Source organism: Amycolatopsis sp. NPDC048633, from assembly GCF_040650695.1.
In the GTDB taxonomy this organism is placed as follows: Bacteria; Actinomycetota; Actinomycetes; order Mycobacteriales; family Pseudonocardiaceae; genus Amycolatopsis.
In genome coordinates this window covers 389,877-446,227 of record NZ_JBEZHS010000002.1, presented here as the reverse complement: position 1 = coordinate 446,227, position 56,351 = coordinate 389,877, and the positions used below count along the sequence as shown (strand labels likewise).

The 56,351-nt window shown below is 71.6% G+C and carries 48 protein-coding genes and 1 riboswitch (1 of these 49 only partly in view); of the genes, 19 read left to right on the top strand and 29 right to left on the bottom strand.

The window, feature by feature from the left end; genetic code table 11:
* Positions 1–751 (top strand): CBS domain-containing protein (locus AB0C38_RS08575; protein WP_360668695.1); only part of this gene is annotated, 751 nt, incomplete at its 5' end.
* A gap of 378 nt (positions 752–1,129) precedes the next feature.
* Here the strand turns inward: AB0C38_RS08575 and AB0C38_RS08570 are convergent.
* From AB0C38_RS08570 to AB0C38_RS08560, 3 genes are all read right to left on the bottom strand, one after another.
* A complete protein-coding gene (locus tag AB0C38_RS08570; RefSeq protein ID WP_360668692.1) occupies positions 1,130–2,116 on the bottom strand; it encodes a nitroreductase family protein in 987 nt (328 codons plus the stop codon).
* A gap of 226 nt (positions 2,117–2,342) precedes the next feature.
* Complete coding sequence (locus AB0C38_RS08565; RefSeq protein WP_360668689.1) at positions 2,343–3,329, bottom strand: nitroreductase family protein; 987 nt, start codon at positions 3,327–3,329, stop codon at positions 2,343–2,345.
* Between the two features lie 571 nt (positions 3,330–3,900).
* A complete protein-coding gene (locus tag AB0C38_RS08560; protein WP_360668718.1) occupies positions 3,901–5,652 on the bottom strand; it encodes a GAF domain-containing protein in 1,752 nt (583 codons plus the stop codon).
* A 133-nt stretch (positions 5,653–5,785) separates the two neighbouring features.
* Here AB0C38_RS08560 and AB0C38_RS08555 point away from each other — a divergent pair, with 133 nt between their 5' ends.
* Entirely contained in the window at positions 5,786–6,769 is a 984-nt protein-coding gene (locus AB0C38_RS08555; RefSeq protein ID WP_360668686.1) for a hypothetical protein, read from the top strand.
* Here AB0C38_RS08555 and AB0C38_RS08550 read toward each other — a convergent pair.
* A complete protein-coding gene (locus tag AB0C38_RS08550; protein ID WP_360668683.1) occupies positions 6,759–7,403 on the bottom strand; it encodes a response regulator transcription factor in 645 nt (214 codons plus the stop codon). The genes AB0C38_RS08555 and AB0C38_RS08550 overlap by 11 nt on opposite strands.
* Positions 7,404–8,167: 764 nt before the next feature.
* Between AB0C38_RS08550 and AB0C38_RS08545 the strand changes: the two genes are divergently transcribed.
* From AB0C38_RS08545 to AB0C38_RS08535, 3 genes are read left to right on the top strand one after another with little or no spacing between them, the layout of a single operon-like run.
* Complete coding sequence (locus AB0C38_RS08545; RefSeq protein WP_360668680.1) at positions 8,168–8,830, top strand: SAVMC3_10250 family protein; 663 nt, start codon at positions 8,168–8,170, stop codon at positions 8,828–8,830.
* 5 nt (positions 8,831–8,835) lie between these two features.
* Positions 8,836–13,152, top strand: a complete 4,317-nt coding sequence (locus AB0C38_RS08540; protein ID WP_360668677.1) for a protein kinase — start codon at positions 8,836–8,838, stop codon at positions 13,150–13,152.
* Positions 13,149–13,868 carry a hypothetical protein gene (locus AB0C38_RS08535; protein ID WP_360668674.1) on the top strand — a complete coding sequence of 240 codons (720 nt, stop codon included), beginning with the start codon at positions 13,149–13,151 and terminating at the stop codon, positions 13,866–13,868. The genes AB0C38_RS08540 and AB0C38_RS08535 overlap by 4 nt, the downstream gene beginning before the upstream one ends.
* 53 nt (positions 13,869–13,921) lie before the next feature.
* Here AB0C38_RS08535 and AB0C38_RS08530 read toward each other — a convergent pair whose 3' ends face one another.
* Together AB0C38_RS08530 and AB0C38_RS08525 are read right to left on the bottom strand one after the other, a co-directional pair.
* Complete coding sequence (locus tag AB0C38_RS08530) at positions 13,922–14,074, bottom strand: hypothetical protein (protein ID WP_360668671.1); 153 nt, start codon at positions 14,072–14,074, stop codon at positions 13,922–13,924.
* Positions 14,075–14,245: 171 nt separating this feature from the next.
* Complete coding sequence (locus AB0C38_RS08525) at positions 14,246–15,508, bottom strand: MFS transporter (RefSeq protein ID WP_360668668.1); 1,263 nt, start codon at positions 15,506–15,508, stop codon at positions 14,246–14,248.
* 59 nt (positions 15,509–15,567) lie between these two features.
* On the opposite strand from AB0C38_RS08525, the gene AB0C38_RS08520 reads away from it, so the two are divergent.
* Positions 15,568–16,665, top strand: coding sequence for an ROK family transcriptional regulator (locus tag AB0C38_RS08520; protein ID WP_360668665.1), 1,098 nt, complete (start codon positions 15,568–15,570; stop codon positions 16,663–16,665).
* A 364-nt stretch (positions 16,666–17,029) separates the two neighbouring features.
* On the opposite strand, the gene AB0C38_RS08515 is transcribed toward AB0C38_RS08520, so the two are convergent.
* The 3 genes from AB0C38_RS08515 to AB0C38_RS08505 form a co-directional block, all read right to left on the bottom strand.
* Positions 17,030–17,821 carry a hypothetical protein gene (locus AB0C38_RS08515; protein WP_360668662.1) on the bottom strand — a complete coding sequence of 264 codons (792 nt, stop codon included), beginning with the start codon at positions 17,819–17,821 and terminating at the stop codon, positions 17,030–17,032.
* A gap of 430 nt (positions 17,822–18,251) precedes the next feature.
* The gene (locus AB0C38_RS08510; RefSeq protein WP_360668659.1) at positions 18,252–18,701 is read right to left on the bottom strand and encodes a winged helix-turn-helix transcriptional regulator; all 450 of its coding nucleotides are present in this window, start codon (positions 18,699–18,701) and stop codon (positions 18,252–18,254) included.
* Positions 18,702–18,734: 33 nt separating this feature from the next.
* Positions 18,735–19,106: a hypothetical protein gene (locus AB0C38_RS08505; protein ID WP_360668657.1), complete on the bottom strand. Its 372-nt coding sequence runs from the start codon at positions 19,104–19,106 to the stop codon at positions 18,735–18,737.
* A 310-nt stretch (positions 19,107–19,416) separates the two neighbouring features.
* On the opposite strand from AB0C38_RS08505, the gene AB0C38_RS08500 reads away from it, so the two are divergent.
* Positions 19,417–20,136, top strand: coding sequence for an SDR family oxidoreductase (locus tag AB0C38_RS08500; RefSeq protein ID WP_360668654.1), 720 nt, complete (start codon positions 19,417–19,419; stop codon positions 20,134–20,136).
* Positions 20,137–20,155: 19 nt separating this feature from the next.
* Positions 20,156–20,665: a hypothetical protein gene (locus AB0C38_RS08495; RefSeq protein ID WP_360668651.1), complete on the top strand. Its 510-nt coding sequence runs from the start codon at positions 20,156–20,158 to the stop codon at positions 20,663–20,665.
* Here AB0C38_RS08495 and AB0C38_RS08490 read toward each other — a convergent pair.
* The 10 genes from AB0C38_RS08490 to AB0C38_RS08445 form a co-directional block, all read right to left on the bottom strand.
* Positions 20,659–21,549: a LysR family transcriptional regulator gene (locus AB0C38_RS08490; RefSeq protein WP_360668649.1), complete on the bottom strand. Its 891-nt coding sequence runs from the start codon at positions 21,547–21,549 to the stop codon at positions 20,659–20,661. The two genes, AB0C38_RS08495 and AB0C38_RS08490, sit on opposite strands and share 7 nt — an antisense overlap.
* Positions 21,550–21,637: 88 nt before the next feature.
* Entirely contained in the window at positions 21,638–22,324 is a 687-nt protein-coding gene (locus AB0C38_RS08485) for an alpha/beta hydrolase-fold protein (protein WP_360668646.1), read from the bottom strand.
* A 102-nt stretch (positions 22,325–22,426) separates the two neighbouring features.
* Complete coding sequence (locus tag AB0C38_RS08480) at positions 22,427–23,464, bottom strand: peptidase (protein ID WP_360668643.1); 1,038 nt, start codon at positions 23,462–23,464, stop codon at positions 22,427–22,429.
* Positions 23,461–24,315, bottom strand: coding sequence for an ECF transporter S component (locus tag AB0C38_RS08475; protein WP_360668715.1), 855 nt, complete (start codon positions 24,313–24,315; stop codon positions 23,461–23,463). Before AB0C38_RS08475 ends, AB0C38_RS08480 begins: the two co-directional genes overlap by 4 nt.
* Before the next feature lie 5 nt (positions 24,316–24,320).
* The gene (locus AB0C38_RS08470; RefSeq protein WP_360668640.1) at positions 24,321–25,925 is read right to left on the bottom strand and encodes an ATP-binding cassette domain-containing protein; all 1,605 of its coding nucleotides are present in this window, start codon (positions 25,923–25,925) and stop codon (positions 24,321–24,323) included.
* Complete coding sequence (locus tag AB0C38_RS08465; protein WP_360668636.1) at positions 25,922–27,049, bottom strand: energy-coupling factor transporter transmembrane component T; 1,128 nt, start codon at positions 27,047–27,049, stop codon at positions 25,922–25,924. Before AB0C38_RS08465 ends, AB0C38_RS08470 begins: the two co-directional genes overlap by 4 nt.
* Positions 27,049–27,972, bottom strand: a complete 924-nt coding sequence (locus tag AB0C38_RS08460; RefSeq protein WP_360668634.1) for an ABC transporter substrate-binding protein — start codon at positions 27,970–27,972, stop codon at positions 27,049–27,051. Before AB0C38_RS08460 ends, AB0C38_RS08465 begins: the two co-directional genes overlap by 1 nt.
* Before the next feature lie 17 nt (positions 27,973–27,989).
* On the bottom strand, positions 27,990–28,853 hold the full coding sequence (locus AB0C38_RS08455; RefSeq protein WP_360668632.1) for a hypothetical protein: 864 nt from the start codon (positions 28,851–28,853) through the stop codon (positions 27,990–27,992).
* Between the two features lie 4 nt (positions 28,854–28,857).
* Entirely contained in the window at positions 28,858–31,353 is a 2,496-nt protein-coding gene (locus AB0C38_RS08450; RefSeq protein ID WP_360668629.1) for a hypothetical protein, read from the bottom strand.
* 113 nt (positions 31,354–31,466) lie between these two features.
* Positions 31,467–31,612, bottom strand: a riboswitch (adenosylcobalamin (AdoCbl) riboswitch).
* A 66-nt stretch (positions 31,613–31,678) separates the two neighbouring features.
* Positions 31,679–32,251, bottom strand: coding sequence for a TetR family transcriptional regulator (locus AB0C38_RS08445; RefSeq protein WP_360668627.1), 573 nt, complete (start codon positions 32,249–32,251; stop codon positions 31,679–31,681).
* An 82-nt stretch (positions 32,252–32,333) separates the two neighbouring features.
* Here AB0C38_RS08445 and AB0C38_RS08440 point away from each other — a divergent pair, with 82 nt between their 5' ends.
* Complete coding sequence (locus AB0C38_RS08440; RefSeq protein ID WP_360668624.1) at positions 32,334–32,903, top strand: dihydrofolate reductase; 570 nt, start codon at positions 32,334–32,336, stop codon at positions 32,901–32,903.
* A 14-nt stretch (positions 32,904–32,917) separates the two neighbouring features.
* Here the strand turns inward: AB0C38_RS08440 and AB0C38_RS08435 are convergent, their stop codons facing one another.
* From AB0C38_RS08435 to AB0C38_RS08420, 4 genes are all read right to left on the bottom strand, one after another.
* On the bottom strand, positions 32,918–33,475 hold the full coding sequence (locus AB0C38_RS08435) for a hypothetical protein (protein WP_360668621.1): 558 nt from the start codon (positions 33,473–33,475) through the stop codon (positions 32,918–32,920).
* Positions 33,476–33,497: 22 nt separating this feature from the next.
* Positions 33,498–33,722, bottom strand: a complete 225-nt coding sequence (locus tag AB0C38_RS08430; protein WP_360668618.1) for a hypothetical protein — start codon at positions 33,720–33,722, stop codon at positions 33,498–33,500.
* A 52-nt stretch (positions 33,723–33,774) separates the two neighbouring features.
* A complete protein-coding gene (locus AB0C38_RS08425) occupies positions 33,775–34,119 on the bottom strand; it encodes a hypothetical protein (protein ID WP_360668615.1) in 345 nt (114 codons plus the stop codon).
* Between the two features lie 169 nt (positions 34,120–34,288).
* Positions 34,289–34,882: a phosphate transport system regulatory protein PhoU gene (locus AB0C38_RS08420; protein WP_360668612.1), complete on the bottom strand. Its 594-nt coding sequence runs from the start codon at positions 34,880–34,882 to the stop codon at positions 34,289–34,291.
* Between the two features lie 250 nt (positions 34,883–35,132).
* Here AB0C38_RS08420 and AB0C38_RS08415 point away from each other — a divergent pair, with 250 nt between their 5' ends.
* Positions 35,133–36,878 carry a hypothetical protein gene (locus tag AB0C38_RS08415; RefSeq protein ID WP_360668609.1) on the top strand — a complete coding sequence of 582 codons (1,746 nt, stop codon included), beginning with the start codon at positions 35,133–35,135 and terminating at the stop codon, positions 36,876–36,878.
* 157 nt (positions 36,879–37,035) lie between these two features.
* On the top strand, positions 37,036–40,170 hold the full coding sequence (locus tag AB0C38_RS08410; RefSeq protein WP_360668606.1) for a LamG-like jellyroll fold domain-containing protein: 3,135 nt from the start codon (positions 37,036–37,038) through the stop codon (positions 40,168–40,170).
* Positions 40,171–40,279: 109 nt separating this feature from the next.
* On the opposite strand, the gene AB0C38_RS08405 is transcribed toward AB0C38_RS08410, so the two are convergent.
* A complete protein-coding gene (locus AB0C38_RS08405) occupies positions 40,280–41,134 on the bottom strand; it encodes a DeoR/GlpR family DNA-binding transcription regulator (RefSeq protein WP_360668603.1) in 855 nt (284 codons plus the stop codon).
* A gap of 272 nt (positions 41,135–41,406) precedes the next feature.
* Here AB0C38_RS08405 and AB0C38_RS08400 point away from each other — a divergent pair, with 272 nt between their 5' ends.
* Genes AB0C38_RS08400 through AB0C38_RS08380 form a run of 5 tightly spaced genes read left to right on the top strand, consistent with a single transcriptional unit; the run spans position 41,407 to position 46,287 of the window.
* Positions 41,407–42,570 carry an SIS domain-containing protein gene (locus AB0C38_RS08400; RefSeq protein ID WP_360668600.1) on the top strand — a complete coding sequence of 388 codons (1,164 nt, stop codon included), beginning with the start codon at positions 41,407–41,409 and terminating at the stop codon, positions 42,568–42,570.
* Positions 42,571–42,573: 3 nt separating this feature from the next.
* Positions 42,574–43,545, top strand: a complete 972-nt coding sequence (locus tag AB0C38_RS08395) for a BadF/BadG/BcrA/BcrD ATPase family protein (RefSeq protein WP_360668597.1) — start codon at positions 42,574–42,576, stop codon at positions 43,543–43,545.
* Positions 43,542–44,489, top strand: coding sequence for a DMT family transporter (locus AB0C38_RS08390; protein WP_360668594.1), 948 nt, complete (start codon positions 43,542–43,544; stop codon positions 44,487–44,489). Before AB0C38_RS08395 ends, AB0C38_RS08390 begins: the two co-directional genes overlap by 4 nt.
* A complete protein-coding gene (locus tag AB0C38_RS08385; protein WP_360668592.1) occupies positions 44,486–45,457 on the top strand; it encodes a hexose kinase in 972 nt (323 codons plus the stop codon). Before AB0C38_RS08390 ends, AB0C38_RS08385 begins: the two co-directional genes overlap by 4 nt.
* Positions 45,454–46,287: a class II fructose-bisphosphate aldolase gene (locus AB0C38_RS08380; RefSeq protein ID WP_360668589.1), complete on the top strand. Its 834-nt coding sequence runs from the start codon at positions 45,454–45,456 to the stop codon at positions 46,285–46,287. The genes AB0C38_RS08385 and AB0C38_RS08380 overlap by 4 nt, the downstream gene beginning before the upstream one ends.
* Positions 46,288–46,300: 13 nt before the next feature.
* On the opposite strand, the gene AB0C38_RS08375 is transcribed toward AB0C38_RS08380, so the two are convergent.
* Entirely contained in the window at positions 46,301–47,443 is a 1,143-nt protein-coding gene (locus AB0C38_RS08375; protein WP_360668586.1) for an MFS transporter, read from the bottom strand.
* Positions 47,444–47,533: 90 nt separating this feature from the next.
* Between AB0C38_RS08375 and AB0C38_RS08370 the strand changes: the two genes are divergently transcribed.
* Positions 47,534–48,091 carry a TetR/AcrR family transcriptional regulator gene (locus tag AB0C38_RS08370; protein WP_360668583.1) on the top strand — a complete coding sequence of 186 codons (558 nt, stop codon included), beginning with the start codon at positions 47,534–47,536 and terminating at the stop codon, positions 48,089–48,091.
* 2 nt (positions 48,092–48,093) lie between these two features.
* On the opposite strand, the gene AB0C38_RS08365 is transcribed toward AB0C38_RS08370, so the two are convergent.
* Together AB0C38_RS08365 and AB0C38_RS08360 are read right to left on the bottom strand one after the other, a co-directional pair.
* On the bottom strand, positions 48,094–49,056 hold the full coding sequence (locus AB0C38_RS08365) for a hypothetical protein (RefSeq protein WP_360668580.1): 963 nt from the start codon (positions 49,054–49,056) through the stop codon (positions 48,094–48,096).
* A 67-nt stretch (positions 49,057–49,123) separates the two neighbouring features.
* Entirely contained in the window at positions 49,124–50,008 is an 885-nt protein-coding gene (locus tag AB0C38_RS08360; RefSeq protein ID WP_360668577.1) for a helix-turn-helix transcriptional regulator, read from the bottom strand.
* Positions 50,009–50,272: 264 nt separating this feature from the next.
* Here AB0C38_RS08360 and AB0C38_RS08355 point away from each other — a divergent pair, with 264 nt between their 5' ends.
* Together AB0C38_RS08355 and AB0C38_RS08350 are read left to right on the top strand one after the other, a co-directional pair.
* Complete coding sequence (locus tag AB0C38_RS08355) at positions 50,273–52,966, top strand: hypothetical protein (protein WP_360668574.1); 2,694 nt, start codon at positions 50,273–50,275, stop codon at positions 52,964–52,966.
* A 7-nt stretch (positions 52,967–52,973) separates the two neighbouring features.
* Positions 52,974–55,055 (top strand): hypothetical protein, encoded by a 2,082-nt coding sequence (locus AB0C38_RS08350; protein WP_360668571.1) that lies wholly within the window; start codon positions 52,974–52,976, stop codon positions 55,053–55,055.
* Positions 55,056–55,116: 61 nt separating this feature from the next.
* On the opposite strand, the gene AB0C38_RS08345 is transcribed toward AB0C38_RS08350, so the two are convergent.
* Both AB0C38_RS08345 and AB0C38_RS08340 read right to left on the bottom strand, forming a co-directional pair.
* Positions 55,117–55,401, bottom strand: a complete 285-nt coding sequence (locus AB0C38_RS08345) for a hypothetical protein (RefSeq protein ID WP_360668568.1) — start codon at positions 55,399–55,401, stop codon at positions 55,117–55,119.
* A gap of 204 nt (positions 55,402–55,605) precedes the next feature.
* Positions 55,606–56,351: the 3' portion of a helix-turn-helix domain-containing protein gene (locus AB0C38_RS08340; RefSeq protein WP_360668565.1), read on the bottom strand. The gene runs 235 nt beyond the window's last position; 746 of the gene's 981 nt are visible here — the last part of the coding sequence; the start codon falls outside the window, past its right edge; its stop codon occupies positions 55,606–55,608.

Below are 56,351 nucleotides of genomic sequence, written 5' to 3'. Positions count from 1 at the left end.
CACAGGTCGCCCGCGGCCCCCCCCCGCCGGCCCCCCCCCACGACACCCGACACCCCAGGAGAACACCTTGCAGGCCAAGCCAACAGTCAGCGACGTGATGACCCACGAGGTGATCACCGTCGCGCCGGAACTGCCGTTCAAAGACCTCGTCCAGGTGATCGTCACCAACGGCGTCAGCGCCGTCCCGGTGCTGGCCCCGGACGGCTCGATGATCGGCGTGGTCACCGAAGCCGACTTGCTCTGCCGCCAAGCACACGAAGACGACGTACCCGGCGCCGGCTGCCCGCACTTCGCCGGCCACCTGACCAAAGAGGACTGGCGAAAGGCAGCCGGTCAGACCGCCGCCACGCTGATGTCCACGACATCCGACACCACCCCGCCGGAGGCCACTCTGCCGGCAGCCGCGCGGCTGCTCACGCAGAGCAAGGTGCGCCGGTTGTTCGTGCTGCAGCACGAGAAGCTGGTCGGAGTCGTCGCGCGACGTGACGTGCTCCGGACGTTCCTGCGCACCGACGACGACGTGCAGTCCGACGTCGACCACACCGTGTTCGACGAAGCCCTGCACGCCAACCGGAACAACGTACGCGCGAGCGTCGAGCACGGCGTGGTCCTGCTGACCGGCCGGCTCGAGTACGAAGCCGACGTGGCCACAGCGGAACGCATGACCCGTGCCGTTGCCGGCGTGGTGGACGTCCGCAACCGGTTGGACTTCGTCTGGACTGGTCGGCGCGCGCACAGCACCGCGACCTGAACACCTTTCGGAAGGAGTCGTGTCATGCGGTTGGGTGTCGCGGGTGCGCTGGTCGGTGGCGAGTACCGGAAGGGTGCCGTCGAGGTGGCCCGGGAAACCGGGCGCGTGAGCCAGATCGGGTCACGGCCACGGGAACCGGGTTGGCAGTTCGCGCCAAACGCGCCAGCGCAGCACTCACGCCGGCCGTCCACGTCCCGCTCGTGATCCTGACCATCGGCCTGCACCTCAGGAACCGTCACCGGCGGGCGAGCCGGACGACATCCGGCGGTTCGATCTCTGCCGAAGGACAGCTGGCTGCGTCACGACGGATCCAGTCAGCAGGCGCACAGCCGGCTCGAGGTCGATGACCGACTCTCGCCGCCCGGCGCGACCAGACGCTCAGCCGGCCGGTACATCCGGCCTGGCGCGGTGGGTCAGCACGTCGGCTACCGCGCGCCGGGCCGTCAGCCTCGTCGGGTAGCCGTAGCCGATGCGCAACAGCGTGTGCGGCTGGCCCACCCCGGTGAAGAGACGGTCCAGCGTTTCCCGGGTCCGCGGCGTCTCGAACGGCTGCGACAGGAACGACGCCGCGAGGCCCTCCGCCGTCGCGGTGAGCAGCACCCGCTGCATCGCCATCCCGGCACGGACCTCCGCGTACGGCCCCCGGTCCCGGGTGAGCACCGCCGCAAGGAGCGGCTGCTGCTCGTACTCGCGGGGTGGCAGATCCGCATCTTCGTGCGACGCGCGCAACGTGACCACGCCGTGGTGGTCCGGGGGCGGCCCGACCGCCGTCTTCGGCACCCCGTCGGGACTCTCCGGCGGGCGCCGGGTCCAGAAGGCCGTTTCCGTCTGGAACGCCAGGTCGTCCTCTTGCATCACCTCGGCCTGCCGGACCAGCGACGCCACCGTCGTGTACCGGCCAGACGCGTCGAGGTACTCGACCTGGCCGCCCTCCGCCAAGGCTGCCGACTTCAGCGCGGCACGCACGCCCGGTGGGACTTCCTTGTCCAGGAACGGGCGCCGGTTGGTGTGCCGGCGGAACACGGCCTCGGCGAGCCGGCGCTCGGCCTGGGTGGCTTTCTGGTTGCCGTCGAGGCGGATCACGGCCACCAGGTCGGGCTCGGCCTGCTCAGGCAGCGTCCGCACCACCACAGCGAGGTCATGGGACCGCAGGCTGATGACGAGGTTGAACGCGGCCGCGCCGCAAGCCAGGCGGGCTTCGCGCCGGTGGGGGTCGGCCACGGACAGGACGCGCTCCCGATCCAGCCAGACCTCGATCACGTCCCCTTCCGCGACGAATCGCCAGGGCTGGGTGTTGTGCGGAGACGGCGCGCGCACGGCCGCGGCGAAGGCCTGGTCGAACACGGTCGGAAGGGGTCGGCTCATCAGTAGCTCCGGGCTCAGGGGTAACGATCCCCTTCAGCATCACCGCGCGACCGGGGCCCGGACGACGGCCGGGCGTCACGAGCCGAGGTGACCAAAGGCCCTCGATCAGGGCAGCACGCACTCGCCATCGGCGGGTATGACCATGCATCAGCCCCGTTCGGCGTGCGGTGTCTTTCGCCGTCGTCGTCGCAGCGCTGCGTATCGGCCCGCTCGCGTACGCGAGTCGTCAGTGTCCTCGTGCAGGTCCCTCGAAGAACATCTCGCCGAGGGGCAGCCTCGGCGAGGGAGCCGCAGGGACCTCGGGGTAGCCGAAGCGGAAGATCGCCTGCGGCACTCCCGGCAGGACCAGTTCCGATACCAGCCGGGCGCGGAAGCCGGTCAGGTGCAGGGGCTGGGTGATCACCGACGCTACGAGGGCCTTCGCCGTCGCGGTCAGCCAGACGCGCTGCAGGGCCGTACCGGCGGCCAGGTGTTCGGCCCTGGTGTCGCCGTCAGTGCAGACGACCAGCAGGTTCTCCGCGGCCAGCCGGTCGGCGAGCACTGCGTCGTCGGGCACCGGAGTATCGGTGTGCACCAGCCCGGCGACCGGCAGGGCTTCAGCGCTCAGTGCGTCCTCGGGGACGCCGTCCCCGGTCGCCAGCGGGCCCGTGGTGTGGGCGGTCCACATCGCCAGCTCACGCTGGTAGCCGCGGTCTTCGCGGAGCACGCGGGTGGCGAAGCCGAGCAGCTGGGCGAACTTGTCCAGGTGCGCGGGCACGACCAGGTGCACGCCGGTCGCCTCCCCGGCGGAGACCAGCGACGTGTGGACGGCCGGCGGCACCCGGCTGTGGTCGAACTCGTGCCGATGACTACGGCGGCGGCCGATGGCGTGGTACAGATCGAAGTCCCGGGCCGAGACCGCACGCGGGCGGCCGATTGTCACCGTGGCCACGGCGTCTTCGTCGTTCCGGAACTCGACGTGGCAGTCCCGCCCGAGCACGCGTACGGCGAGTTCAAGGTTGATCAGCTCGGCACCGCAGGACAGCATCCGGTCCCGGCCGAACGGGTCCTGCCGGCGCAGCGAGACGCTGCGACGTTCCAGCAGATCCACCTCGGTACCGCGGACGAGCAGCTGCCACGGCTGGCTGTTGTGCACCGAGGGCGCACGGCTCACGGCGCGGGCGAGCGTGCCGATCTGCTCGGAGGTCAGTGCTGCCGGTGCTCCAGCGGTCATCGCGATCCCTCCGGTACGCGGAGCCGGACGCTCCGGCTGAGTCATCGTGGGCCCTCGCCGGGCGCCGGGGATGGAGCACAAAGTCCCCGGCTGCGGCGGAATTCGGCCTCGGCAGGCGTCCCCGGGACGCCTGCGGTGACGAGGCCGTGAGATGGGCACTCGAAGCCGGCGCGCACGCCGGAGACATCATCCGGGCATTCCTCGTCCGGCGCGGCTTCGGTCGTCATGTCCGCGGCGAGTTTGTCCAACATGGACGGTCGGGCGCCGGAGAACCGGAAGTAGGTGTCCTGCTGGGTGAGCCGGGTGTGCAGGCCGAGCACCTCGGCGGTGTCGGCCGGTGCAACGGGCGTACGAGCACCACGTCGCCGTCCGCGAGCAGGGCCCTGGAGCCCACGTCCACGCTCATGCTGTCTCTCCTCGGGCACCGGGGGCGACCGGCCAACGGGCCGTCTTCCGTCGCCTGTCAAGGAGACCTCGGACAGGGGCGCCGCGACGCGGCCGGACTACCCGAACTCCGAGGACCTTCGTCACCGAAGTGCGCCGCTCACCCGTCGGTGAGGCAGCTGGGCGGTCAGCCGAGCGGCGCCGACCACTCGAGCTTCGCGCCACCCTCGGGCCCAGGTTCGCGGGCGAACTGCCCGCCCGCGGCTTCCGCGCGGTCACGCAGGTTACCGAGACCGCTCGGCGAGACGTCGGCGGGGATCCCCTTGCCGTCGTCGATCACCACGATCCGCAGCACGTTGTCCTTCACCCCGACCGACACCGACAACGTCGAGGCCTCCGCGTGCCGGACGGCGTTGCTGACCGCCTCGCGCACCACCGCTTCGACGTGCTCGGCCAGCTGCGCGGGCACCGTGTCGAGCGTGCCGGACATGCTGACCGTCGGGTGCACCGGCGCGTCGTCGGTGAGCTCGGCGATCGCGTCGTGCAGCCGGTGCCGCAGCCTCATCCCGGTCTCCCCCGCCGCGCCGCCGTGCAGGTCGAAGATGGCGGTGCGGATCTCCTGCACGATCTCGTGCATCTGCTCGATGCTGTCCCCGAGCCGCTTCTGCAGCTCCGGCGACTTCGTCCGCCGCTGAGTGCTCTGCATCGACAGGCCCACCGCGAACAGGCGCTGGATCACGTGGTCGTGCAGGTCACGGGCGATCCGGTCGCGGTCGCCGAGCACGTCCAGCTCGCGGGCGGCCCGCTGTTGCGCCGCGAGTTGCAGCGCCAGCGCGGCTTGGTCGGCGAAGGAGGCGACGACCGACAGTTGAGTGGCACCGAACGACGGCGCACCGGTCTCCCGGACCGTGATGAGCACGCCGCTCGTGCGGTCGCCGGCTCGCAGCGGAACGACCAGTGCCGGCCCGAAGCGGTATTCGCCGAGTGCGAGTTCAGGGACGCTGCGCGGCGTCCGGTCCCGGTACACCGCGCCGGGCAGGCTGCCTTCGAGGTCGATGTGCAGGCCCGACAGCTCGGCCGCCCGGGACCCGGCACAGACGGTGACGGTGAGGTCGTCGACGTCGTTGCCCCAGTCTTCGTCGACGTCGAGCCGGCCGAAGTTCGGCAGGGCGAGCATCGTGACGTCGGAGCCGGTCAGCTCCAGGGCGCGGGTCGCGATGGTGTCAAGCGCTTCGGCCGGGTCGGTGCCGCCCAGCAGCTCGGTCGTCACCTCGCTGGTCGCGGCCAGCCACTGCTGCCGCACCCGTGCCTGTTCGTAGAGGTGTGCGTTCTCGATCGCGATGCCGGCCGCGGCGGCCAGTGCCTGCACGACGACCTCGTCGTCGTCGGTGAACGGCTCGCCGTTCTTCTTCTCGGTCAGGTACAACCGGCCGAACACCTCGTCACGCACCCGCACCGGCACGCCGAGGAACGAGTGCATCGGCGGGTGGTGTGCCGGGAAGCCGGCCGACGCCGGATGGGCCGAGATCTCCTCGAGCCGCAACGGTTTCGCTTCTTCGATGACCACGCCGAGGACACCGTGCCCCTCGGGCAGGTGGCCGATCAGCTGGCGGGCCTCGTCGTCGATCCCGAGGTAGATGAACTGGGACAGTGAGCCGTCCTCGGCGAGCACGCCCAGCGCACCGTACTTCGCCTCGCCGAGCTCGATCGCGGCCTGCACGATGCGCCGCAGCGTGGCGTCCAGCTCCAGCCCGGACGCGACGGCCAGCACCGCGTCCAGCAGGCCGTCCATCTTGTCGCGGGTGCCGATCAGCAGCTCGATCCGGTCCTGCAGGTCGCGCAGGACCTCGCGCAGCCGCAGCCCGGACAGCGTCCCGGCCGTCCGCCGGGACCCGTAGTCGGGCTGCTGTCCGGATTCGTTCACCGACACCGTGCCCACGACCTTCACCTTGTCCACTCCAGCCTCACCGCTGGTGACTTTCTCCCCTTTCCACCGTCCGGTGGCACGAGAGACCGTCACTGGAAGCTGTCCGGAACCACAGTGTGCCGCCCGACGGCACCGAGAGGGAACCATGACACCACCCATCACCTCGATCGGCCTGCTGGATCCCGATCAGGTGAAGTCCGTGCTCGGGGCGGCGGTGCTCGCACCGTCGACGCGCAACACGCAGCCCTGGCGGTTCCGCTGCACGGCCGCGGGGATCGAGCTGCACGCCGATCCGGACCGCGCGTTGCCGGTGGCTGACGCCGACCGGCGGGAACTGCTGCTCTCCTGCGGGGCCGCGTTGTTCAACCTGCGCACCGCGATCCACGTGCTGGGCGCGCACCCGGCCACGACGCTGCTGCCTCGCCGCGACAACCCGACGCTGCTCGCGGTGGTCCGGCCGTTCGCGGCCCGCAAGCCCGACCGGCGGCTCGTCCGGCTGGCTGACGCGATCCCGCGGCGCCACACGAACCGCACCCCGTTCGAGGCGGCCGTGATCCCGGACACGGTCGTCGCCGAACTGCGCCACGCCGCCGAGGCCGAGCAGGCTTGGCTGCCCCGGCTGGACGCGAACCAGCTGGACCGGTCGCGCGACCTGGTACACGAGAGCCACCACTCTCAGATGACCGATCCCGCGTTCCTGGCCGAGTGGCGGCACTGGACCGCTCGCCCCCGGGACAGCCGCGACGGCGTCCCCGACTACGCCGCCGGCGCGATGCCTTCGGAAGACTGGATCCTGGGCGCCTTCGGCTCGCCACGGCGGAGCCTGGTCGACGACTCCGATCCACTGGTCGTGATCGTCGGCTCCTTCGACGACAAGCAGGCCGACCGGCTCCGGGCCGGTCAGGCGATGCAACGGGTTCTGCTGACGGCCGCCGCCGCCGGGTTCGACGCGTCGTTCGTCTCGCCGCCGGTCGAGGTTCCCGAGGTACGGGCGGAGCTGCGCACCCTGCTGGGCGGCGGGCTGTGGCCGCAGGTCGTGCTGCGCTTCGGCCGCGCGACACCGGTGCCGTGGACGCCGCGCCGTTCGCTGGACGACGTCCTGCTGGAGCCGAGCCGGCTCAGCGCCTAGTTCCGTGCTGGCGCAGCTCGGTGGCGAGGACAGCCGCCTGGGTGCGCCGCTCCATGCCCAACTTGGTCAGCAGCCGCGAGACGTAGTTCTTGACCGTCTTCTCGGCCAGGAACATCCGCTCGGAGATCTGCCGGTTGGTCAGGCCCTCACCGATCAGCTCCAGCAGCTTGCGTTCCTGGTCGGAGAGGTCGGACAACGGCCCTTTCTTCGTCTGGCTCTCGCGCAGCTTGGCCATCAACGCGGCCGTCGCGTGCGCGTCGAGCAGGGACTTGCCCGCACCGACGTCCCGGACGGCCGACACCAGGTCCATGCCCTTGATGTCCTTGATGACGAACCCGCTGGCGCCGGCCATCACCGCGTCGAGCATCGCCTGCTCGTCGGTGTAGGAGGTGAGCATCAGGCACTTCAGCTCCGGCAGCTTGGAACGCAGCTCGCGAGCCAACTCGATGCCGTTGCCGTCGGGCAGCCGGACGTCCAGCACCGCGACGTCGGGGTTGAGTGCCGGGATCCGTGCCAGGGCCTGCGAAACGCTGCCGGCCTGGCCGATCACGGTCAGCTCCTCGTCCTCGTCCAGCAGGTCGGCAACGCCGCGGCGGACGACCTCGTGGTCGTCGACGAGAAAGACGCGGAGCATCTCCGACCTCCTGTGCTGGGAAGACCTGCCGGGAATCAGCGTACGACCCCCAGGCCCCACTCGGAGATGACCAAAGTCCTCTGCCGAGCGCCGAACGTCCCGTTCACGCCTCGCGAGGATCGGTGATCGACCACCCGGAGGTACGGTCTCGGCCGGATCGCGTGGTGCCGACGACGAAAAGTGGCGGCATCTGGCGGCAACGGCCATCGAGGTGCCGGCAAAGACGACCAGGCCGACGACGAGCACGGTCCGGTGTCCGAAGCCATCGCCCAGCGCGCCGGCGGCGAATATCAGGGTGGTGAAGACGAGGGTGTAGGCCCGGTGCAGCTCGGCCGGACCGGCGCCCAGTCCCGTATCCGATCGGCGAGGGTTTCCAGGGTGATGCCGAGGACGTGTTGTCCAGCCAAATCAGCAGCGAACAAACCATGAGAACGGCAAGAATCACCGCTGCCTGAATTTGGGCAGCATTGGAAGCGTGGTAATGTGCACCTTCGAATATTCGGTTCGATTTGCCCGCCGAACGATTATGTGCCGCACCGCCTCTCCACTGTCCGCGTGGCCGACCACATCCTGGTCCTCCACCACGGACGGCTCGCCGCCGCCGGCACCCATGACGAACTGCACCGCACCAGCTCGGTCTACCGCAACCTCGTCGCCGGGCACCTCCACAGTTGATGTGCGGGCCGAACCCGAGAACCGACATGGGGGGCGGGATACAATCGCCAGGCTGTACCGGGCCGAGGGGCCTCGGAGGGGAGTCGGCAATGTCGTACAACTACTACGTCTACGTCAGCGACAGCAAGGTCAACATGCTGTTGCCGCAGATCGATCCGCGGGCCGGGGCGAAACGCAAGGTCGAGCTGGGCGTGGACCTCAAGGTGCTGTCGGCCAAGCGCACCGGCGAGTCCCCGGCCGACAACCGGTACAGCCGGCTGCTGACCGTGGTCGAGTACCTGCGCGACCACGGCGACCTCGGCTCGGTGGACGAGCCCGGGCAGTTCTTCTGGGGGCTGCTGCCGATGCACTGGGGCGCGTTCCCCGGTGATCCCACCGCCTCGCTGGTGTTCTTCGGCGGGCGCAGCGACGACACCATCGTCGGACTGGGTGGCTCGATCCGGCACGTGTGCGACTCCGTCCCGGATGCCGCCGCGCACGGGGTCGGTCGCTCCATGATGGCGTCGATGCTCGACGGCCTCGGCGTCACCTCGGATCTGGAGGACGAGTACGTCGCCGACGCGATCGACAGCGACCTCGACCGGGCCGACCGCGCCGCGCTCGCGCGGGTCCAAGGGGCCGTGGGGAGCCTGCGGTGGCCGACGCAGAACGTGGAGTTCGTCGCGAAGCGCCTGCTGCACGGCGACAGCCCGGACGGCTCGGCCAAGTCGGTGCTGCTGGGGACACCGCTCTACGTGGCCACCGTCGACTGACGCCGATGGAGGTCTGGCGCCGCGGTGACGTAATCCTCGACCTGTACAAGGTCCTGGACGTCGTGCGCACCGGCGGCCGGGGGCTCGTGCACCAGGTGCGACACCTCGGCTGGGACATCGACCTGGCGGTGAAGACGCCGCGGCGGGCCCTGCTCCGCTCGCCGGAGGCCGTCCGGGACTTCGAACGGGAAGCCGAGGTGTGGGTCGGGCTCGGGCTGCACCCGCACATCGCGAACTGCGTCTACGTCCGCACCCTCGAGGGAGTACCGCGGGTCTTCGCGGAGTGGGTCGACGGTGGCAGCCTGGCCGAGGCCGTCCGGAGCCGGAGTCTCTACGGGAGCGGTCTCGGGACGCTGCTGGACGTCGCCATCCAGTCCGCGTGGGGGCTCGACCACGCGCATGAGAACGGGGTCGTGCACCGGGACGTCAAGCCCGCCAACGTGATGCTCGCGCGGGACGGCACGGTGAAGGTCACCGACTTCGGCATGGCCACCGCGGGCGCCGATCCGCTTGACGAGCGTGGTGGCCTGACGCCCCAATACTGCTCGCCCGAACAGGCGCGCTCGCCGGGCGGGCTCACGACGGCCACGGACGTCTGGTCCTGGGCGGTCACCGTCCTCGAGATGTTCCTCGGCGAGCGACCGCACGAGAGCGGGCCCGCACCCGGTGGTGTCCTCGAAAGCTTCGCCCGCTCCGGGGGCGCCGGCGCGGCCCTGCCGATGCCTGGTGAGGTGGCCGACCTGCTGCGCGAGTGCTTCGCCGAGGACGCGGCCGCGCGTCCCGGCCGGTTCGGGCCGCTCGTGGAGCGCCTGATCCGGGTGCACGAGCGGGAAGTCGGGCCGTACTCCCGGAGCGTGCCGTCGGCGGCCACGCTGCTCGCCGACGGCCTGTCCAACCACGCGCTGTCCCTGCTGGACCTCGGCCGCCCGGACAGCGCCGAGGAGCTGTGGACCCGGGCGTTGCGGGCCGATCCGCACCACCCGCACGCCCGCTACAACCGAGGGCTGCACCGGTGGCGGACCGGGGTGCGCAGCGACGCCGAGCTGGTCGACGAGCTGGAGTCCCTGCGGTTCGGCGAGCCGGGTGACCGTGTGGGGGAGCATCTGCTCGCGCTGGTGCACCGTGAACGCGGTCACCCGGTCGCGGCAGCCGCGTTGCTGCGCGACGCCGTCGCACGGGCGCCCGGGGATCGGCAAGTCGCCGACGAGCTCGAGTCGGTCGAATACGCGCCGGCGCCCGAGCAGTCGATCCTGCCAGGGGAGCACGAAGACTGGGTCTCCGCCCTGGCACTGACCCCGGACGGCCAGGTCGCCGTTTCGGCCGACCGCTCCGGCGGGGTGCGGATCTGGGACCTCGCGGCGCGGGAGTGCCGTCAGGAGCTGCACCTCGACGGCTACCGCGCGTCGGCGCTGGCGGTGCGTGACGACGGCCGGCTCGTGGTCGTCGGCGGGGGCGTCGGACGGGCGATCGTGGTCGACCTCGAAGCCGGCACCAGGCTCGAGCTGCCCGGCCACCCCAGCTGGGTCGGCCTGGTCGCGCTGACCGCGGACCAGCGGCACGCGGTCACCAGCGGCTTCGAAGGGGAAACCGTCACCTGGGACCTCGAGACCGGCGAACCCGTGGCCGCCCGGCAGTTCGACCACAAGGCGGACGTCCTGGGCGCGCACGGCACCCTGTGTTCTGTCGTCGACTACCAGCGCCACACCTGCTCGGTGTACGACGTCCGCACCGGGGAACTGGTGCACCGATTCGACCGGAAGCGGATGGAGACGCGGTTCAGCGGCGACGGCGGCCTCGCCGTGACCGGCCTCGGTAGCACCGACGTTCGCCTGATCGCACTGCCTTCCGGCGAACCCTTGCGGGACCTCAAGACCGGCTTCGGCCGGCTCGCCGTCAACCTGGACGGCACCGTCGGGTTCTCCAGCGGCGGCCGCGTCGAGCCGTCGCGGGTGTGGGACCTGGACACCGGCCGGTGCCGGCTGTCCCTGGACTCCGCGCCCGACACCAAGGACGTCGTGCTGAGCGCGGCCGGACGGGTCGCCGTGACCGCCGAAGGGAAGTCCGTGCGGGTGTGGCACCTGCCGCCCGCCGGACCGCCGGCCCCGTGGAGCTACGTCCGTCCGCACGATGCCCCGGTCGTCGCCGCCACGGCCGCCCGGGCCGCCGAGCTGGTTGCGGAAGCGGCCGAGCTGGCGGGCGCCGGGCGGCTCGACGACGCGGCCGGCCGGATCCGCGCCGCTCGGGCGCTGCCCGGGTACCGGCGGCACGCGGAGCCGGTGCGCCTCTGGCGGCGGCTCGGCGCCCTCGGCCGCCGGACCGAGCTGGCCGACGCTTGGGCGGCGGGCCGGATCGACCCCGCGGGGCGCGCGTCGTGGGCGCTGGAGTTCAGCGGCCACAGCCCCACCGCGCTCGCCCGCAACGGGAACGCTTCCGAGGCGTGGGTCTTCGACGTCGAGACCGGCGAGCTGCTGCACACGCTCAGCCTGCACACCGGGCACCTCAGCGCCGCTGCGATGACCGCCGACGGCCGGCTCGCGGTGTCCGGCGGCGAGGACGGCCGGGTCGTCGCCTGGCGTCCGCGCGACGGGCGGATCGTCCAGCTGTTCACCGACCCCCGCGACCGTGTCTACTACGTCGCGATCAGCGAGGACGGCCGGACCGCGCTGTCGGGAACCGCCGACGGGGTGGTCGCGGCCTGGGACGTCAGCAGCGGCCGGGCCATCGGGCGGTGGGAGGCGCACTCGCAGGCGATGCAGGACATCGCCGTGAGCGCCGACCACCGCTACGGGCTCTCGCTCGGCCAGGACGTCAGCGTGAAGATCTGGGACCTGAACGCGGGCGAGCTCCGGTGGGTGCTGCGCGGGCACGACGAGTGGATCGGCACGGCCCGGTTCAGCGACGACGCCCGGTTCGTCGTCACCGGCGGCGCCGACGCCGCGGTGCGCGTCTGGCGGATGGCAGACGGGCAGTGCGAGGTGGTGCTCACCGGGCACACGGACGCGGTGACCGACGTCGTCATGAGCCCGGACGGGCGCCACGTGCTGTCCGGTTCGGTGGACGGCACCATCCGGCTCTGGGACGTCGCGGCCGCGAGCTGCGTCCACGTCCTGACCGGCCACGCCGCCGTCGTGTGGCAGCTGGCCGTCACCCCGGATTTCCGGCTCGCGGCCTCGGGCGGGGAGGACCGGAAGGCCCGGCTGTGGGACCTCACGACCGGCCGGCAGCTGCGCGCGTTCACCGGCTTCTCGGACGTGGTCACCAACGTCGCGTTGGCCCCCGACGGCGCCCTGCTCCTGGCCGGCGACGAAAGCGGACGCCTGCTGACCTGGGCTCTGGACTGGGAGTACGATTTCGGCTCGGCGACCGGCGTCCTGGGACCGGAAGCCGAGCCCGCGTTCGACGAGCTGCGGGCCGAGGTCGCCGTCCCACTGCCGACCCGCGAAGACAGCCGTCCGGCGCTCGTCGAGGCGTTCGCCCGTCTCGGCGAGCGGGAGCGGAACGCCGTGACCCGCACCCTGGAGCTCGCCGCTGAGCTGGGCAAGATCCTCGCGCGGGACGACACCGGATATCAGCTGTACATGCACGCCGTCATCGAGGACGCGGCGACTCGGGAGCCGACGCGTGTGCCGAGCCTCGCCGAACAGCTGGTGCTGGTGCTGCGGCCCGCCGCGGAGCTGAACCGCGGTGAGACGTTCTGGGCCGACCACTTGGCGCGTCAGCTCCAGGACGACCTCGGGACGCTCACCCGGTGCGCCCCGATTCTGCGCCGCGAAGGCGACCTAGCCTCGGCCGAACAGACTTGGCGGCTCGTCGTCGACATCCGCTCCCACCTGTGGGACGCCGGGCACCTCGAAACCCAGGCCGCGATGCTCGGCTGGGCCGCGGTCCTCACCGACCTGCACCGCGAGCCGGAGGCACTGGCGCTGATCCGGGCCGTGACCGCGGACCGCATCCAGGACCTGGGGCCGGACCACCCGGCCACGCTGGAGGCGACCGCGGTGCTCGCGCCGCTGCGCTCGGTATGCGGCGAGCACGCGGAAGCGGACCGGACGTACGGCGACCTGCTGCCCCGGCTCACCCGGCACTTCGGCCGGGACGACGGGCGGACGCTCGAGGCCCGGGTGGGGCTCGCCCACGTGCACCGCCTGCTTGGACGGCCGGACGAGGCCGAGCCGGTGCTGCGCGAGGTGCTGAGGAAACGGCGGCTGCGCCTCGGCGCCGAGCACCCCGAAACGCTGGCCGTCCAGGCCGAGCTGGATACCTTGGGGGGACGGGCGGAGGAGACTAACCCGACAAAGCGGGGATGGTGGAGGCGGCGATGATCCCAGGGGCGTTCGGCACCGAGGTACTGGTCACCGGCAAGGCGTTCATGGCGGAGATCGGGGCGTTCTTCCCGGTGCGCATGACCGTGCGGGGCAACGCGTTCGAGGCCGTGTTCATGATGCGCGCCAGTGCGCTCGGGCACCGGACGACCGGGCCGTACACGCCCGACCGGCCACCAGTCGACGCGATGAACTGGGCCCAGCTGCGTACGGGCATCGCCATGGCCGGGCACTTCCCGCGCTTCCGGGTCGACGCGAGCGGGTTGTGGCCGCGGATCGACGTCGAGCTGCTCGGGGCCGATGTGCGGGGCTTCATCGTGATGCCGGAGGAAGTGACCGCGGAGGCGGTGAACGCGCCCTACCTCGGCGGGTGGCAGGAGCAGATCTCGTCCTCGGTGCGGATCGCGCTGGAGTGGCTCGCCGGCTGGGTCGCGAGCTGCCACCGCCAGGCCGGCGGCGCGGAGCCGTCGATCGACCTGGACCTGGTCTACCGCCCGGACGAGGACTACGAAACCAGGCTCGCCGGCATCGACGAGCGGGTGCGCGAGCTCATCCCGCCGGTGCGGACGGTGCTGGAGCTGCGCTGGCGGACGGCGACCCGGGCCCAGCGCAAGGCGTTCACGAAGTACCTGAAGGGCGCCCGGACGATCGGGTCGCGCTCCGACCGGCGGTTGAGCCACCGCATCGGCGACGTGACGCTGGAAGTGGTGCTCTGACGGCGCGGGGACGCGCGGGACCCGACAGGCAAGTTCGTTCCTTTCCCGGGTGGTCAGGCAGGCGATGTGACGAGCGCTGCCATCTGCTTCTCCACGCCCTTGGGCGAGGACCGCAACTGTTCGCCGAACGCCACCGCGAACGGGTCCGGGAAGATGTCCTCCTCGCCGGCCTCAACCCCGTCGGGGATCGCGTTGGCGACGGCCACGGCGGGTGGCTTGGGGAACTCGCCCACCGCCGTCGTAACGGCTGTCGCCGGAATGCACCGGCTGCACTGCTGGAGGCCATCGCAGCCCTCCGATCGCCGGCTGCACAGTCTCAAACCGGGTACCTCGCGACCTGAAGCGTCGGGACGGCGTGTGCGCTACCGACCTGCACCTCAAGTGACTTCGCCGGCAGCCTTCTTCTCGAAGTCTCCCCGGCCACTCGATGACACAAGCTCATCCGCAGGCGTCCCGGCGACGGTGCGACGGCCCACCACCAACCCCACCACGGCCAGCGCCAGCCCGACCGCGCTCACGACCACCCCCGCCCACGCCGTCGCGCGGTAGCCCAGGCCCGCCGCGATGACCACGCTGCCCAGCGCCGCGCCGAGGCTGTTGGCCGTGTTGAACGCCGACTGGTTCAGCGCCGCGCCCATCAGCTGGGCGCCCGGCGCCACCGCGATCAACCGCGCCTGCAACACCGGGCCCAGGAACAGGATCGTGCCGCCGATCAGGAACGCCCCGGTGAACAGGCCGAACGCCGAACCCACCATCAGTCCGAAGTAGACGTTCGCGGCGATCACCGCCGCGAAGCCCACCACCATCGCACGCCGCAGGTTCCGGTCGGCCTGCCAGCCGCCCAGGATGTTCCCGACCGTCATGCCGAGACCCACCGCGACCAGGGCCCACGGGACCGCGCCCGGCGACAGCCCGGTGACCGACGTCGTGATCGGCGCGAGGTAGCTGTCGACGGCGAAGAACCCGGCGATCCCGATCGACGCCGTCACCGCGACCAGCCACACCTGCGGGCTGCGCAGCGCGCGCAGCTCGTCGGCCGGTGACCCGCCCGCCGCCGGCGCGTCCGGCACCGTGGCCGCCACCGCCACCAGCGCGAGCAGGAAGACCCCGGCGATGACCAGGTACGCCGTCCGCCAGCCCGCGGCCTGCCCCAGCCGGGTGATCACCGGGACACCGGCCACATTGGCCACGGTCAGCCCGCTCAGCACCACGGCGAAACCGCGTCCCTCGCTGCCGGGCCCCATCAGCGTCGCCGCCAGCAGCCCGGCGGCCCCGAAGTACGCCCCGTGCGGCAGGCCCGCGGCGAACCGGGCCACCAGCACCAGGCCGAAGCTCGACGCCACCGCGGAGGCGACGGTGCCGAGCACGAACAGCACCAGCAGCGCGAGCACCAGCCGTTTGCGCCGCATCCGCGCGGTGACCGTCGCGAGCACGGGCGCGCCGACGACCACGCCGAGTGCGTACGCGGTGATCATCCACCCGGCCCGCGCGACCGAGTCGGGTTCGGCGTTGCCGAGCACGCTGCGCGCGATGTCCGGCAGCAGCCCGGCCGGCACGAACTCGGTCAGCCCGATCGCGACCGAGCCGAGGGCCAGGGCGAGCAGGGCCGCCCAGCGGCGCCGACGGGTGAGGTCGTCCATTCCGGCGACTTTAGCAACGCTGTTGCGTTAATACCAGAGCCCGGCGGTAAGGTGGCGCGGTGCACCTGGCTTTCCTGCGGGACTACCACGAAGCGCTGGTGATCGCGCTGGCCCGGACCGTGCCCACGCTCGAGCGCGGCACCGTCGCCGAGGTCACCGGGCTGACCCCGCAGGCCGTGTCGAAGGTGCTGGCTCGGCTGGTCGAGGAAGGGTTGCTCGAACCGGCCGGCGTGCGGCGACCGCCGCGGGGCAAACCGGCCGCGGTCTACCGCCTCGTCCCCGGCAGCCGCCGGGCGATCGGCGCGCACGTCACCCGCCGCGAGCTGCGACTGGTCCTCGTCGACCTGGCCGGCACCGTCCTCGCTTCGATCGCGACGCCCCTGCCTGCCGATTTCACGCCGGACGAACTGCTGGACGAGCTGGCGTCCGGCGTCACGACGATGATCGCCGAGCGCCAGCTGGCCACACCGGAGCTCGCCGGCGTCGGCATCGGCATGATCGGGCCGCTCGACCAGTCGACCGGCACCGTCCGCGGCGCGCACCGGCTGCGGCACTGGCAGGACGTCCCGCTGGCCGAGCTCGCCGAGCAGCGCCTGGGCCTGCCCGTGGTCGTCGACAAGGACGTCACCGCCGGCGTCACGGCCGAAGCCTGGCGCCGCGGAAACACTTTCCGCGACGCGGCCCTGGTCGTGGTCGACGCCGGGGTCGGCGCCGGGCTGTGGCTGGGCGGCGCCGCCCACCGCGGAGCGCACACCAACGCCAGCGAGTTCGGGCATGCCGTCGTCCAGCTGGACGGGCCACGCTGCGCGTGCGGCCGGCGCGGCTGCCTGGAAGCCGTGCACGAGCAAGCCCCCGACCCGGCCACGGCCGCGGCGGTGCTCGCGACCGGAGTGGTCAACCTCCTCCAGACCCTCGACCTCGGCCACATCGTCCTCGGCGGCGCGGACCTGCTCCCCCACGGCGACCTCTACCGGGAAGCCGTCGAAGACGCCGTGCGCACGCAGCTGCCGGGCGCCGGCTGGCTCACGGTGAACGTCTCGCTGACGTCACTGGGCACTGACGTCGTGGCCGCGGGCGCGGCCATGCAGGTGCTCAACGCCCGTTACGGCCTCCCCGACCCGACCCGGCCACGCGAGCCCGCCGCGGCCAGTCGTTGACGGCCCCGCTCTTCCCACCGGCCGGGAAGCGGCTCCTGCTCTCCTACTTCCCCCGCGCGGCGAGAACTACTACGACGGCGGCCGGAAGGGACCTCGATGTCGGCAACACCGAGCTGCTTGCTTTGCCACTGGACGCTGACCAGCTCGGCGACTTCATCACAACCCGCTCGGCTATCTGACGTTCAAGCCTGACCCTCGCGCTGCTGCGGCCACCGCGGCCCTGCGCACCGCCTTCGCCTGAACCCATCTGACCGACCTCACCTACCCGGACGCCCGCCACGAGATCACCACCGTCAGGCTCGACTGGCTCCGCACCCACCACCTCACCACCACCCGATTCCGGGCCCGTCCCGCTCGTGCGGGACTACGCCGGGTTCTCCGCGACGGCGAGGTAGTCCGTGTAGATCTGCGGCGAGCCCGAGAACGAGGCCAGCTGCTTCCACTCCTCGTACATCTGCTTGGTGTCGCGGTGGGCGGACGCGAACTCCGCGGCCTCGCCGGTGGCGATGTCGGGCTCCGGGTAGAAGACGTCCAGCGCGTCCAGGCTCGCGATCTCCATCATCATCACGTACTGGTCGAGGCGGTTGCCCCGCTCACCCTTGAGCACGTGGAACCGCCAGTCCGGGTAGTCGTCGATCCGGTGGTGGTTCTGGGCGATGAAGCGGTCGAACACCTCCTCGGTCACACCGGCGCGCAACGCCAGGTTGTGGATCCCGACGACCCGGGCGACGGGCTCCTCCCCCGGGCGGTCGCGGTAGCGGGGGCCGGGCGTGACCGTGCTCCGCGGATTGTCGGCCAGCAGCCGGTAGTCGGTGAACAACGTCGGCAGCTCACCGAAAGTGCCCAGCCGTCGCCACCGCGCCAGCACCGCCTCCGCCTCCGGGTGCTGCGCCCAGAACAGCCGGGCCGGCTCGGTCTGCTCACCCCGGGCCGTGACGTAGCGGTCGCGCTGCTCGGCGCTCTCGATCTCGTACAACATCAGGTACTGCCCGGCCCGCTCTCCGCGCAACCCGCGCAGCAGAGTCCACCGCCACCCCGGGTACACGGGCAGGTGAACGCCTTCACCACGCACGAAGGTCTCGAACTCTTCCGGCGTGACACCAGCCTCCGTGTCGATGGCGATGTACTGGAAGGTGAACACCGACGAGCGTCCCATTGCGCGTCCAATCCTCGGGCCGGGAAAGGGATCGCGCGTCCGACAAGCACGACTCCCCGCACCACATCCTGCCCGCTCCGGAGACACGGGGCCCGCGAGCCCTCCCCGCCGGACGCGATCCGACGGGTCCCACCGGCGGTGCTGCTGCCGGGAGTGAGCACGCGGACGAAGGTGTCCAGCAACTTGCGTTGCCCGGACACCTCGGCCAGCCCGCACTCGATCACCTGCATGAGGTTGCGGTACGAGGGCAACTCCTCGATCACCGGCGCAGTGATGACGAGGTCGGCGCCGCCCGGCGCGGGGCCGGGCCCGGCGTCGAGCTTGCCGTCGGTGACCAGGGCGTGCAGCACCAAGTCGGCGGAGTGGATCTCCCAGGACGCGGTGAGCCCTGCCGCCGCGTCCTCGTCGAACGACGCCCGTAGGACCATGGTCACCGACTCCGGGGTGACGGTCTCCCCGAGGCGGGGGTCCCCCAGGAACGCGGATCCCCAGCGGCCGAGGGTGGTGAGGATTGCCGGTTCGAGCTCGTGGCCGGCCGCGGTGAGGGTGTAGACGACGCCCGCTGGGGCGCCGGCGCGACCTGGCGTTCGACGACGCCGCCCTGCTCGAGCTCCTTGAGCCGGGTGGACAGCACGTTGGTGGGGATGCCGGGCAGGCCGTCGAGCAGGTCGGTATAGCGGCGCGGGCGCACGGACAGGTCGCGCACGATCAGCAGCGCCCAGCGCTCGCCCACCAGCTCCAAGGCCGGCTGGGACGTGATCGTGCTGCTCATCACCAGCGCCAGCCCCTGCGGACGGCCCGGGTATGCGAGGACCCAGCAGATCGCGGCGATCGGCACGACGATGGCGATGATCAGCACGGCGACGCCGGTCCAGCCCACAAAAGCGGCTCCCGCGAGCGCGAACCAGATCCGTCAGGTCATACTCACGACGACACCGGTCTGACCCGCCGGCACTTCGCCGTGCAACGGGATCACCGACCCGGCCGCATACGTCTCGAGTATCAGCATGGGCAGCCCCGGGTTGCGTACGAACCCGGCACCGTTGGAGCTCCGGCGTGTCGGCGGTTCGGCGTAACCGGCGGCGACCGCTGCGTCGATCTGCGACCGGAGAACGTCGACATTGTCGCCCTTCCGAAGGCTGACAACCCCCAAGGTGAGCGGTCCGTTGGCACCTTTACCACCCGAAAACTCGTCCTTCAGGATGACGCCGTCCCTTGCACCGATGCGACCCGCGACGGTCGAAAGGTACACGCGTTGCCGTCTGAGCTTGCGCCGGAAGAACATGCTTCCAGGCTATCCCGTCCACATGGCGCCGTGTCCTAACAGGACGCTCGGCGCGCCGGCGATGGGCGCCATCTCTGCTCAAATCGCCGGATTCGCCTCTCCGATGTACGGAAACTCCATGCGGGCGCGGGATTCGCGTGGGATCGACACCTGCCGTGGACCGCGCAGGCGATCGGGTCCAAGCGTTGGCGCCCAGGATGGTCGAGGCGGCAACTCATAAGGGAAATCTTCGTTCAACGACCGGAACATTCATGGTTGCCGGATCCCCGTTCTCAGTACAGTGGAATGATCCACGCGGAAACGGAGGGTCATGGTGAAATCCTCGCTCGAAGGACGCACGGTTCTGGTCATCGGGCGCGCGAGCGGAATCGCTCGCGCCGTAGCGCTGGCGGCCCGGGCGGAAGGCGCCGAAGTCGTCGTAGCCGGACGTGATCCGGACAAGCTGGCCGCCGCTTACGAAGGCGAGGAGGTGCGCGCCGAGCACGTCGACGTCACGGTGGACGAGTCGATCGAGGCCCTCGCTTCGCGCCTCGGCTCGCTCGACCACCTCGTCACCACCGCTTCCGCCCGGGCCCGCGGCCTGTTGCCCGAACTGGAACGGGATGCCCTTCGCCAGTCCTTCGACACCAAGGTCATCGGGCCGGTCATGCTCGCGAAGCACTTCGCGCCGCGATTCACCGAAGGCGGTTCGTTCACGCTCTTCTCCGGCGTCGCCGCGTTCAAGCCGGCGGTCGGCTACCTCGGTGTCGCCATCACCAATGGCGCCGCGGACTTCCTGGCTCGTTCTCTCGCCCTGGAACTCGCGCCCGTCCGGGTGAACGCGATCTCGCCCGGGGTCATCGACACGGGCATCTGGGACGCCTTGGGCGAAGAAGGCAAACAGCAATACTTCGAGCACTTCCGCACGCACAATCCCGCGCGTCGCATCGGAACCGCCGAGGACATCGCCGACGCCGTCCTGTTCGTGATGACCAATCCCTTTTTGACCGGCGTGACCCTCCGCGTCGACGGCGGCGAACCCCTGACCTGAACAACAGAACGGGAAGTGCATGAGGAAGCGTCTGCGCTTCGGAAGTCTGCTGGCCGCGCTGGTCGCCGGGATCACGGCCTGCTCTTCCGACGGGTCCTCGGCGGCGCACGAAGCTCCCGGGCCGGGCGCTGTCTACGTCACCAACTGGGCCTCCGACACGATCGCGGAGTTCTCGACCAACCGTGATGGATCCCTGCGCACCCTCGCCACGTCGCTGCCGGTCGGGAGCGGCAAGACGAACCCGCAGGGCAAGGGCACCGGACCCGGCCACATCACGACGTTCATCCTCGACGACGCCGGCATCCGCTCCGCCGAGCCCGCCGTCACGACAGGATCGAACGGTGCCGAGGGCATCGCCCTGTCCCACGACGGGAAGACGCTCTACAACGCCAACTTCACCACGAACGGCGACGGTAGCGTGACCAGGTACCCGATCGCCGCGGACGGAACGCCCGGCCCGGCCCGCGCGCCCGTCCTCACCGGCGGGCACCAGCCGGACCTCGGCAGCATCACCGTCTCCGGTCAGTGACGGTGCCTGTCGGACGGCAGACCGCGCTTGCGCAGGTCGGCGACGAACGCGCCGGCGAGCGCGTCCGACGGGGACGCGACGACCACCACGACGTCCCGGCTCACCGGCGGTTCGAGCGCGCGGACCACACCGGGCGGCCGCAGCAGGAGCGCGGAGACCGGCACGATGGTCACCCCCATGCCGGCCGCCGCGAGCTGCGCGGCCGTGCGAGGGCTCCGGGTGCGCACCATCGGATCGAGCACCACCCCGCGTTGGGCGGCGAGGTGGTCGACCCAGGCCGAGAGCCCGTTGTCCGTGACGTAGTGGACGAAGGGCTCGGACGCGAGTTCGCCGAACGGGACGGCGGGGCGCTGGGCAAAGGCGTGGCCGGCCGGCGCGACGACGACCACCTCTTCCTCGCCCAGCACCTCGATGTGCTCGTCGGTCGTCGAGGGCCGCGGCCCGACGGCCAGATCGACACTGCCGGCCGTCACGAGATCCACCATCCGGTCCGCGCTCGTGTGCTCACTCAGCTCGATCACCACTTCGCGCCGGCGCGCACGCCACTGCCGCAACACCGGCACCAGCAGCCACGCCGTCATCGTTTCGGCGCAGGCGACCCGAAGCTTTCCGCTCGCGCCGGCACCGACCCGGCGTCCCAACCGGACAGCCCGATCCGCCGCGTTCAACGCCGTCCGCGCTTCGTCGGCGACCGCGTTTCCCGCCGCTGTGACCCGCACCCCGCGGCCCAGCTTTTGGACCATCGGGGTGCCGATCTCCCGTTCCAGCGAGGCGAGCTGGTGGGACAAGGCCGGCTGCGACATCTGCAGCGAGGCGGCCGCACGAGTCACCGAGCCCTCGTCGACGAGCGCGACGAGGCACTCGAGCGCGCGTAGCGTGGTCATGCGGGAAATCTAACAACGGCACGACGCCAGCAGCGTTTCAGCCGACTCCGCGCACTTGCCGAAGTCCTCCCACGAGCGCGGCGGTACGTCAAAGGGTGAACGCCCACGCCGCCATCAGCGGGAACTCTTCCTGCCAGAACGCGCCGCCGTGCGACCCAGGCCGTTCCCGCAGGACAACGTCCGCGCCGGCGTCGCGCAGCGCGTCGGCCCACCGGGTCGCGTTCGCGAGGAACCACGGCTCCCCCGTGCCGCCGACGAGATACGTGCGAGGGAGTCGTGCCGGCAGCACAGCAGGCGGCCGGTACCCACCGCCCGGCGACGCACAAAAGACAGCGCCGTAAATGTCGGGATGGCGAAGCCCGATGGCGAGCGCGAGCTCTCCGCCGGCCGAGACACCGAACACCGCGGTTCGCTCCACGGGTAGCGCGACGTCGAAACGCGATCGGACCCACCGGCGGACATCCTCGACGAAGAACTTCTCGTGCGCGGCGAAGCGTTCCGGGTCGAAGGCGAAGGCAGCCGAGCTCTCGCCCGGCGAGTACTCACGGATTCGCTGGGTCTCATCGTCGAGACGGTGTGCGGCGACGATCATCGTGGGCGGCAGGTCGGCCGCCTCGAGAAGGCCTCCCCACGACGCGATCACCGGACCGTCACCAGCGAACACGACGGCCTGCGGCGGAGCTGCCGGAACGTAGGCCGTGACCTGCCGGCCACCGTCGTAGCCGAGCGTCTCGGTGACGAGACGTCCCGCTGTCGGGTCCCGTTGTCCGGTCACCCGGCGAGCCTAGCTCTGTCGCTGCTCGTTCGACGACGCGGACTGGTTCGCCGCGTGTGAAGTCACCCGGTCCGGCGACTCACTCGCCGGACCGGGTGGTCCTCAGTGGACGCAGTTGCGCGCCGGCTCCGCGGCCGACGAGCCGGCCGAGGTGAGCTGGGCCAGGCCGCGGCCGCCGAGGCCGAGGACCGCCTGGGTGGTGGCGCGCACGGCGGTGTCGGCGTGGTAGCCGGTCGCGTCGTAAGCGATCGCGCCGCGGGTGGCCGGCGCACCCGCGCAGCCGACCTGCAGACCGGTGATGAACGTCTTCGCCTTCTGCGCCGCGGCCGGCCGCAGACCCACGCGGAACGCCTGACCGGCGAGCCCGGTCGTGTTGGCGTTCGGGGCGACCGCCGGGTCACCGGTGCCGACCGGGATGCCGCCGTCGGCCTGCTGCTTGCCCGCCAGCCAGGTCAGGCCCTGCTGGGACTTGCCGAGCCGGCCGGTCGCCTGCAGCGCCTGGGCGACCATCGCGGTCGAGTCGGTGTCGCTCACACAAGGCGTGGCGGCGAGGTCGAGCGGGAAACCGCCGTCCGCGCACTGGGTCCCGGCGAGGAAGTTCACCGACGCGGCGGGCGCGCCGCCCGGAGTCCGGTCCAGGGCGATGACCGCGAGGGACTGGGAGAACGCGTTGCTGAAGTCGCCGAACGCCGACTTGTCCGAGAACCGGCCGGACGGTGTGAGCAGCGCACGCAGCCGCGTCGGCAGGTCGACGCCGCCGAACGAGGCCGGGTCGAGCCCGCGGACTTCGGCGGCCAGGGCGGCCTTCGCGGTGGCGCCGGCGTAGGACTCGGTGGTGCCGTCACCGATGTAACCGGACAGGTTCGCCGCGACGTAGGTGGTCGCGCGGCCCGCGGCGGTGTTCGCGACGCCGGCCGAGGCGAAGGCGAGGATGCCGTCGATGGTCAGGCCGGTGTCCGGGTAGGCGACGCCGCCGAAGACCGTGACCAGGTGGTCGCCGTCGACCAGCTGTCTGGCCAGCCAACCGGCGGCGGCATCGGCGCTGTGCTGCGCCGGCGTCGTCGCGGACGCCGTGGCCGGAACAGCGACGGCGGCGGCCGTGGCGACGACCAGTGCGGCCGTGAGGTGGCGGAGTTTCACTGTTTTTGCCTTTCCCTGGGGATTTCGGCGAAGCTGGGTGCGACGCCGTAAGAGGCTTTGCGCGACGCACGCCGCAAGGTGGCGAGCACGGCGGGACCGAGGACGAGGATCGCCGCGGTGTTGGTGATCGCGCGGCCGGTGTCCCACCCGGCCGTCGACGTCAAGAGGGTGAAGACGGCGAAGCGGTGCAGGTTCTCCCACACCGGATCCCCTGGCACATAAGAGATGTGACCGTCGTAGTACGGGACTTCGGCGCCGGTGATGAACGGCCAGAACCACAGGTTCATCAAGAACCCGAACAAGTAAGCCACGACGATGCCGTAGCCGACGAGCATCGCGATCTCGGCTTTGCCGGTCACGCGACGCGGCAACAACCCGGCACCCATCCCGATCCAGGCCGAGCACAGCATCTGGAACGGCAGCCACGGCCCGACCCCGGCCGTCAGCAAGGCGGAGGCGAACAACGAGGTGCAGCCGAGCACGAACCCGAACCCGGCACCGAACACCCGCCCCGCCAGGACGAGCATGAAGAACACCGTCTCGATCCCGGCGGTTCCCGCGCCCAGCGGCCGCAAGGCGGCGTTGACCGCGGACAGCACGCCCAGCATCGCGAGGGCCTTGGCGTCCATGCCGCCTTCGGACAGCTCCGCGAGGACGATGGCGATCAGCATCGGGAGGATGCCGAAGAAGATGAACGGCGCGTCCGGACCGTGCTGCATGCTCTGCGGCTCGACCCGCACGAGCAGCGGCCAGACGAACATCATCAGCCCGGCCAGCGACGCCAGGCCGAGCACGACGGCCGAGCGCGGGCCGACGCGCACGGCCTGGTCGGCCCGCCCCCACTGGCGCAAGCGCGTCACCGGACAGCCTGGGGCAGTGCGGCGGCGACGTCGTCGACGGTGAGCCAGCCCGGCCCGAGGATCTTGGTGACCTGGGTGGCGAAGGCCGGTGAGCCGCCGAGGACCTCGGCGGTGGGACCGTCGGTGACGATCTCGCCCTCGGCCATGACGACGACCCGCGCGGCGACCGTGGCGACGAACTCGACGTCGTGGGTCGCGACGACGACCGCGCGGCCCTCGGCCGCCATGCCCCCGATCATCCCGGCCAGCGCCGCTTTGGCGGTGTAGTCGAGGCCGCGGGTGGGCTCGTCGAGCAGCATGATCGACGGGGACGCCGACAGCTGCACGGCCAGCACCAGCGCCAGCCGCTGCCCTTCGGACAGGTCGCGCGGATGCTTACCGCCGTCGATACCCGGGGCCAGCCGGTCCAGCAGGCCACGGCACGAGCCCGGTCCGGCACCCGACTCGGCGTCCGCGGCGGCGCACTCGGCCGCCACGGATTCGAGGTAGAGCAGGTCACTCGCGGTCTGCGGAACCAGCCCGACGACCTTGCGCGCCTGGGCGCTCGGCAGCTCGGCCGGGTCCACCCCGCCGGCGCGGACCTTCCCGCCCTGGCGGGGGCCGGATCCCTGCAGCGCCCACAGCAGCGACGACTTGCCGGAGCCGTTGCGGCCCATCATGGCGACCACCTCGCCGGGGCGCAGGTCCAGGTCGATCCCCCGGACCGCCACCACGGGGCCGTAGCGCACGACGACGCTCGAGCTGCTCAGCGCGGGCTCCCCCGGCTCGACGGCCGGCTCGGCGGCGACCGGCATCAGGCTGTCACGCAGCGGGCCGGCCTTGCGGCGGGCGTCACGCACGGACATCGGCAGCGGCTCCCACCCGGCCAGCCGCCCGAGCCGGACGATCGGCGGCGCGATCGGCGTCGACCGCAGTACCGCGGCCGGGGTTCCGTCGGTGACGCTGCCGTCGCCGGGTACGTAGAGCATCCGGTCGGCGAACGGGATCACCCGCTCCATCCGGTGCTCGGCCAGCACGACCGTCGTGCCGAGGTCCTGCACCAGCCGGGCCAGCGTCGCGAGCACCTCCTCGGCCGCGATCGGGTCGAGTGCCGACGTCGGCTCGTCGAGCACGAGGACCTTCGGGTGCATGGTCAGCACCGACCCGACCGCGACGCGCTGCTGCTGCCCGCCCGAAAGTGTCCTCAGTGGACGGCGGCGCAGCTCGGCGATCCCCAACAGGTCCAGAGTCTCCTCGACGCGACGGCGCATGACCTGCGGCGCCAGGCCGAGCTGTTCCATCCCGTACGCCAGCTCGTCCTCGACGACGTCGGTGACGAACCCGGCCAGCGGGTCCTGGCCGACGACGCCGACCAAGTGCGCGAACTCCCGCGGCGGCCGCTCCCGCGTCGTGACACCCTCGACCGACACCGTGCCTTCGAGGTGCCCGCCGGTGAAGTGCGGGACCAGGCCGTTGAACGTCCCGAGCAGCGTCGACTTGCCCGAGCCGGTCCGGCCGGCGACCAGCACCAGCTCGCCCTCCCCGATCGACAGCGACACGTCGGCGAGGACGGGGTCCGGTTGCCCGTGGTACCAGAAGGAAACGCGGTCCAGCTCGATCATGCGGGGACTTTCTCGGTCTCGGGCACCGGTTCCGCCTCGAACGGCAGCGCGGGCGGTGGAGTCAGGAACGCGGGCAGGACGCCGAGGAGCACGCCGACGAGCGGCACCCAGGACAGCAGCGGCCAGGACAGCGTGCTCAGCGACGGGTTGAGGTTCGTCGGGTCCACACTGGACGTCGCGAACAGCACGACGGCCACCCCCACTCCGCTCAGCGCGGTGACGAACTCGGCGGGGTGCCAGCGGTCCGGCCGGTAGCGGCTGCGTCGCACTCGCGTGCCGGCGGTCCGGAAGCCGATCAGGCCGAGCACCAGCCCGGCGATGAGGAACGGCGTGGCGAGGAACCGCGGCGTCGAGCCGTCGAGCGTCGCGTAGACCCCGACGCAGATCCCGATCAGCCCGGTGATCATCAGCGTGCCGGTGAGCAGCCGGGCGCGGGCCCGGACGACCCCGGCGCGGCCGTAGCCGCGGGAGTCCATCGAGGACGCGAGCTGCAGCGACCGGTCGAGCGCGTCCTCCAGCACCGGGATGATCACCGCGTGCAGCGCCCGGAATCGGCGCCCCTTGGCACCGCCGCGCAGCTTCCGGGCGCGGTGCACTCGTTGGACGCTCTCGGCCAGCTGCGGGAACACCGACAGCGCGACGATCACCGCCGTCCCGACCTCGTACAGCGCCGGTGGCATCGCCTTGAGCAGCCGCTTCGGGTTGGCCAGCGCGTTGGCCGCGCCGAGGCACAGCACCATGGTGGCCAACCGCAAGCCGTCGTAGAGCCCGCCGAGCACCGACTCCGCGGAGACGTCGCCGAGCAGCCGGATCCCGGCCGCCCACGCGGGCAGCGGGATCTCCGGCAGGCGCAGGATGATCGTCGAGCCTTCGGCACCGCCGAAGACGATCCGGAAGAACACCCGGACCCCGATGATCACCGCGGCCAGGTAGGCGTACATCCGGAAGGCCATCGCCCACGGCGCGTCGGCCCGCCGCGCGATCACGACGTGGCAGAGCACCGCACAGATCGTCAGCAGCAGCCACGGGTTCGTCGTCCGGCCCGCGGCGACCGCCAGCCCGAGGGCCCACACCCACCACGCGGCGGGATGCAGATCGCGGGGCAGGAACCAGGAAGCGGGCATCAGCTTTCCCGGGCGCGCTTGCGGCGCCGCGCCGTGAACCAGGCCGCGGCCGCGAGCACCACCACGGCTCCGCCGGCGACCCAGGGCGCGTAGTCACTCGCCCCGGCCTGCTCCTTGATCGCCTGGTCGACGTCGGGCGCGCCTTCGCCGCCGGTGAACGTGACGTTGCCGGCGGGGTCTGCCGCCTGGTGGCCGCCACCGCCGGGCCGCGGCTTGGGTGGCGGCAGCGGGCGGCCGCTCTCCCCGGGCTGCCCCGGCTGATCAGGCGTGCCGGCTTGCGCTCCCGAGGGTGGGGCGGCCGGGTCTGTCGGGGAACCGGAGTTGCCGCCCGCTGCGCTGCCAGGCTGCTTCTCGTTGACGTCGCCGGAACTGGGAGCCGGCTCGGCCGCGGTGGTGCACGGTCCGGCGGTGCCGGGCCGGACCGCGGCGATCCGCGGGATCGGGTTGGTGTCGGCGGTCGCGTTGAGCGAGAACGACCAGCCTTCGAACCCGCCCGTGGTGAAGTCGCGGTTCTTCACGCCCCACTGGCTGTACTCCCACGCGCAGTTGTTCCCCGCGTGCCAGTAGGACCAGTACCCCGCCGCGGGCGGAGTGTCCACACAGGTCTCTTTGTAGTGTTCGTTGCCCTTGACCGGGATCTCCTCGACCGCCGACGGCCGGTTCTCGATCCGGCAGATGAACGCCTCGCCCCAGCGCTGCACCCCGGCGATCTGGAACCCGGCGTTCTTCAGCGCGTCCAGCCCGGTGCCGCGCCCGGTCTGCGGGTCGCAGCGCACGATCGTGGTGCCGCCGAGCCGCTGGAAGTCGATCACGACCGTGACGCCGGTGCCGTCGGTGCAGAACCCGGGGTGGCCTTTGCTCTGGTCGACGGCGTGGGCGATGCCCGGGGTGAGGGCGGCCGTCAGCAGGACGGCTGCCACCACACCGGAAACTCGACGGATCACTGCACCGTCAGCGACGCGGTCGAGTAGACCGTGCCGCCGGTCCCGGTCGCCTTGATCGTGTACGTGTAGGTGCCCTTGGCCGTCGGCGTGATCGTCTTCGTCCCGCCGGGAACGGCCAGCGAGCCGGACCAGGAGCCGCCGCCGGTGGCCGGGGCGACCGACTGCGCGGTGAGCGTCGTGGAGTTGGTCGACGTCCAGGTCAGCGTGGTGCTCTGGCCGAGGGTGATCTTGCGGTCCAGGTCGTCGGCCGAGAGGCCCACGGTCGGGTTGGTGGCGTTGACGGCCGGGTTGCGCGGGGTCACGCGCGGCACCGGGTTCGTGCTGGCGCCGCGGTTGAGGGAGAACGACCAGCCTTCGAAACCACCGGGGACGACGTTGCGGTTGAGGGCGCCGTAGCTGCTGTAGGTCCAGGTCGTGTCCGCGCCGGTGGCGTTCCAGTACGACCAGTAGGCCGCGGCGGGCGGCGTCCGCACGCAGGCTTCCTTGTAGGTCGGGTTGCCCGAGACCGGGATCGACTCGGACGCCGACGGCCGGCCCTCCAGCCGGCACACGAACCCGAGCCCCCACTGCGCGACGCCGGCGACGGCGATCCCCGCGTCCTGCAGGGCCTGGATTCCGTTGCGGTCGGTGCCCGGCGTGGCGTTCGGCGAGCACCGGGTGATCGTCGGCGCGGCGGTGCCGCCGTTGCCGTTCAGCTCCTGGAAGTCGATGACGACGGTGACGCCGGTGAGCGCGTCGGTGCCGGTGCAGATTCCGTTGTAGCCCTTGGCCGGGTCGACGGCCGACGCCGGTGTCGCCGACGTGCCGGCAAGACCGGCCAGGACGGCGAGCCCGGCCAGCAGCGAAGGAATGCGTCTCATGGTGTTACCCCCGGTTGTTGTGCGATGTGCTGCGGATGAGGTGGCGCAGGCCCATGGCCAGCGCGAGGACGAGGAGGAGCGCCGCTCCGGAGAACCGCGTCGCCAGCCAGAACGCCGAGTTGCTCGTGGCCGGCTGCGCGATCACGGGACCGCCGCCGATGGCGGCGAGCGGCTGGGTGGACAGCGGCAGGCGCGCTGCCGTGACGAGCGGGGAGCCGTCCGCGCCGAGCCAGGTCCGGGCGGCGATCCCGGCCGCCGCCGCGATGCTCGCGCCCGGGTCGCTCGGCCCGCCGGGTGCCTTCGGAAGCCCGCCGTCAGCCAGTACCAGCGCGCCGAGCGACTGCGCGGCCTTGCTCGCATCGAGCCCGGCCACCTGGCGGCCCCCGGCGACGACCGCGGTGAGCGTGGCGTCGGGCTGGCCGCCGGCGCCGGTGACGATGCCGTCGGCTCCGGTCCGTGCGGTCAGCGCCGCGGCGGCGGATTCCAGCGCGTGCCGGTGATCCGGCGTCCAGCCGGCCGGTGCCGCGTTGTCCGGCATCCCGACGGCAGCACTCACTGACGCGCCGGCAGTGCGCGGTTCGGCGTTCAACGCCTGAACCGCGACGGCGGTCGCCGCCAGGTCGCCGGTGACGCACGGCTCCGGGACGAACGCCGCCGGGAAGAGTCCGTCGGCGCACTGGTGCGCGACCAGCACCCCGGTCGCGGCCTTCGCGGCGGCGAGGTCGGAACCCGCGGTTGTCGCCAAGGTCGCCCACGCGTGGCGCTGGAGGGATCGTGTTCCGTCGGCGAATTCGCCGGTGTCGGTGAACTCGCCGGCCGGGGTGCGCAGGGCGGTGAGGTCCTGGGTCAGCTGGGCGGTGACCGGCGCGAGGTCGTCCGGAGCCTGCCCGCCCGCGGCCAGGAACTGCGCGATGGTCTGCAGCTTCGCCAACGGCTCGGCATACGACGCCGCACCGGATTCGTAGGGCGCGCCGTGGGCGTAGGCCTTGATCGAGTCCGGGTTCAGCAGGAACCGCGACGCGCGGGCCACCGCGTCCGGCTGCTGTCCCAGCGTGCGCAGGGCGAGCACGAGGTCGGCGGTGAGGTCGTAGTCGACGAACGTTTTGCCGTCCTGGCTGACCTCGACGTGGTCGCTGTCGACGAGCTGCCCGGCGAGGTAGCCGCCGAGCCGGTCGGCCGGCGTCGGCCCGGCGACCTGCGCCGGCGCGCCGGCGGGCGTCACCACGGTGCCGCGCGGCGAACCCGGCCGCAGCGCGGGGGTGCCGGCCTTCTGGCTGACCGGCGGCTTCACGGCGGGACTGCCCGTCGCCGGGGGCTTTTCGCCGGGCGGTGGCGGTGGCGGAAGACAGCCGGGGTCCGGTGGCCCCTGCGCTCCGGCGTGTCCCAGCGTGAGGTCGTGGAAGCCGACCTGGGCCAGGCCGAGCGAGGCCTGCGCGCTCGCGCGGATCCAGGTGTCGAGGCTGCCGATCCCGTTCGTGCGCGCCGCTTCGTATTCGGCCGGGGTGTAGGCGATGGCGCCGAGCTGATCGCCGAGCCGGTTGCCCGAGTCGGCCGCCGTCGCCTGGGCGGACTTGAGAAACGCGGTCCCCGAGGCCATCGCGGCGTCCACGCATCCGGCGTCGGCGAGCGCCTGCACGATCAAGCCGGTGCTGTTGGTGTTGGGCGCTTCGGTGCCGACCCCGCCGCCCCAGCCGCCGCTCGCGGTCTGGTGCGCCTTCAGCCACCTCACGGTCTTGGTGATGGGCCCCTCGAGGTTCGCCGCACCGGCGTCCCGCGCGGCGAGCATGGCCGAGAGCGCGATGCCGGTGGTGTCGCCGTCCGGCGCCGACTGGTCGAACGGCTTGCCCTCGTCGCAGGTCGAGATCTTGTGGCCGTCGGGGGTCACCTGGTCACCGGTCTCGGTGGTGGGGATGAGGCCGAAGAAGATCCGGAAGTAGCCCTCCGAGCACTGCTGCTTCAACATCGTGTCGATCGCGAGCCGATCGGTCAGGCCCACGCCGGCCAGCCCGATCACGGCCAGGGCCTGGCCGAACATGTTGGCGTTGTTGCTGACGAAGTCCTTGAAGTCCGGGTTCTTCGAGTAGTCGCTGACCCGGCCCTTGTCGACGCCGGAGCGCGCGATCGTGCCCAGGGTTTCGGCGACCATGTCGTGCCCGCCGAACGCCCGTGGATCGCGTCCCGCGATTTCCGCGGCGACCAGCACCTTCGCCGCGGCGCCGCCGGTGATGATCGCGTCGTAGCCCTGTCCCGGGACGAGGCCGTCCCAGGTGTAGTAGTCGGTGGCGTGGTGATCGAGGTACTCGACGATCGGTGCGGCCAAGGCTCCGTCACCGGAGGCGTACATCGCGAACAGGGTGTCGATCATCAGGCCGTGGTCGGGCAGGTCCCCGCCCAGCGGGTTCTGCAGGGTTCCCTCGGGCGAGAGCTGCGCAGAAAGCCACTGCGACGTGGGTTTCGAGGCCGCGAGTTCGCCGGCGAAAGCCGGGGTCGACGAGCCCACGGCAACGATCAAGACAGCGGACACCAAAGCGGCGAAGCGCGGGCCGGCCAAGTGGTCCTTCCTCTCCCCAGACGCCGGCGCGCACCCCGAGAAGAGACCGGCCACGACGGCCGGGCGTCCACTCGCTGTTTACGCGACAGCGGTTCGACAACACCTGCCCGAGGAGGTAATCCGACTCGTCACCCAAGGTGACCCACGGTTGCGCGACAGTGCCGGACTTCGACCGGCTTCCCCTGCCACGGGCAGAAAATCATGAGGTTGTACTGGTCAAACAGACGGACAGTAACACCTGCTCAGCCGGACGGGAACGGCAAACTCACGTCGACTACGCAGTGAGCCGTTCGACGAGCGCCTCGACGAGATCGGTGCTCTCGTCCGGGTCGAGCAGGCCGGGCAAGGTCAGCCGCTCGATGATCAGCCAGTTCAGGGCCAGCCACAGCAGCTTGACCGTCGTCGCGTCGCCCGGCAGGCCGGTCTTCAGGTGGTTTTCCACGTTGAAGTCGAGGTCCGCGCGGATCCGCGTCGTCAGCACCTCCCGCAGCTCCGGCCGGCGGGCCGCCTCCAGGCGCAGCTCCAGCAGGGCCAAGAACCCCGTCGGGAACGCCGCCACGCGCTCGACCAACTCGTGCATCAGCTCGACGAGGCGGGCGCGGTCGCGCGGGCCGTCGAACGGGGCGGCCAGCGTCGCCTCGTCCGGCACCAGCCGTTCGTAGACGCGCTCCCCCGCGCCGGTGAGGATCTCCTCGCGACCGGCGAAGTAGTTGGAGGCGGTGCCGGTGGGCACCGCGGCCCGCTGGTCCACCGCGCGGAACGTCAGCCCGCGCGCGCCTTCCGCCGCCAGGACCTCGATCGCCGCGTCGAGCAGGGCCGCCCGTCGTTCCGGGTTGCGTCGCGCCATCACTTGTAACCACTCCGCTTGTAGTGCTACCGTCTAACCACTACAGGTAAAGTACTACAGATCAAGTTATTCTGGGGGTCGCATGCGCAAGCTCGTCTACTACGTCGCCGTCTCGATCGACGGGTTCATCACCGGGCCGGGTGGCGAGGTCGACTTCTACCCGGAGGCGCCGGACATGGTCGAGTACCTCCGGGCGGAGTTCCCGGAGACGATGCCGAGCCACATCCGGCCGCACATCGGCCTCGACGGCGCGCCGAACAGGCGGTTCGACACCGTGTTCATGGGTCGCGGCACCTACCAGCCGGCCCTCGACGCCGGTGTCGCCAGCCCCTACGCACACCTGCGGCAGTACGTGGCGTCGACGACGCTCGGGGAGCTCGCCGACCCCGCGCTCAAGGTGGTCACCGACCCCGTGGCCACGGTCCGCCGGCTCAAGGAGGAGCCCGGCGAGGACATCTGGCTCTGCGGCGGCGCGCGGCTCGCGGGCGAACTGCTGCCGGAGATCGACGAACTGGTGTTCAAGCGCTACCCGGTCGTCGCGGGCTATGGCCTTCCGGCGTTCACCGGCCCGTTCCGGCCGCGGCCGTTCACCCCGGTGGAGACCCGGACGTTCAGCCACGGCGGCACGGTCACCACCTACCACCCGGCCTGAGGTTCGAGCTCCAGCTAGCGGACGAGCGCCGTCAAGGCTTGGCGGAGGTCGGCCGGGTGGCGGACCCAGAGGTCCACCGCTGTGCCGTCGGGGGACGTAAGCGTCAGGCAGCCTTGGCTTGCCGGGCCCCGAAGCGGGACGACCTCCGCTGTCCACGACCGGTCGAACGTCAGCGGGCCGACGCCACGCTCGCGGTCGGCTTTTCTCGGCTCCCAGCACAGTTCGCCGTCTCGGAGGGACAGCCGGCCCAGCAGTTCGCCCACCTCGTCGGCGCGGCGGGCGTGGCGGCCGGGCGCCTTGGCGCCGAGGAGCTGGGCGACCTGCACCGGCAGCTGAGCCGACCACGACGGCGGCTCCCCCGCGGCGCGTCGTCGGCGCTCCGCGCGGGCGTCCCGCCACGCGATCAACGAGAACACCAGGTACACCAGCGCGAGGAGGCCGAGCAGGCCGGCCGCCGCCGGGACCCAGCCGGTCTTGAGGCCCAGCAGCGCCGTCAACGCCGTGAGGTAACCGGCGGCGAGCAGCGTGCGGGTGCGCCGCCGGCGTTCCCGGTCCCGGCCGTATCCGGTCATGCCCGCGTCCGATCGGTTCGGGTCAGCAGACGATCACCCGCCTGCCGTAAGGAGAATACGTCCGCGGCGCGGGTGCGGCGGTGCCGCGGCGGAGTAGGTGGGCACGGTGGTGACGGCAGCCCGGGTCGCGGCTGGGGCAGCGCAGCGCGGACTTCTTGCCGTCGACGTCGGGACTCACCAGCGCGTCACCGTCCAAAGAGGACGATTCGGCGCCGTGCGCGAGAGCGCCGTCGCCGTCGCTGCGCACGCCCGCGGCGGCCAGTGCACCGGGCGCGGCCGGCGTGGCTCCGGACAGAGCACTAGCGGGTGGTCCAGTGGACGATGCCGGGAACCACGACCAGCAGGGCCACCACGAGCCAGTAACGGCCCGCTTTGAGCTGCGGTGCGCGGAAGGCGAACAGGGCGTTCAGGCCGGCCACGACCAGTCCGGCGAATACCAGTGAGACCAGGCCGAGCCCGATCACGAAGCCCGCGCCGTCGTCGACCACGGTGGGGTCGATCGTGCCCCACCCGAGCTCACCCGCGAGGACCTGCGTTCCCAGCATCGCGAACGCGACCGGGTAGGCGCACGGGATGGCCAGCAGCAGGTTGAGCGGAACGCCGATCAGCCACACCTGATGCGGGCGGAGCTCACGACGGGGCATCCGCTCATCATGCCGGAACACTCGTCAGGCCGTGCCGGGCCGGCTGCCCGTCGTCGACGGCGCGAAGCTCGTGCTCACCACGGCCGGGTTGGTGCGGGCACATTTCCGGGACCCGGCCAGGTGAACCGAGCGGGTCCGCGGTCCGCCCCCAGACGGTCCGCGGACCCGCTCAGGCCGCCGTCCCGTCCGCCTGGCTGCGGGGGACCGCGGACTTCATCAGGCGGCCCAGCAGGACCGCGTGGTCGGCGAACCGCTCGTAGTGGCGGCTCAGCTGGACGACGTCGGCCACCGCCGCGCCGGCACACCGGTTCCGGACATCGGCCAGGATCCGGCGCAGATCGTCGAGGTCGTCCTCGAGACTGATCAGCGAACGGACCTCGCCGGCGCCGGCCGTCAGTTCCGCCAGCCAGACCGCGATGCGCCCCATCTCGACGAAGTCCGGGATCAGCTCGTGCGGCAGCACCGGATGCGGGTAGCACCGCTGCACCGTCCGCGCGACGGCGAGCGCGAGCAGGCTCAGCCGCTCCAACTCGGTCAACGCGTGGATCGTCGCAAGCACCGTCACGGCCGGTGCTCGCAGCACGGGAGCGGTACGCGCCAACTCTTCGCGCCGGCGGTCGAGCCGGACCGAGTCGGCCACGATCTCGTCGGCCAGTGCGACATCGGCCTCCTCCAGCGCCACGGTGGCCCGCTCCATCGAGGCCGCGGTGGAGCGGACCAGCTGCAGGAGGTCCGCGGTGGCCAGGCCGAGTTCGGTGCGCATGTCCCCACGCTGTCCACCGAGGACAACTCTGTCCATGGCTCTTGACGCGAATTCGACGCCGGCCCCGGCCAGGATCAACGTCCCGTCAACGTCGGCCGCGCCATCGTTCGGTCACCGAGTCCGCCGAACAAAAGGATCCCGATGAGCGACCTGCGTTCTACGCATCATTCTGTGCGCCCACTTCAAGAGACGCGGCCGAGGAACAACGGGCAAAGCGCTCTTGCCGTAGTGCGTAATCGACAATGGGGGCGTGGACGATACGCAGCCTTCGCCCGTGCTGACCGGCCTGACCGAGGTTGAGCGACAGGTGGTCGACACCGCCCGCCGCGGGGAGGTCGTGGAACCCGCCACCACGATGACGGTGGCGGAGCTGGCGGTCACCGACGACCCCGAGCTGCGGGTACGAGCCGAGCTGCTCCGCGAACTGCTCCGCGGCCTGCACGGTGACCTCGACCCCCGCGGGGTCCAGCTGGTGGGCGTGCGGGTCGTCGGCGAGCTCGACCTCGATCACGTCGCCGCCGTCACCGGTCTGGGCTTGTACCGCTGTGCGCTACCGGACGGCATCATCTGTCGGTGCGCGCGCCTTCGTGACTTGAACCTGGGTGGCAGCCTGCTCACCCACCTGCACGCCGACGACCTCCGCACCGACGGCCACCTGTTCCTGCGCGACGCCACCATCACCGGCGCCGGGGAACTCGGCGCGATCGGGCTGCGCGGCGCCCGGATCGGCGGCCAGCTGAGCCTCGAGCGAGCCACCGTCACCGCCACCACCGGCCCCGCACTGGACGCCGACGACCTCCGCACCGATGGCGACCTGACCATGGAGAACGCCACGATCACCGGCGCCGGGGAACTCGGCGCGATCCGGCTGATCGGCGCCCACGTCGGCGGGCTCGGCCTCGATCACGTGACCATCACCAACACCACCGGCCCCGCTCTGTACGCCGACAACCTCCGCACCGACAGCAACTTGTTCATGCGCGACGCCACCATCACCGGCGGCGATCTCGGCGCGGTCCGGCTACTCGGCGCCCACGTCGGCGGTCAGCTCGGCCTCGATCGAGCCACCATCACCAACACCGCCGGCCCCGCACTGGACGCCGACAACCTCCGCACCGACAGCAGCCTGTTCATGCGTGACGCCACCATCACCGGCGCCGGCGATCTCGGCGCGATCCGGCTGCTCGGCGCCCACATCGGCGGCCAAGCCGTCCTGCAGGTGTCCCGGCTGGACAACAGCTCAGGTCCGCTCCTGGTGATGCACGAGGCGCAGATCACCGGGGCGTTGCTGTTCCCGTCGGCGGTGGTGTGCCCGTCCGGTCTGGAGGGGGTGAGCCGCCGTGGCTGCCCGGACAGCGACCGCACTTTCACGGCCCACGGACTGACCTACCCCATCCTGCGCGAAACATCGTGGCGTCAATGGCTGCACCTGCTGGTCCACCACACCGCCACCTACTGGCCCCAGCCCTTCCAGCAGCTCGCCGCGACCGAGCGCGCCGCCGGCCACGACAACAATGCCCGCGAAGTGCTGATCGCCCAGCAACACGACCTCCGCCGCCGCGCCCCTGAGGCGCTGGGCAACCGGCTCGCGCGCGGGCGACACGCGCTCTGGGGCTGGCTCGGCCGCTACGGCTACCGTGCCCACCGCCTCGTTCTCGTCCTCGCCGTCGTCCTCACCCTCGCCGCCTCCCTCAGCATGGTCGCGGGGCACGTCACGACCCGCCCCGGCCACCACGCCGCCGAACGCGTCCCTTCCGCCACCGCGAAACCCGACGCTCCCGGAACGCCCTGCTCCCCCGTCGAGCTCATCGGCCTCGGCATCGACCGCGGTCTCCCGCTCGGCGCGACCGGCCTGCGCGCCCGCTGCGACCTCGACACCGCCACCGGCTGGGGCCAGACCTTCACCGTCGTCCTCTGGGGACTCCAAGCCCTCCTCTGGGGTCTGGCCACCCTCGCCATCGCCTCCTACACCGGCCTCGTCCGCAAGCCCACCTGACCACCGGCGCCACATCCGCAGGCATGGTGTCCTTCTTCGCGGCCGCTGGAAACGGTCACAGGTACCGACATTCGGCGGTGGTCAAGAGTCCGACTTGTCTGCTTGGATCCTCGGAGAGCTTTTTACAACGTTGTAAAAATGAAAGGGCCCCTCGCCGATGAGAAGAGCCGCTTCCGTACTCCTCGCCTTCCTGGTGGCGCTGGGCGTGGCGTCCGGCGCGCCGCCCGCGGGTGCCGCCGAGCCCGTGCACGGCTTGAAGGCCGAATACTTCACGATGTCGGCGCCGGGGGCGCGGGACTTCGTGAACCTGGCCGGGACCGCGCTCGACTCGGAGGTCAACCATGCGGACCTGACCTCGGTCTTCGGGCTGGTCGCCGGGCGCACGGAGCACACGACCGCCCGGTGGACCGGGCAGCTCGCGGTGCCGCAGACCGCCGCTTACACCTTCTACGCCATCGGCGACAACGGGTTCCGGCTGTTCATCGACGGCGCACCGGTGATCGACCACTGGGTCGGGGACTGGGACACCGAGCAGGTCGGCACGCCGGTCACGCTGACCGCCGGCCGGCAGCACGACTTCAAGCTGGAGATGTTCCAGGACACCGGCGGCGCCAACATGTTCCTGCGCTGGTCGAGCGCCGCCATCACGAAGCAGATCGTGCCGCTGTCGGCGTTCACGCCGCCGGCCGACTACCAGGTCGTGCCGCGCTCGGCGGACGTGTCCAAGGACGGTCGCACGCTCACGGCCGGCTTCGACGGCCGGGTCTCGGGTACCAACGACCTGCAGGACCACGTGCGGATCGAGGTCGACGCGACGCCGATGCCGGTATCGTCCGTCACGACGAGCCGCGACCGGGTCACGATCCGGCTGGCCGAGAGGATCCTGAAGGGCCAGCGGGTCAGCATCTTCTACGACGGCGCGGGTGCGCTCGCGGTGAACGGCACGAAGGTCGGCAAGACCATCCGCAGTGCCGCGAACGCGTCGACCGAACGGCTCCGGACGACGTGGGGCGAGAACGTCGACACGCGCCACCCGTTGCCCGAGTACCCGCGGCCGCAGCTCGAGCGCGACAAGTGGGTCAACCTCAACGGCCCGTGGGAGTTCTCGGCCGCCCAGGACGGCCAGCAGCCCACGTTCGGCAAGAGGCTTCCCGAAAAGGTGGTCGTGCCCTACCCGATCGAGTCGCAGCTCTCCGGGCTCGAACGGCACGAGGACCACATGTTCTACCGCCGCACGGTCACCGTCCCGCGCGACTGGAAGATCGGCGGCGGCCAGCGCCTCAAGCTCAACTTCGGCGCGGTCGACTACCAGGCCAAGGTCTGGGTGAACGGCAAGGTCGTCGCCGAGCACACCGGCGGCTACACGGCGTTCAGCGCCGACATCACCGACGCGCTCAAGCGCGGCGACGAGCAGGAGATCGTCGTCGCCGTCACCGACACGACCGGCCCGTACCAGCCCAAGGGCAAGCAGTCCCCCAACCCCGGCGGCATCTTCTACACACCGTCGTCGGGCATCTGGCAGACGGTGTGGCTGGAGCCGGTGGCGGACAAGGGCATCGACGAGATCAAGACGACTCCCGACCTCACCACGAACTCGCTGGCGCTCACCGTCAAGTCCGCGGGCAACGCCACCGTCACCGCGGTCGCCAAGGACGCGCGCGGCCGGCAGGTCGGCACGGTCACCGGACCGGCGAACGCGAACCTGAAGCTGGCCGTGCCGAACCCGCACCTGTGGACGCCGGACGACCCGTACCTGTACCAGCTGGAGATCAAGATGGGCGGCGACAAGGTCAAGAGCTACTTCGGCATGCGGTCCACCGGCATCACGAACGTCGGCGGCGTCCCCAAGCTGACGCTCAACGGCAAGCCGTTCTTCTCCCTGATGCAGCTGGACCAGGGCTTCTACCCGGACGGCCTGAACACCGCGCCGAGCGACGACGCCCTCGTCTTCGACCTGAAGGCGCAGAAGGACCTCGGTTTCAACGCCGTCCGCAAGCACATCAAGGTCGAGCCGGCCCGCTGGTACTACCACGCGGACCAGCTGGGACTGCTGGTCTGGCAGGACTTCGTGTCCCTCGACGACGGCAGCAACCCCGCGGCGCAGCAGGCGTGGCTCAGCCAGGGCCTGGAAGAGATGCACCAGCTGCAGAACTACCCGTCGGTCTACGCCTGGATCGTGTTCAACGAGGGCTGGGGCGAGTGGGACAAGACCGAGACCGGCCGGATCGCCGACCAGGTCAAGGCCGCCGACCCGAGCCGGATCGTCAACGCCCACAGCGGGGTGAACTGCTGCGCCTCCAAGGGTGACTCGGGTCGCGGCGACGTCCTCGACCACCACGACTACAACAACACCGACCCGGCCGCCTCGGACGGCAGGCGCGTCGTGATGGACGGCGAGCACGGCGGCTTCACGCTGCGCACGCCGGGTCACCAGTGGCCGGGTGCGCCGATCGCGATCTACAGCGGAGTGCAGGACAAGGCGGCGCTGACGGCGAAGTACGTCGACAACACCCGCACGTTCTACCTCGGGCAGGCCAGGGCCGAGCTGTCGGCGTCGGTCTACACGCAGGTCACCGACCTGGAAGGCGAGCTCAACGGGCTCTGGACCTACGACCGCAAGCGCATCAAGGTCGACCCGGGTCCCGTCCGCGAGATCAACCGGCGCGTGATCGAAGCCGGTGCCAACGCGGGTAAGCCCTACCCGTACGCGGGCAAGGGTGAGTGGAACCTCGACGAGCGCAGGGGAACGACCGCGAGGGACTCGAGCGGCGGCAACAACCCGCTGACGCTCACCCCGGCCGGGGTGGCGTTCAAGGACGGCGCGCTGCAGTTCACCGGTGGCTCCGCCGACACCTACGGCCCGGTCGTCGACACGACCGGTGACTACACCGTGTCCGCGAAGGTGCGGCTCGACGAGCTGCCCGGCAACTACGCGACCGCGGTGAGCCAGGACGGCCGGGGGCCGGAAAGCCCCTTCTACCTCCAGTACGGGCAGGGCGCGTTCGCGTTCAGCACGCCCGGCGGCAACCGGGCCCGGTACGAGGTCGTGCCGGAGATCGGCCGCTGGTACGAGCTCACGGGGGTCCGGGCCGGCAACGAGATCCGGCTCTACGTCGACGGTGTGAAGGTCGCGACGGCCCCGGCCGGACCGGCGCTCGCCGGCACCGGCGCGTTCACGGTCGGGCGGGCCAAGTACAACGGCGGCAACGTCGACTTCTGGCGCGGCGCGGTCGACGACGTCGGCGTGGTCGGCAAGGCGCTGACGGACGTGGAGGTCGCCCAGCTCTCCTGATGCCCGCCCGTGCCGGGGACCGGCACATCGGCGACGCGGGTGCCGCACTGCGCATCGCGGCACCCGCGCCGCCAGTCCACAGTGGATCGGCCGGCCCAGAAATTCCTTCTCACGCGATCGATCGACTGTTCTCCCCGTGCGCGGGCACGTCGACGACCGTCACCCGCACTCCCCCCGCCCGGATCGCCGCCACGCTGCCCGCGTCGGCCGATGAATCCGTGATCAGCTCGTCGACCTCGGTGATGTCCCCGATCCGCGCCAGCGTTCGCTGGCCGAGCTTGCTGCCGTCCGCGATCACGACCACCCGTTGCGCGCGGCCGAGCATCGCGCGGTTCGTTCTCGCCTCGTTTTCGTCGTGGGTGGTGATGCCGCCCGCCGCGTCGATGCCGTCGACCCCGATGAAGGCCGTGCCGATGTTGATCGACGCCAGCACCTGCTCCGCCCACGGGCCGACGAGCTCGTAGGACCGCGGACGGGAGACGCCGCCGACGACGACGAGCTTCACCCGGGGCCGCAGCACGATCTCCATGGCCGTGTTCAGCGCGTTGGTCACCACCGTGAGATCCGCGCGGTCGGGCAGCTCCTTCGCCAGCTCGCCCGTGGTCGTACCGCCGGTCAGCGCGATCACGTGCGGACCCGCGGGCAGCCTGCGCGCCGCCTGCCGGGCGATCGCCCGTTTCGCGTCCCTCGACCGGCCTTCCCGGTACCGGACCGGCAGCTCGTAGGCCACCCCCTGGGCCAGCGCGCCGCCGTAGGTCCGGGTCAGCAGCCGCTGCTCCTCCAGCGCGGTCAAGTCCCGTCGGAGCGTGGCCTCGGAGACGCCGAACCGGCGCGCGAGCTCACCGACTCGCAGGCGGCCCGTTTCGCCCAGTTCGCGCACCATCTCCGCCATCCGTTCGGACCGGGACGCGCGACCTCGGGACCGCTCTTCTCCGGCCGGATCGGTGACCTCGACAAGGCTCATACTTGCACATTGTACGACTGTTTCGAGCACTTTCGTGCATCGATCCGACACTCACCAGCGGCAACACCTCGGTTCGCCGGGTCCGATCGCGCAAACGAACATCCGCGATGCTCGCTTGCGCGGCAACTCTTGCCCACCGGACGCGGCACGACGTACCAAGAGCGGACCGCCGATGGCAGCCGACCTGCCGGGCGGAGCAGGCCGAGGTCCGGCGCACGCAGTCCAGGCGAAAGCCGCCGGCCGACCGGCCACCGACCCGAAAGGTGATGTGGGTGTCAGCGCACCAAAAGCAACCGGGGCACCGGCAGCAGCCGGACGAAAGCCGCACCGCCGGCGAGATCCGGCAGCAACCCGGCACGTGGCCCGCGGTGGCGCGGACCGTCGCCGCCGCGCGGGCCGACATCGACCGCCTGCTCGGCGACGCGCTCGTCGATCCGCGGACCCGGATCGTCCTGACCGGCGCGGGGACCTCGGCCTACATCGGGGAAGTCGTCGCCCCCGACCTCGCCCGGCACCTCGGCCGGCCGATCGAACCGATCGCGACGACCGACATCGTCGCCGACCCGCACTCCGTGGTCGTCGACGACCGGCCGGTGCTGCTGGTGTCGTTCGCCCGCAGCGGCGACAGCCCCGAGTCGATCGCCGCGGCCGAACTGCTGCAGCGGCTCACTCCCGCGCTGCACCACATCGTCATCACCTGCAACCCCGCCGGCGCTCTCGCCCGCCGCTGGGCCGACGCCAAGAACGCCGTCGTGCTGACGCTTCCCGAGCAGCTGAACGACCGCGGCTTCGCCATGACGTCGTCGTTCACCGGGATGACCTTGGCCGCCCTGCTCGCCCTGGGCCTGGAGGTCGACGTGGCGGCCGCGGCCCGGGCGGCGTCCGCCGTCCTGGACACCGCGGCGAGCCGGGCGGAAGCGGTCGCCGCCACCGATCCGGCCCGGCTGGTCTACCTCGGCTCCGGCGCGTTCAAGGGGCTGGCCCGCGAGGCCGCGCTGAAGTGCCTCGAACTCACCGCCGGCGCGGTCGTCGCGGTCGCCGACACCCCGCTGGGCTTCCGGCACGGCCCCAAGTCGGTCCTCGGCGAACGGACCGTCGCGATCATCTTCCCGTCCGGCGACCCGTACACCCGCCGCTACGACGACGACATCACGCGCGAGCTCGTGGCGTCCCTGGGACGCGAGCGAGTGCTGGTGATCGGCTCCGACGCGGACGGCGACGCCCCGGCCGGCGCCGGTGAGTGGCCGATCCCGGGGATCGCCCACCTGCCCGGCGCGCTGCGAGCCATCGTGGCGGCCATCCCGGCGCAGTCGATCGCCTTGGCGTGTTCGCTCGCCCACGGCCTGACCCCCGACAACCCGTTCCCCGGCGGCGAAGTCAACCGCGTGGTCCGCGGGGTCGTCATCCACGAGTTCCCGAACCCCGCGGAGGGCTGAGCCATGTTCCTCGGTGTGGACGGCGGCGGGACGAAAACCGCCTTTTGCCTGATCGACGCGCGGGGACGCGTCATCGCGGAAGCCCGCACGGCCGGCCTCTACTACCTGCAGCAGGGCATCGACATCGTCGAGCCGTTGCTGCGCCGGGGAATCGGCGAGGTTTGCGCCACCGCGGGCATCGACGTCGCCGGCCTCTCCTACGCCTTCTTCGGCATTCCTTGCTACGGCGAGGTTTCCGCTGACGTGCCTGTGCTCGACGCGCTCCCCCGCCGGATCCTGGGCGAAGTCGGTTACGCGTGCGGCAACGACATGATCTGCGGCTGGGCGGCCTCCCTCGGTGGCGCGGACGGGATCAACGTCGTCGCGGGCACCGGGTCCATCGCCTACGGAGAACACCGGGGACGGCATTGGCGAGCCGGCGGCTGGAGCGAGCTGTTCGGCGACGAAGGGTCCGGCTACTGGGTGGCGGTCCAGGGTCTCGGCGCGTTCTCCCGGATGAGCGACGGGCGCCAGCCGCCGAGCGCGCTGGCCGACGAGATGCGCCGGACGCTCGGCGTGACCACCGACCTCGACGCCATCGACATCGTCATGAACCGGTGGCACGGGGACCGCGGGCGGATCGCGGACCTCAGCAAGGTCGTCACGCGCGCCGCGGAGGCGGGCGACCCCACCGCGGCCGTCATCCTCGGCCGCGCCGGGCGGGAGCTCGCCCTCCACGTCGAAGCCGGTGCCGCCGCGCTGGGGTTCGAGCCGGACCGGACCGTGCCGGTCTCCTACTCCGGCGGCATGTTCGGCTCGGCCCACCTCCTGGGTTCCTTCCGCGAAGCGCTCCAGCACGGCAGCCACGGCTACGAACTGCGAGAGCCCCTGCTGCCTCCGCACGTCGGCGCGGCGGTCTACGCCGCCCGGCTGGCGGGCCACGCCATCCCGCTCGACCGGATTTCCGCCGTCCCCACCTTGGAGGGATTGTCATGAGCGCATCGAAGCGCCGCGCCGCCTGGATTCCCTACGCCGGCCTGCTGGTCCTGTTCTGGGGTGTCTGGGGCGCGTTCTCCAGCCTGCCCACCTCCCGTTACGGCTACCCCGACCCGATGGTCTACGTCATCTGGTCGGTCACCATGCTCATCCCCGCGTACTTCTCCTTGCGCGGGAAGAAGATCGACCGCCGCCCGATCGCCGCGGTCTACGGCCTGCTGATCGGCCTGACCGGCGCCGGCGGGCAGCTGGTGCTGTTCAAGGCGCTCACCATCGGGCCGGCCTACATCATCTTCCCGATCGTGGCGCTCTCCCCGGCGATCACCGTCTTGATGGCCTTCGCGGCCCTGCGTGAACGGCTCACCGCGCTCAGCTGGATCGGCGTCTCCCTCGCCTTGGTCGCCATCGTCCTGTTCTCGGTGTCTTCGGGCGACTCGCAGGAGACCAGCGGGACCTACCTGTGGCTCTCGATCCTGGTCTGCATCGCCTGGGGCGTCCAGGCGTACTTCATGCGCAAGGCCGCCGTCGTCGGGGTCAACGACGCGACGACCTTCGGCTGGATGACCGTCAGCGGGCTCCTGCTGATCCCGGTCGCGCTCATCATGATGGGCGGCCTCCCCCTGTCGTTCCCGTGGCAGGCGCCCGCCTTGACCGCGATCACGCAGCTGCTCAACGCCGTGGGCGCGCTGTTCCTCGTGATGGCCATGAGCCGGGGCAAGGCCACGATCGTCGCGCCGATCACCAACGCGCTGGCGCCCGTGCTGACCATCGTGCTCTCGCTGATCGTCTTCCGGACCCTGCCGACCGGTTTCCAGGTCGCCGGCATCGTGCTCGCCCTCGTGGGCTCGTCGCTCATGGTCTACAGCACGGAAAAGAGTGGTGAAGAGCCGGCCGCGCAGCTGCCCGGAGCCGCTCCGGCCGATCGGCGGGAAGCCGCGTCGTGACCACGCGAACCCGGCTCGCCCGGAAGATCCTCACCGTCACCCTCAACCCGGCGATCGACGTCACCTACCGGGTCGCCGGGCTGGCGGTCGGCGAGACCGTGCGCGTGGCGAGCGTGCGCAGCCGCGCCGGCGGCAAGGGCGTGAACGTCGCCGCGGTGGCCCGGCGTCTGGGCAGCGAAAGCCTTGTCCTGGCGTTGTCCGGACGAGCGGAGCCGGACGAGTTCCGGGCCGGTCTCGACCGGCTCGGTCTCCCCCACCACCTGGTCCCGGCGCTGGACGCGGTTCGCCGGACCGTCGCGGTGGTGGCGGACGACGGCGTCACGACGAGCTTGCAGGAGCGCGGCCCGAGCGTCGCGGCCGGAATCCGGGACGAGGTCATCGCGGCCTTTCGCGCCGAGCTGGCGGCCGGCGTGGGAGCGGTGGTCATCTCCGGGAGCGTGCCGCCCGGGCTCGGCGACGACCTGCCCGCCCGGCTGGCGGTGCTCTGCGCCGAAGCCGGCATCCCGGTGGTGGCCGACGTTTCCGGCGCCGCCCTGCGCACCGCGGCGACGGCTCGATGTGTGCTCGTACCCAACCGCGACGAGCTGGCCGAGCTGGCCGGAAAGCGCCTTCACGAACCCGGCGAGATCGTCGCGGCCGGCCGGCGGCTGGTCCGGGACGGCGCCGCCGCCGTGGTCGCCACGCTCGGCGAAGAGGGCGTGATCGCGGTGACCGCCGGCCACGAGTCCGGTGTCCGGCCGGTCGAGCGGGTCGTCGGCAACCCCACCGGTGCCGGCGACGCGGCCGCCGCCGCGCTCGCCCGCCACCTGGCGGCCGCCGGCGCTGTGTCCGAAGTGGACTGGCCGGCCGCGCTGGCCGACGTCGTCGCGACGTCGGCCGCCGCTGTCCTGTGCCCCGTCGCGGGCGAAGTCGATCTCGAGGCACGAACCGGCTGGCTCGGTGCCCTCGCCGTGAAGGAGACCGCGTGAACACCGACGCCGAAACCATCTTCGCCGGCCTGCGCGCGGAGGGCGGGGCGGTCGGGGCGTTCAACGCGATCCTCCTGGAGCACGCGGAAGCGATCGTGGCGGGCGCCGAGCAGGCCGGTCTCCCCGTCATCCTGCAGATCTCCCAGAACGCCGTCCGCTACCACGGCTCACTCGACCCGTTCGGCACTGCGTGCCTGAGCATGGCCGCCACCGCCGCGGTGCCGGTTTTGGTGCACCTCGACCACATCGAGGACGAAGCCCTGGTCGATCAGGGTCTCGCGCTGGGCATCCGGTCGATCATGTTCGACGCGGCGAGCTCGGCCTACGCGGAGAACGTGACGCGGACCCGGGCGGTCACCGACCGGTGCCACGCCGCGGGGTGCTGGGTGGAGGCCGAGCTCGGGGAGATCGGCGGCAAGGACGGCGCGCACGCACCCGGCGTCCGGACCGACCCGGCCGAAGCGGCCGCGTTCGTCGCCGCGACCGGAGTCGACTCCCTCGCGGTGGCCGTCGGGTCGTCGCACGCGATGGCCGGCCGCGACGCGGTACTGGACGACGAGCTCATCGGCCGGCTCGCCGGCGCCGTGCCCGTGCCGCTGGTCCTGCACGGCTCGTCCGGAGTACCCGACGACGGCGTCCGGCGGGCGGTCGAGCGCGGCATCCGCAAGGTCAACGTCGGCACCCGGCTCAACCAGGTCCTGACCGGCGCGGTCCGCGCGACGCTCGCCGAGAGGGAGAGCCTGACCGACCCGCGCCGGTACCTCTCCCCCGGCCGCGACCGGATGCGCGACGAGGTCGCGAGGCTTTTGGAGCTCCTGGCCGGTGCCTGACCCCCGCACCGGGCTAGCCCCGGCGCGGTGCGAGACGCGGGTGGAGCTGGCTCCAGGCGAGCAGCGCGACCAGGCCGGTCAGCCCGAAGACCGCCGGCAACCCGATGGCGGACGCCGCCGCGCCGGCCAGCGGGGAAGCCGCGGTCTGGCCGACGCCGAGCCCGGCGAACGACCACGTGACGCCGCGGGCGGGCCGCGTCGGGGACACCTCGGCCGCCCAGAGGATGCACAGCCCGGTCAGGGCCATGTACGTGATCCCGAAGAGCGCGCTGGAAACCAGTGCGCCCGGTAGGCCGGGGTGGGGAAGGGCCAAGAGGGCGAGGCCGGCCGCCGCGAGCGTCCAGGTGATGAGGTTGGCGGCGCGCAGCCCGACGCGCTCGGCGCCGCGGCCGGCCAGGCCGCCCAGGAGGCCGGCGACGCCGATGGTGAACCAGCACCAGGTCGCGGCGACCGGGCTCAGCCCCGCTTCGGTCAGCCGGGAGCTGGAGAACGTCCAGTAAGGCGCGCTCGTCACGCCGATGAGGACGGAGTTGACCACCAGCGGCGCCACCCCGCGAGCGGACCCGGTGGCCACTTCGGCGGGTTCCTTGCGCGGCAGCGTCCGCCAGGCGAGCAGCGTCATCGCCGCGCCGAGCCCGGCGAACGTGGCCCAGACCGCGGGCCAGCCGAAGACCAGCAGCGGGGTGAACGCCGACGCGGCGAGCCCGAGCCCGGTGCCGGTGTTGGCCCAGGTCTGCGCCCCGGCCCGGGCGCGCACCCCGACGGTCTCGCCGATGAGCTGCGCGACACCGGGCGACACGAGCCCCGCGCTGCCGCCCGCGACGACGATCCCGGCGCCGAACACCACGACGTTCGGCGCCAGTGCCATGAGCGCGAGTCCCGTCGTGGCCGCCACTCCGGCCAGCAGCACGGTGCCGCGCGGGGACCGCGCCGACGTCGTCGGAGACACGAGCAGCCCCAGGCCGTACCCCGCGGTGGACAGTCCGCCGAGCACCCCGACGGCGACGGTCGTGAGCCCGAACGTCTCGCTGAAGCGCGGGACGAACAGCCCGTAGGCGTAGCGCGCGAACCCGTAGCAGAGGGCGATGACCCCCGCGCCGATCGCGGCGGTGGGCCACCACCTGGACGTCTTCTTCTCCTCCTCGATGGTCACCATGCCCTCCACCAAACAGACAGGTCTGTCTGGTGTCAAGCAATGGTACAATCACCGCAGCTGACACGGTATACCGAGTGGTATGGAGGCATCGTGGGCAGGACTCGTCCAGGCGACGCGGGAGCCAAGGTGCTCAAGGCGGCGTCGACGTTGTTCTACCGCGATGGGATCCACGCGGTGGGGGTCGACACGGTGGCGGCCGAGGCGGGTGTGACGAAGGCGGCCCTCTACGGCAACTTCGGTTCGAAGAGCCGCCTGGTCGTCGCGTACCTGCGTGAGCGCGACCGGCGGTGGCAGGAGCAGATCGACACGATCACGGCCGGGTGCGACGACCCCCGCGAGCGGGTGCTGGCGGTGTTCGACGCGTACGAGGTGTGGCTGTCCCGTGACGGCTACCGCGGCTGCGCGTTCCTCAACGCGACTTCGGAGTTCCCCGATCCCGCGGACCCGGTCCGCGAAGTGGTCCGCCACCACAAGACCGCTCTGCACGGCTACTTGCGGGCTCAGCTCGAGCGCGTGGACTCGGACCACGCGGACGAACTGATGCTCCTGCTGGAGGGCGCGGCGGTCTCATCGGTGGTTTCCCAGGACGCACAACCGTTCCACGTCGCGAAGCGGCTTGCGGAGAAACTGATCCCGCCGCGGCGCTGACGTCAGCAGCCGAGGTGGGCCACGACCAGGTTCGGGTCCTGCGCCGTCACGTACGCGGCGCTGAACACGTAGACGGTGCTGCCGCGCACGGCCAGCGAAGTGGGGTTCTGCAGGCCGTCAGCCGGGGTGAGCACGATCGAGTGGCTCCCGTCGGGCCGGACGAGGGCCACCTCGCTGGGACCGTTGAGCGCGGCGAGCAGTTCGTCCCCGCGGCCGGTGAACCCGAAGTCGTCGATTCCCGCCAGCCCGGTGGCCACGGTCCGGATCGCGCCGGCGCTGCCGTCCCGCCGGATCGGGATGCGCAGCACCGTGCCCCGGTCGAGGTTCGTGGCCCACACCGCGCCGCCGCGGAGCTTGAGACCGTTGGCACCCAAGAAGCCCGCGCCCGCCAGTTCGGGAGCGGCCGACCAGGTGGTGGGGGTGCCGCCGGCCGACGGCACCCGCCAGATGGTGCCGAGCACGGAGTCCGTGCCGTACAGGGTGCCGGTGTCCTGGTCGAGGGCTAGGCCGTTGGGCAGGCCCCCGGCCGGGAGCGCGGCGATCCGCTGGGGCCGGCCACCGGGCCGCAGCCGCCACACGCCGGTGAGGTCGGGCGTGCCGGTCGCGTAGAGGAAGTACAGGGTGCCGTCCCCCGCTCGGGTGATCCCGACGGTGAGCGCGAAACCGAGCACCGGGGTGTGGACTCCCCCGTCGGCGGGCTCGGGCAGGGTGGCCAGGACGCGGACGGCGCCACCCGGCGAGATTTCGGCGATCTGGCGCCCCGCCGCGAATGTGACGTAGGCGGCGCCTCCGGGTGCCAGGGCGACGTTCTCCGGCGTTTGCCCCGCGGCCAGATCGAAGTGGGCGGCGATCCGGGCGCCGTGCAGAGGTGCGGAGACCGCGGAAGCGGGCGTGGCGGTCAGCGCGACGCTCGCGGTGGCCAGGACGGCCGCCGACGCGGCGTACCAGGGCAGCTTCTTGTCCATGGTGGTTCCTTCACTTGTTTCCGAGCGCGCGTCAGCGACACACCGGCACGCGCGGGGTGTGGTGGGTTCAGACCGGCCGGTTCGACGGGGACGCCAGGACGGTGTCGTGCTCGACCGCCTGGCCGAGCAGCGTCAGCGCGGCCCGGGCGGGCGAGTCCGGCGCCGTCGTCGCGACGACGACGGCCGGACCCGGCCCGCTGCTGAGGGTCTGTTGCAGGACCGTGAGCGTCCCGACGAGCGGGTGGCGCATCTCGTACGGGGCGACAGCGCAGGCCTTGACCCGGTGATCGGCCCACAGGCCGGCGAACTCGGCGCTCTTGGCGCTGAGCTCCCCCACCAGAGCGTGCAGCACCGCGTCGTCCGGGTACTCGCCCGCCACCAGCCGCAGGTTCCCGACCACCGCCCGGGCTTTGTCCGTCCAGTCGGCGTAGAGCTCCCGGGTGTGGCTGTCGAGGAACACGAGGCGGGCCATGTTCGGGCGTTCGGCGGGCCGCGCCGGGGCGGCGAAGTCCAGGTGACCGGCGAACAGCGCGTGTCCCAGCCGGTTCCAGGCCAGCACGTCACCGCGCCGGCCGAGCACGATCGCGGGCACCGCCGCCACGGCGTCCAGCAGCTGGCCGGCGGCCTCGGTCACCCGCTCCGGCGCCGGTCGCCGGTTTCGGGGACGGCGCCGGTCGGCACGAGCCAGATCGTGCAGGTGCCGCCGCTCCGAGTCATCCAGCCGCAGTGCCGAAGCAATCGCGTCGAGGACCTCGGACGAGGCGCCGAGGGACTGACCTTGCTCCAGCCGGGTGTAGTACGAGGCACTCACCCCGGCCAGCAAGGCCAGCTCTTCACGACGAAGCCCCGGCACGCGCCGGCGTTCGCCGTAGGTCGGCACCCCGGCCTCTTCCGGACGCACCTGTGCTCGCCGCGTCTGGAGGAAGGCACCGAGCTGCGTCTTTCCGGTCATGGCTCCAGTATCGATCGCGGTGCCGCCGTCAGCCTGACCCGGCTGGGGGTAGGCAGGAACGGGGCTGGACGAGCTTTGCCGCCCACCGACGTTCCTTTCGGGCAATCGTAAAGACCGGTCCGGCGGTTTCCCCTTTGTGCACCAGTGCGTGCAGAAAGGCGGGCACGCTCTTGCCCGGCACGGTGCGCGCCCCGCATTCTCCGAAAAGCGAGGGTTCTTCCGGCATCCGGCCTCGCGCGATTTTCGTCGAGGAGGAACACCACCGTGCCCAAACCGCCGACCAACCTCAACAGCTACCGCGGCGTCCTGCCGTACTCGAGTGAGATCTTCGGTGTCTACCAGCCGTTGCTGGGCTGGAAGTCCGACCGGATCACCGGCCGCGTCGACGGCGCCGCCCAGGTCCGGTCCGAAGTGCTGCTCGACCACGTCGGTGCCCGCGTCGCGCCGGTCGTCGAAGCGACCTTCGATCCGGCCGAGCGCACGGTCGACGTCACGAAGCTGACTCCCGGCAACCTCGACACCGGGACCGCGTTGTCCGGGATCGTCGTGTCGGCGGTGCGGACCGCCCTGCCGCCGGAATCGCAGTACCGCCCGGAAATCTGGCAGCAGGTGCTCTCCCCCGACGCGCTCTCCCGGGCCCTCTCGGGGCCGGTCGTGCAGCAGGCGAAGGCCCTGTACCTGGAGCTGACCACCCCGCCGGGCCCGCACCTGACCGCCGCCACGGGCGGCGGCGCCGAGTCGGCCACGCGCGCGCTGCTGCGCCGCGAGTCGCAGGTCACCGGGCTCCTGGCGCAGCTGCGCGACCGCAACTTCCACGGTCAGCTGAAGAACATGTTCTACGGTTCGCTCGCGAGCCGGGTGGATCCGCTGTGGGACGGGCTTTCCGGCGCCGACCCGTTCGACACCCTCGACCCGACGAAGCAGCTCCGCCGGGTCGGGCTGTCGCCGGTCGGGCTCGCCCACCTGTTCCGCCAGTTCTTCTCCGAGTTCGACACGTTCCTCGGCCCGCCGGTCGGGCACATCTGGATCGCCCCGGGTTCCACCGTGGAGCTGATCGAGGTGCACACCCGGCGCGTGCTGCAGGAGGAAACGCTGGAGCGGAGCCTCGAAACCACCACGCGGGCCGAGAAAGCGCAGAGCGTCCAGGACGAGCTCTCCGACGCAGTGAAAGAGGACAACCGCTCGGGCACCAAGTTCGGCGCCAATGTCGCCGCCAACCAGCACTGGGGCTGGGGCAGCGCGGACGAGTCGGCCAGTTTCAGCCTCGAAAACACGCAGCAGCGCGCCCGTGAGCAGATCCACACGACGAAACGGGACCAGTCGGAAAAGCTCACCACGGAAATCAAGCAGAACTTCAAGAGCACCTTCCGGACGGTCACCGAAACCACCGACACCTCGACCAAGCGGTACGTGCTGACCAACTCGAGCGACGAACTGGTCAACTACGAGCTGCGACGCAAGATGCGCCAGGTCGGCGTCCAGATCCAGGACATCGGCAGCTACCTGTGCTGGCAGACCTATGTGGACGATCCCGCCGACGAGATCGGCTTGGCCAAGCTCGTCCACGTCGGGGCCCCGCCGGACCTCTCCAAGGTGCCGCAGCCCGACATGATCGTGCCGCCGCAGCCCTTCACCTCGGACGCGGACCTGAGCGTCCCCTTCCTGAGCAACGACGGCGCGGCCAAGGACGACACCTTCCAGAACGGCTCGGAAACCAGCCTGGGCTTCCTGGACGGCACCAACCACATCGTCGCCGACTTCCCGCAGGGCCCGTTCCGCTGCCCCCAGCCGGGGTTCAAGCTCACCTCGGTCACGGTCGACACGCTGGGCGCCGACGCCACGATGTCCGTCCGGAACGTCGCCACGACGCCGACCGGCGAGTGGACGTTCACCCTCCACCTCGACCACGTCAACTTCAACGACCGCGACACCCTCCCGGTCAAGGTGAAGCTCGCCTGGTCGCCGGTGTTCGACCAGGCCGTCATCGACGCGGAGAACGCCAAGCGGATCGCGCTGTTCACCGAAAAGGAACGGGACCTGGCCCGCCAGGCGTTCGTGGCGGCGGCCCAGGAACGGATCGCGCTGGCGAGCAGGATCACCCGCCGCAAGTTCGAAGACCTGCGGGAGGAGGAACGGATCGTCGTCTACCGCAAGCTGATCCAGGACCTGCTCACGCCGGCCGCGCTCGTCCCGCAGCCCGACAAGGAGACCCAGCACGTCGTGGCCGAGCTGATCGACTCCATCTTCGACGTCGACAAGATGCTCTACTTCGTGGCTCCCGAATGGTGGCGCCCGCGGCTGCACCGCTCGCACCAGCAGCTCGGCTCGGTCGAAGCGGTCACCGACCCCAACGGGAAGTCGATCGAGTACCACCGCTCGATCCCGCGGGAAGACGTCTCCGCGTGGGGTGAAGCCGACACCCGGTCCGACAGCTACTACATCACGGAGGACTCGGTGCCCGCCCGGCTCGGCAGCTCGCTCGGCTGGCTCCTGCAGCTCGACGGCGACGACCAGCGCAACGCGTTCCTGAACGCGCCCTGGGTGAAGGCGGTCATGCCGATCCGGCCGGGCAAGGAGAAGGCCGCGATGAGCTGGCTCAAGCACATCGAAGGCACCGGCACGATCAGCGACGCCGACCTGTACCTCGGCCCGGAGCCGGAGTGGAAGGGCAAGACCGTGTTCGAGGTGCTGGACATCCTCGCCACCCGCGTCGCGGCGAAACACCGCGAAAGCGTGACGACCACGAACTTCCAGGACCCGATCGACGACCGGTCGACGGTCCGGGCGACGCCCGTCGACCGCGTCTACGAGCACGGTTTCAACCCGCTCAAGGACGGTTTCCGGGCCAGCACCAGCGGCAACTTCGAAATCTTCGACCAGTGGGTGGAGATCCTGCCGACCGACCAGGTCGTCGCCGTGCCGGTCAGGTACGACCCGAAGACCGGCCGGCAGCTCTGAACCCGCCGTGACCACGCGCTACGTCCACGCCAAGAAGGGCACGACCTCGGGGCCGTTCGACACCCCCGCCAAGCCGGCCCGCACGATCGCCGACGCGATCCGCGTCGCGGTCGCGGGCGACACCGTCGAGATCCTCGACAACGCGACCTACCGGGAGGACGAACTGGTCGTCGGCAAGGCGCTCACCCTGGTCAGCAGCTTCCTGCTGGCCCACCCCACGATCGATCCCACCGACCCGAAGTTCGACCCCGCCGTGCTGCCGGCGATCACGACCAAGCGCGGTGCGGCCCACCGGGTGCTGCGGATCGCCGGCACGGCCGGAACCCGGGCTTCGTTCGGGCCGGTCGCCGTGCGCGGGGTGCGGGTGACCGGTGGGCACGCGGTCCACCGGTCCGCGGACCCGGCGCTGGGCGCGGGTGGCGGCATCGCCGTGATCGACGCGGACAACGTGCTGATCGAATGCTGCGTGATCACGGGCAACCAGACCGAGACGGCCCGGATCACCGGCTGGCCCGAGGCCGACCGCGTGGCGCTGCGCAACGCCGTCGTCGGCCTGGTCGGGGAGATCGTGTCCCCGGCCGCCGTCCAGACGATCAACGGCCTCGTCGACGCGGCGAACGCGGTGCTGAAGCTGCTCGGGCGCCCGCCGCTCCCCCGGCTGGACCGGGCCACGATCCTCGCCGACCTCGCTGCGAACTTCGACGGCGCGGTCCCGCCGGGCCGGCCCAACTCCTGGCTGGCCGGGCAGGCGTTCGGCGGCGGCCTGGCGACCGTCTGGGCCGGCCCGACCGTGCGGAAATGCCTGATCCGCGGCAACACCGCCCAGGGCCGCGGCGCCGGAGCGGCGGTCGTCGGGTACGGCTGGCCGTCGTTCGAGCACTGCTGGATCGACGGCAACCGCAGCGGCACCAGCGGCCGGCGCGACGGGGGTGGCCTCGGCTGCGAGGTTTCGGTGCCCGGCAAGCTGACCCGCGACCTCAGCGAGATCGATCTCGTCCGGTTCTTCACGGCGAAGGTCGTCCACATCACGTCGCCGACCAGCAGCGTGACGATGTCCGACCTGCTGGACTACGCGTGGTGGCTGATCGACCCGCTGCGGCCGAACCCGGCGGTGCGCGGGGTCAAGGCGATCGTGCTGGAGCTGCTCGGCGGCAAGGCGCACGCCAAGGCCGTGCTGTTCCACGCGCTGTACTTCCTGGCCGGCTCCGCGCTCAGCCTGCACAAGTGGGACGCCTGGAAGCGCGACGAGATCGAGTCGGCCCAGAAGACCGCGGTGAAGGTGACCGAGTCACGGCTGACCGGCAACCGGTGCTTCGACGACGGCGGCGGGCTCTACGCGTCGGTGCTGTCCCGGGTCCAGCTGGTCAAGACGGAGGTCAGCGGCAACATCGCCGGCAGCATCGGCGGCGGGGTGCGGCTCACCATGGGCTCGGGCGGCGTGTTCGACACCTGCGACGTCCGGGGCAACACGGCACGCGGGCTCTCCCTGTCCACCGGCCTCCCCGACCCGGGTCCGCTGCCCGGCGGCGGCGTGTCGGCGCGCAACTCCGACGTGCTCGTCACGGCGACCACGATCGGCGTTCCCGCGGGCACCCGGCCCTCGACGCCCGCCACCGAGTCCAACGTCACCCCCGACCACCCCGGGGGCGGCGTCGGCTGCCAGGCGGACACCGAAGGCGCCCTCGCCGGGATCCCCGACCTCTGGACCGCGATCATGCGGGAGGTCTTCGAGGTGCGGTCGGTGCGCGTCGAGATCGGCAAGGGCAGCACGGTCGCCGGCAACGGCGCGGGGTACGACGAGCGACGATCACCGGTGGGCAAGGTCAAGTTCGCCAAGGGCGGCGGTCTCTTCGCCCTCCAGGGCACGTTCCCCGACGCGCCGGACCTGACCCTCACCGTCGAAGCCGTCGCCACGACGATCCACGGCAACTCCGCCCGGGTTTCGGGCTACCCGTCCAAGGTCGAACCGGGCCTGACCATCGCCACGGCCGACGAGGTCTGCCTCCAGAACCTCCGGGCCGGGAAGGAGTGGACCGAATCGAACTACCGGCCGTTGCTGCAGTCCGGAAACCTGATCTTCCGGACCTGACGGCGGGTTCGCCCGATCGGCCCCGAGGGATGGCCCGAAGAGGATCGGCCGCGGACCGCGCTCAGCGTGCCCGCCGCCGCGCTGCCCGCCGGGAACCCGAAGGCGGAGATCGCCGTCGGGGCTCCGGAACCAGCCGGGGAACCACGGCGCTCTCCGCGACCTCCGTCAAGGCCGACACCGTGGCGGCACCCGCGGAAAGGACACAAAGGACGGTGACGCCGAGGCCGCCGAGCAGCGACAGCACCGGGACCAGTCCGATGAGGACACCGCGGACCGCGTTGTCCCACCCGAGCAGCAGCCGCGGCTGCACCCGGTCCAGCAGCCGCCCGGCGATCGGCCCGGCCACGACCCGAGGAAGCCCCGGGCACAGCACGACCAGGCCCAGCGCCGGCGGGCCCGATGGCCTGACGACCCCTGGGGCGAACCATGGCAATCCGAACCCGGTTGATAAAAGCGCCGGCGAAGCACCGCGCGGTTGCTCCCCGGCTGGTGGTGCTCGCCGCAGCCGGCGGATCGGGCGGCGCGCGCGACCCGGTCGAGATCGTCGCGGTCAACCCGACAGGGCCCGTTCCCGGAACTCCGCCGGGGTCAGCCCGGTCGCCTTCTTGAAGACCTGCCCGAAGTGTGACGCGCTGACGAAGCCCCACCTGGCTCCGATGGCCGCGGCCGGGACGGCCCGGGTGACCGGGTCGGCGAGGTCCCGTTTGCAGGCCTGGATCCGGCGGTGCCGGATCCAGGCGGCCACCGTGTGCCCGCTCTGCCGGAAGAGCATGTGCAGGTAGCGCACGGAGACGAAGTGGGCCGCGGCGATGGCCTCGACCCGCAGATCCGGGTCGGGCAGCCGCTCGTCGATGTAGGCGTGGACCGCGCGCAGCCGGCGAGCCCGCTCGTCACGGCGGTCCGGGGCGGTGATCCCCGCCTGCGCCCGCAGCATGGTCGCCGTCATGTCGATCACGTTGCCCGCCACCAGGACGCCGTCCGGGCCACTCGACGGGCCGAGCGAGCCGAGGCTCAGGATCGCCGACCACACCACCGGTGCGATGCCCTGCTCGGTGGAGAACTTCCGGGCCGCGAGGTCGGCGAAGGACTCGGCGTCGTGCACGCCCAGGATCTCCTTGCGGAACTTGACGTTCACCGATCGGTAGCCGTCACCGACATCGAGCCGCAGCGGCCGCTCCGAGTCGTAGAGCGCGAACTCCCCCGCGCGGATGGTCGCGGACCGGCCGTCCTGGGTCACCCGCTTGTCCCCCGCGAGCTGGAGGGTCAGCAGGAAGTAGGCGTCGTCGCCGAGGTCCA

Excerpts from the sequence above, each read along its gene's own strand:
- AB0C38_RS08540 (WP_360668677.1), top strand. The coding sequence starts at position 8,836 with ATGGAGGTCTGGCGCCGCGGTGACGTAATCCTCGACCTGTACAAGGTC.
- AB0C38_RS08395 (WP_360668597.1), top strand. The coding sequence starts at position 42,574 with ATGTTCCTCGGTGTGGACGGCGGCGGGACGAAAACCGCCTTTTGCCTG.
- AB0C38_RS08500 (WP_360668654.1), top strand. The coding sequence starts at position 19,417 with ATGGTGAAATCCTCGCTCGAAGGACGCACGGTTCTGGTCATCGGGCGC.
- AB0C38_RS08375 (WP_360668586.1), bottom strand. The coding sequence starts at position 47,443 with ATGGTGACCATCGAGGAGGAGAAGAAGACGTCCAGGTGGTGGCCCACC.
- AB0C38_RS08470 (WP_360668640.1), bottom strand. The coding sequence starts at position 25,925 with ATGATCGAGCTGGACCGCGTTTCCTTCTGGTACCACGGGCAACCGGAC.
- AB0C38_RS08445 (WP_360668627.1), bottom strand. The coding sequence starts at position 32,251 with ATGGCGCGACGCAACCCGGAACGACGGGCGGCCCTGCTCGACGCGGCG.
- AB0C38_RS08435 (WP_360668621.1), bottom strand. The coding sequence starts at position 33,475 with ATGACCGGATACGGCCGGGACCGGGAACGCCGGCGGCGCACCCGCACG.
- AB0C38_RS08365 (WP_360668580.1), bottom strand. The coding sequence starts at position 49,056 with ATGGACAAGAAGCTGCCCTGGTACGCCGCGTCGGCGGCCGTCCTGGCC.
- AB0C38_RS08405 (WP_360668603.1), bottom strand. The coding sequence starts at position 41,134 with ATGAGCCTTGTCGAGGTCACCGATCCGGCCGGAGAAGAGCGGTCCCGA.
- AB0C38_RS08410 (WP_360668606.1), top strand. The coding sequence starts at position 37,036 with ATGAGAAGAGCCGCTTCCGTACTCCTCGCCTTCCTGGTGGCGCTGGGC.
- AB0C38_RS08420 (WP_360668612.1), bottom strand. The coding sequence starts at position 34,882 with ATGCGCACCGAACTCGGCCTGGCCACCGCGGACCTCCTGCAGCTGGTC.
- AB0C38_RS08425 (WP_360668615.1), bottom strand. The coding sequence starts at position 34,119 with ATGCCCCGTCGTGAGCTCCGCCCGCATCAGGTGTGGCTGATCGGCGTT.
- AB0C38_RS08525 (WP_360668668.1), bottom strand. The coding sequence starts at position 15,508 with ATGGACGACCTCACCCGTCGGCGCCGCTGGGCGGCCCTGCTCGCCCTG.
- AB0C38_RS08465 (WP_360668636.1), bottom strand. The coding sequence starts at position 27,049 with ATGCCCGCTTCCTGGTTCCTGCCCCGCGATCTGCATCCCGCCGCGTGG.
- AB0C38_RS08490 (WP_360668649.1), bottom strand. The coding sequence starts at position 21,549 with ATGACCACGCTACGCGCGCTCGAGTGCCTCGTCGCGCTCGTCGACGAG.
- AB0C38_RS08455 (WP_360668632.1), bottom strand. The coding sequence starts at position 28,853 with ATGAGACGCATTCCTTCGCTGCTGGCCGGGCTCGCCGTCCTGGCCGGT.
- AB0C38_RS08515 (WP_360668662.1), bottom strand. The coding sequence starts at position 17,821 with ATGGGACGCTCGTCGGTGTTCACCTTCCAGTACATCGCCATCGACACG.
- AB0C38_RS08570 (WP_360668692.1), bottom strand. The coding sequence starts at position 2,116 with ATGAGCCGACCCCTTCCGACCGTGTTCGACCAGGCCTTCGCCGCGGCC.
- AB0C38_RS08565 (WP_360668689.1), bottom strand. The coding sequence starts at position 3,329 with ATGACCGCTGGAGCACCGGCAGCACTGACCTCCGAGCAGATCGGCACG.
- AB0C38_RS08505 (WP_360668657.1), bottom strand. The coding sequence starts at position 19,106 with ATGTTCTTCCGGCGCAAGCTCAGACGGCAACGCGTGTACCTTTCGACC.
- AB0C38_RS08555 (WP_360668686.1), top strand. The coding sequence starts at position 5,786 with ATGACACCACCCATCACCTCGATCGGCCTGCTGGATCCCGATCAGGTG.
- AB0C38_RS08535 (WP_360668674.1), top strand. The coding sequence starts at position 13,149 with ATGATCCCAGGGGCGTTCGGCACCGAGGTACTGGTCACCGGCAAGGCG.
- AB0C38_RS08550 (WP_360668683.1), bottom strand. The coding sequence starts at position 7,403 with ATGCTCCGCGTCTTTCTCGTCGACGACCACGAGGTCGTCCGCCGCGGC.
- AB0C38_RS08545 (WP_360668680.1), top strand. The coding sequence starts at position 8,168 with ATGTCGTACAACTACTACGTCTACGTCAGCGACAGCAAGGTCAACATG.
- AB0C38_RS08495 (WP_360668651.1), top strand. The coding sequence starts at position 20,156 with ATGAGGAAGCGTCTGCGCTTCGGAAGTCTGCTGGCCGCGCTGGTCGCC.
- AB0C38_RS08360 (WP_360668577.1), bottom strand. The coding sequence starts at position 50,008 with ATGACCGGAAAGACGCAGCTCGGTGCCTTCCTCCAGACGCGGCGAGCA.
- AB0C38_RS08440 (WP_360668624.1), top strand. The coding sequence starts at position 32,334 with ATGCGCAAGCTCGTCTACTACGTCGCCGTCTCGATCGACGGGTTCATC.
- AB0C38_RS08390 (WP_360668594.1), top strand. The coding sequence starts at position 43,542 with ATGAGCGCATCGAAGCGCCGCGCCGCCTGGATTCCCTACGCCGGCCTG.